We start from the raw sequence: 55,858 nt of genomic DNA, 5'->3' as shown, positions 1-55,858 counted from the left end.
GCATCGCGCCGGGTTCGACATGGACAATTGCGCTCATGACTTTGGGCGGCGGGGTGAAGGCGCTGCGATGGACTTTCATCGCCAGCTTCGCGTCACTGCGCCATTGTGCCAATACCGCCAACCGACCGTAGATCGAGCCGCCGGGCCGGGCGACAATCCGCTGGGCAACCTCCTGCTGAAACATCAGCGTGAGGCTGGTCCAGAGGGGTGGCCAACGTTCTCCGCCCAGCCAGCGGACGAACAGCGCTGTTCCGACATTGTAGGGCAGGTTGGAAAGCACGGCGAAGGGCTCGCCGCCCATCAGCTCGGCATGATCGAGCCTGAGCGCATCGCCTTCGATCACGCGTAGCTGTCCCGGAAACGCCTCGCCCAACTCGGCCAGAGCCGGGAGACAGCGCTTGTCCATCTCGATCGCGGTAACCCTCGCACCGCTGCGCAGCAGGGCGCGGGTCAGGCCTCCGGGTCCAGGGCCGACTTCGAGCACCTGCTTGCCTGAAAGATCGCCCGGAATGGCGGCGATCCGGTCCAGCAATTGTTCGTCGAACAGGAAGTTCTGGCCCAGCGCCTTGGACGCGCTGAGCCCGTGACGGGCAATCACTTCGCGTAAGGGGGGCAGATTAGCCATGGCTGGCACGCCGCGTCGCCATGTCGCCTGCCAGTTTCAGCGCGGCGATCATGGCACCGGGGTGAGCAAGCGACTTGCCCGCGATGTCGAAGGCCGTGCCGTGGTCGGGGCTGGTTCGCACGATGGGCAGGCCGAGCGTAACGTTCACACCCTCGTCGAAATCGAGAGCTTTCAGGGGTACCAGCGCCTGATCGTGGTACATCGCCAGTGCCACATCGTAAGTCTGGCGGGCACGCGGCGTGAAAAGGGCGTCTGCCGGATGCGGGCCGGTTATGCGCAGCCCCTCGGCGGATAGCGCCTCGATCGCCGGTTCGATAATGCGCGCTTCCTCGTCACCGAAACGCCCCCCTTCGCCTGCATGAGGATTCAATCCGCAGACGGCAAGACGCGGGGAGGTAATGCCCAAATCGCGTGCCAATGCCTGGGCCACGATGCGCGCCCGGTGCTCGATCAGGCTCTGCGTCAACCGCGTGGGCACGTCGGCAAGCGCGCAGTGGACGGTCAGCGGTACGGCGCGCAGGCTTGGTCCCGCGAGCATCATGACTGCATCCTCGCGCTCCAGCCCGCACACATCCGCAAGAAATTCGGTCTGGCCGGGATATTCGAAACCGACGCGGGCTAGCTGGGCCTTAGCTATCGGTGCAGTCACCACTGCCGAGGCTGTCCCCAGCAAAGCATGCCGGGTTGCCTCTGCGAGCGAATGCATCGCCAGCGCGGCGCCTTGATCGTCCGGATTGCCGGGTATCGCATCGCAATCTTCCTGCCCCAGGACCGGCAGGGCATTTTCGAAGACGCGTGCCGCTTGCGAGGGCGCCTCGATGCGTTGAATTTCGACAGCTAGACCGCGCGCCCCTGCCGCTTCGGCAAGAACGCCCGCTCCCCCCACCACGAAGAAGGGCGCAAGCGCCATGTCGTGGCGCCGCGCCCAGCTTTCGGCGATGATCTCAGGCCCGATCCCCGCCGGATCGCCAAGCGAGACGGCGAGGGCAGCCATGTCCTTCGTCAATTATACTCGATGTAAGCGTCGTTGCGCAGATCGCGGAGATACCGCTGAGCGCGCTTTTCGACACGCTCGTTCTCGAGCTGACCCATCAGCTGGTCGAAGTCCGGGCCTTCCGCGATCTGAGGGTCGTCGCGGCCACATAGCATCAGAACCCTCACGCCTTCTTCGAACGAACCGAAGGGCGGAGTGGACTGGCCGACCTGAAGCTGCAGGAGAATATTCTGCAATTGATCGGGCAGGGAACGCACGCGGATCTGATCGTTGGTGACCACGGTGGCACCCAATGCCGCGGCGGCATTTTCGGCATCGCCGCAGCCACGGATCGCCTGCACACCTTCGGTAAAGCGGGCAACTCGCTGCTGCGCGGTTGCCTCCGAAGTGCCGGGATCGAAAGTGATCTGGATCTGTTTCAGGCTGAGTACGGCATCGCGCGGATCTGCCATCAGCACCTGCCGCTTGTCGATCAGGTAGAGGATGGAAAAACCACCCGGAATACGGATCGGCCCGACGAGCTGGCCGGGGTTCATTTCGCGGGCGACGGCTTCCAGTTCCGCGTTCTTGAGCTGCGCGAGCTGGATCCAGCCCAGATCGCCACCGACCGCCGCGGTCGAGGCTTCGGAAAACTGGCGCGCATAGGCAACGAAGCTGCCGCCTTGGCGCAACTGTTCGACGATCTTGTTGGCGTTGGCCTCGACCGCTGCTTGCGTTTCCGGGGTGGCCGAGAGGTAAATTTCACCGAGCCGATATTCTTCGGTGCCGCGCGAAGCTTCGAGCCGTTCGATAAGCTCGTTCACCTCCTCGGCCGAGACGTTGATGAAGGGCGAGACGTTCCGGCGCAGAAGGTTGTTCCATGCCATTTCGCCTTTGATCTGGCGCTTCAGCGATTCGGGCGAGGAGCCGATCGAACGAAGATATTCGTCCATCGCCCGGGGGTTCTGTTCGAAGTTCTGCGCCGCGACGCGGTTGTACGTCTGGTCGACTTCAGCTTGGGGAAGCTCCATTTCCTGTGCTTCGGCAGCCTGGATCTGCAGGGTCTCGTCGATGAGATTGCGTAGCACCTGCATGCGGATACGGATCATTTCCTCATCGCTCACTGGGCGCTGGTTCGCCGCTAGAAGCAAGGCGACGCGGTGATTGACGTCGGTTTCCGTAATGACGAAACCGTTAACCAGTGCCGTTGCCACGCGGCGATTGGGGTCGGTCTCACCCAACATGCTGAGATCGCTTGGAAGGCCGAGTAAATCGCCCTGTGCCGTGGCCTGCTGGGCTTGACCGACAATGGGCGTAGCGGCGAGGCCAGCGGCTGCAGCGACGGAGAGCAGTCGGGAGAACATTTTTGCAGTCACGTGTCGAACCTGTTTTGCGGCATCGTCTCGATGCCCGATTATGCCGCCTGTCATGCAGCGGCGCGGCTTAACCAAAGCTGATAGTTGCGCGCCGGATAGCGTGTTTGGCGCAAGGTGCCAATAAGCGCGGGCTAGCGGAATCCCAGATTTCTCAAGCTGAAATAGAACTGGAAGGTATCCCCGCGCTGGGCATCGCCCGAGGTGATATAGTCACGGCGCCAGGTCGCGCCCAGCTCGAGGCAATCATCGCGATAGGCGACGCCCAGACGAGTACGGATGGGGTCGAACCCGTCCGAAGACAACATCGGGTCTTCTTCGCGGTCGGTCAGGTTGAACACTCCCGAGCCGAAAACCGACCAGTAATTGGCGAAAGCTATGCGCACGGCACCGCGCAATTCCTCGCGGTCCTGCAGATCCTCTACCTGCGTGATATTCCGGTTGAGCCGGACATAGCCAAGTTCGGCGTAGGTCTTGCTGGACCCGACCGCCGCGTCGATTTCGTTGCGGCGGATGGCCAGGCTGTCCTTGTCCAGTCTGAAGCGGTGGGTAAATTTGAGAAAGTCGCGATACCGGACTTCGGTACGGCCCACGAAATCGGAGAATTTTTCCGAAAGGCCGGTTCCGACGGGCAGGATGTCGCGATCGCTGTCGAGCCGGTAGGATTGCCCGACCGTTGTCTTGAGCTCCCAGTCGGGGATACGCAGCGACCAATCCAGGCCATAGGTAATCCGCGCCCCGTCTTCCACCCGATCGTAGCCGGGGAAGCGATTGAGCGCGAACAGGTTCGAATCTTCCAGGTCGATCGCGCGGGCATCCTCGTTTGGAATGGCGAGGTTCTTGATCGGCGGGGTGGCCACCAACTGGACGCGCGGCGTGAATACCTGCGTGCCGCCGAAAGCCTCTCCGACGAAGGGCCATTGCACATCGAGAGCACCCAGAGCGACGCCGCGATATTCCCAGCCCGGATTGCCACGATAGCTGGCTGTCGTGGTCAGAAAGTTCTCATCCGAATGGTAGACGTCGCCGCGCAGCATACCGGTCAGCGTAACCACCTGCCCCAGCCCGGTTATACGGCGCAAATCCCACTGCGCGCGGGCAAAAGCACGCTGAGTATCCTGCCCGATATCCCGAGAAATCGAGAGCGTATTGAGCTGAAGCTCGAGCTGCCCGCCGACTAGCGGAATGTCGGGCCGCCAGCGGGCGTCGAGCACGGGAAGGGCAATCGGCACTTCGCCCTGGGGTTGGTTGAGGCGCAGTGTCTGCGTCGCCCAGCCGGCAAGGGAGAAATAGGTGTTGCTGCCGATCCTTTCGAGCTCGAGCGTAGAGCGTAGCCGATCATCGCGGCTGATATCATAGCGGCGCAGGAACGTGCGGTCCGTCGTTCGGCGGATCGATCCGGTTAAGCTCCAGTCCGGGGAAAGCTGAAACTTGCCGTTGGCAAAGATGTAGCCGCGAAACTCTTCCTCGCTATTGGGCGCGCCCGTGAAGGTGGAAATGCGCTGCGAATGGGTGGCATAGCCGGTGATTTGATAGGCGCCCCTTTCCGTCAGATGCCGCCATTGCGCGGCGACCATCGGCGCGGCCTGGGTATAGACATGGGTGGTCAGTGTCAGGTCGCGATTATCCGCGAAGCGCAGGAAATAGCTGCCCGACACCTCCACCCCGTTGCTTTTGGAAAACCGCAGGTCGGGAACGAGTAGCCCCGACACGGCGCCGCCATCGGTCCGCACCGCCAGGCCGGGAAGGGGGAGGATTCGCGCGCCGAACAATTCCAGAAACGCGCCCGTAAACTTGATTCTCTGGCTTTGCGGATCGTAAACCACCCGTTCTGCCGTGATCCGCCAGCTCGGATCTTTCGGACAGCCTTGCGGCGTGACGACGGAACAGCCGCTATAGGCGGCTTCCTGCAAGGCTATCGTGCCGTCGCTCTCCCGCATACCTCGGATGGCCGCGAGGCGCCCGCCTTGCCGCAGGGCAAGCAGAAGGTTCTCCATCGCGCCGGCTTCGAACTCATCGGTCAGCTCTACGCGCTCGGAAAAGAGCTGGTTGCCGTTCTCGTCAACGAAGCGCACTCGGCCGGATGCCACGATCACGCCGGTTTGCTGGTTCCAGCTCACCGTATCGGCCCGCAGCGAACGATCGCCGCTGCGCAGGACCACATTGCCGCTGGCAGTCACATTGTCGCTGTCAGCACTGTATTCGAGGATATCCGCCTCGAAATCGATCTCGCGATTGCCATCTGCGTCGATCCCTTCCTCGCCGGTCGCAACGGGGGGCGGGTCGAGGTCGGCATTGGGATCGGGGACCGTTAGGAGATCGTCCACGTCGCCCTGGGGATCGAGGGCCGGTCGGTCGGGTTGTGGATCCCCCGGTTCACCTTGCGGATCGACCACCGTCCCGACGTCGTCAGCGGCGGACTGCGCGGCCAGTGGCGCAGCCAGGGCGAGAGCGACCCCGCTGGCGATCCAGGTCAGGGGCCTGACGGCCTCCCGGCTGGCTGGCAATGCTATCTCTGCAGGCGGGAGCATGGCTTGCCTATCGCACCGGCCACGCCTAATCGCAATCGCCATCCTCGATGGGCGGCCGTGGACCCCGCCGCCCCGACCAGATATTGTTTCCGGAGATTCCATGAAGATTCAGTTCAGCCAGTCCCGTCCGCAGGTTGCGCGCCTTGTTGCTCAAGTCACGGATAAGGGCAAGATCCCCGCCGGTCTCGATAGGGCGATGACCGAAGGCATGGAAGCCGCGCGCTTCAAAGGCAATGCCGGACAAATCTTCGACGGTTTCGTCGAGCGCGACGGGCAGGTTTTGCGTGTGGCCATCGCCGGAGCGGGCGACAAGAACGACGAAGCGCGCCTGGCCAACCTCGAAAAGGCCGGGGCCGCGCTCGCCGCCAAGTACCAGTCGAGCGGGAACGAGGAGCTTGTACTCGACCTGTCGGACAGCGGATTGTCGGGCGAGGAAGCGGCGTGCGTGCTGCTCGGTCTGCGTCTGCGCAACTGGCGCTATGACGTCTATCGTACGAAGATGAAGGACGATCAGAAAGTCACGCTGGCTTCGGTTCACGTTGTCGGCGCGCCCGAAGGTGCCGAAGCGGCGTGGGACGACATGGCCCATGTCGCGACGGGCGTGGAATTCACGCGCCAGCTCATTACGGAGCCCGCCAATATTCTCTATCCCGAAAGCTTCGTGGAACGCTGCCAGGATCGGTTCGAAGGGACCGGGGCCGAACTGATCGTGCTCGACGAAGCGGACATGGAAAAGCTGGGCATGGGATCGCTGCTCGGCGTGGGCCTTGGTTCGGAACGTGAATCGCGGATTCTGGCGATCCGCTGGAATGGCGGAAAGCCTGGCGATGCACCGACCGCGCTCGTCGGCAAGGGTGTCACTTTCGATACCGGCGGCATTTCGATCAAGCCCGGGCCGGGCATGGAAGATATGAAGTGGGACATGGGGGGCGCAGGCGCGGTCGCCGGGGCCATGCTGACACTGGTTTCGCGCAAAGCCCAGGCCAATGTCGTGGGCGTGATGGGGCTGGTCGAAAACATGCCCGATGGCAAGGCGCAGCGCCCGGGCGACGTGGTCACGTCGATGAGCGGTCAGACCATCGAGGTGCTCAATACCGATGCCGAAGGCCGTCTGGTGCTGGCCGACGCACTGCACTGGACGCAGAAAGAGTTCCAGCCCAAGCGCATCCTCGATTTTGCGACGCTCACGGGTGCGATGATCATTGCGCTCGGCAACGAGTTTGCGGGCGTGTTCTCGAACGATGACAAGCTGGCCAAGGATCTGCACGAGGCGGGCGAGGTCACCGGTGACCGCAACTGGCGGATGCCGATCGGGCCAGCCTACGACAAGCTCATCAACTCGCCCATCGCGGACATGAAGAACATTGGCGGCAAGGCGGCCGGATCGATCACGGCGGCACAATTCCTGCAGCGTTTCATCGAGAACGATACCCCTTGGGCGCATGTCGATGTGGCAGGCATGGTCTGGTCGGACAAGCCGGGCCGTACCTGGGGCAAGGGTGCGACAGGCTATGGCGTACGCCTCGTCGACCGCTTCGTTCGCGACACGCTGGAGGGCTGACGACGGACGGTGGTCAAGGGCACGGGCAAGATGCGCAGGAAGGGCGATCTGCCCTCGAAGGCCTGTCTTGCCTGCGGCCTCGAGTTCACCTGGCGCAAGAAATGGGAACGCGACTGGGACGAGGTGAAATACTGTTCCGAGCGGTGCCGGAGGAATAGGCCTTCCCCGATTGGCGGAGCGGTAGGATGAGCACGTGTCCCCAAGTAGCAAGGCGATAGGGCAGCCAGAATGACCACCCGCGTCGATTTCTACCAGCTCAGCCGCGATCCGGTCGATGTCACAGTCGCCAAGCTCGCGCGCAAAGTGTTGCAGGCGGGCGAGCGGCTGGTCGTGGTCAGCGCGGACGAAGCGCAGCGGGAGCACCTTTCCAAACGTCTTTGGGAGCAGGGCGGCGCGACTTTTCTTGCCAACGGCATGGCAGGCGGCCCGCACGATGCGCGCCAGCCGATCTTGCTCTCTGAAAGCTGCACCGCGCCCAACGATGCGCGTATGCTGCTAATTGCCGATGGCGTCTGGCGCGATGAGGCCCTCGGCTTCGAGCGAGTCCTTCTGTTGTTCGATGCGGCCCGACGCGATGCGGCTGCCGAGCTCTGGCGCCGCTTCGCGAAGGAGAACGCCATCGACAACCGCATCAACAAGCAGGATCAGAACGGCGCCTGGCGCGAAGGGGCCTGACGGAACCACTCCGCGTCTCGTGGGTCGATGGAACATGAAACGTTCTGTCCGCACCGCGCGCCTTGCCACCTATGCAATTGCGACCCTTTCGCTCGCCGGGTGCGGGACTGAGAACCGTGGTGGTGAAAACCCCACCGCTGCCGAGGAGGAGACTGCTGCGCGCGGTTCCTACGATATCGACGCCGCGACCGGGGAAACCCGCGCTCGCTACACCGACGATGACGGCACGACCACCACCATGCGTTCGGGCGAGAGCGTGCCGGTCGCGCTGCCCGCCGGCTTTGCGGTTTATCCTGGTGCGAGGATCGTCAACAACACCCGCGTCGAGCAGGCCGGCGGGCTGCTGGTTCTGCTCGACCTGGAAAGCGAAGCTCCACTCGAGGACATGGTCTCCTATTACCGCAAGCAGGCAGAAGCCGCAGGGGTAGACGTCGCCACCTCGATCCAGAGCGGCCCGATGACCATGATCGGGGGCGAGGCGGGCGATGGCACCAGCTTTTCCTTCACCGCGACCCGCGAAGGCGAGGTTACCACGGCGCAGCTTTCGATCGGTCGTGGTCTAGAATGATTCTTGCCCGCGCGCGCGCGCGGCGCTAGGGGCGCGCGCGAGAACCCTCTCCCCCGTACAGAACGCAAGGAATTCACCATGGCGGTTACCCGCACCTTTTCGATCATCAAGCCCGATGCCACCCGCCGTAACCTGACCGGTGCGGTTACCAAGATGCTCGAAGACGCCGGCCTGCGCGTTGTCGCGTCGAAGCGCATCCAGATGACCCGCGAACAGGCCGAAGGCTTCTACGCTGTCCACAAGGAACGCCCCTTCTTCGGTGAACTGGTCGATTTCATGATCTCCGGCCCGGTCGTGGTGCAGGTGCTCGAAGGCGAAGACGCCGTGAAGCGCAACCGTGACGTGATGGGCGCGACCAACCCGGCCGATGCCGATGAAGGCACCATCCGCAAGACCTATGCCGAATCGATCGAAGCGAACTCGGTCCACGGTTCGGACAGCGAGGAAAACGCCAAGATCGAGATCGACTTCTTCTTCAACGAAGACGAAATCGTCGGCTAGGCCAATCGCCGCCCGTCAAGGCGGGCTTCGCAATAAACCATATGCTGGGGGGACGATCTGGGTTAGGATCGTCCCCGCTGTGTTGAAGAGAATCGTCCCTGCCCTGCGCTGCAAGCACCGGCGAATTGCGACGACTCGTGCCTTTGTCGATGCGATGAATGCGCGCAACCATGCCGATGCGCTGCCCTTGATGGCGGACCACATGGCTTTCGTCGACATTAGCGGCACGAGGATAACGGGGCGAGACGAGATACTCGCTGTCGATGACGCGTTTCGCGATGCCAACAACAACGCTCAGGTGCGCATCCGGACAATCGATGCGCATGACGATGCGGTGCTGGTTCGCGGATATCTCGAAAGCGACATGGCCGAAGTCGCCGGGGACACCATGTGGCGGGTAGATTTCGATGGTCCTGTCATTTCCGCGATCACTGTCACACGGGCCGATAATGGAATGACGCTGCCGAAATTTGCCGCGATGATGCAGGCTTAGGCTTTCGCGCGGTTCTGGCTTAACCCAAACCGGGTAATATCGGTTCGGTGGCGATGATGATGGCCCGCCGCAGCGATATGCTGCTCGCGGACCATGGCGAGCAGCGCCTCGCGGGACAACTCGATCCCCCATTCCGCGTAGGTGCGGGCTATCTCGGCCTGCCAGTCATGGCCCAATGCATCGAAATCGACATGAACCACGCCATCCGTTTCCGGGGTGAGCTGGGCCTGGAGGCGTTCATCGCGCAACACCAGCTTGCGACGCCATTCCGTCCGGATCGCGGAAAGATCGGCGTGATCGCTTTGGAAGGCCATCTGGCTCGAAACGAGCGAGACCGAACTGTCGAGAACGTCTTCATGGTCGCGGTGCGTGACGACGAATCTCGCATTGGGAAATTGCGCTCTCAGGTTCGGCAGGTCTTCGGAAAATTGCGGGCATTTGAGGACGCGCGGTCGGTGCGCATTGCCCATTGTCGACGCATCGGTGCGAAGGATTCGCGAAAATTCGGCGTAGATGGGCCGGGCATCGCGCGCTTCGTTCCAAGCGGTGAAAGACGGGATCCGCCATTGCGTTTCGAATGTGGCGGGGGAGAGCGCGCCCGCAAGCCAGCCGATTTCCTCGTCTATTCGTGTCGCACCGAAGGGGTGAATGGTTTCGAGCCACGGATTGATGCGCCGCGCAAGGATCAGGGCGGCCCGTGCCTTGAGCGGGCGCAGGTCGGGTCTCGCGGGGACGGGATCGTGGCTGTTGCAAAAGCGTGTGCCCGCATGCCGTGGATCGGCGGCCAGAAGCCGATGCAGGCGGGTCGTGCCCGCGCGCATCTGACCGATCACGATGATCGGAGGGGTGATATCGGCGCGCGCGAGGCCGGGTTCGTCGCGCCATAACCGGCCCAGCGCATGTCGTTTGCGGATCGCCGAGGTCAATTGGCCGTAAGCCATGGTGTGACCCAGCGCGTTGAGCTGCGCCTCGTCGCGCAGGCTCGCACAAAGCCGATCAAGCCGTTCGCGGAAATCGTCCACCTCGGCGTCGCTTCTGATCGAACGCTCATCCTCGGTATCGAACCCCCGGCTGCCGACTTGCCATAGATAGTCGGGGTCCAGCGGCGGTTTTGGCGTGACGCCCTTGTCCCACAAGGCCTGTACGGCGCGATCTGCCCATTGGGCCGCTTTCGCGCGTGCCAGGGGATGAGGGCGGGGCGGGGCGGCCATGACCGTCTAGAACGTGTCCGCCGCGTCGAGCAGTTTGGTCACGCTTTTGGGTGCCATCAGGCGCCAGCTCCGTTCGAGCCATTCGGCCACATCGTCCCAATCGACATCGGGGCGGTTGAGGATCACGCCGATCCAGCCACTCGCTCCGTAATAGGCAGGCCGGTGATAGGTTTGCGGCTGGGTTTCGACGAGGTTTTCGAGTTCGTCCTGGCTCGAGCATTTCACCAGCAGACAGATATGCGGCGTACCGTGATGCCGGTCGGAGAAATAGGCGAAGAATTTGCCCGACTTCTCGGTTCCCACACGGAAACCCGGCGCGCCGTGGCTCTCCCGCTCATATGTCCGGGGCAGGGCGAGCGCGCATTCGCGCACGCGTTCCAGCAGGTATTCCGGGTCGTTCCCGCGCGAGACGTAGTCCGAGAGCACTCGGGAATATAGCTGATGTTCGGCCACCCGGACACGGTTGGCGAGCTTTTCTGCCGTGTCGTTCGGCCAGATCGCGACCTCGACTTGGCCCAATGCCTCGCCCGCATCGAGTTCCTCGGTGACCAGATGGACGGTTGCGCCTGCATGACTGTCGCCCGCCTGGATTGCGCGAGCGTGGGTGTCGAGCCCGGGATATTTGGGCAGGAGAGAGGGATGGATGTTGAGCATCTGTCCTTCCCAGCGCTTGACGAATTCCGGCGTTAGGATGCGCATGTAGCCGGCCAGCACGATATATTGGGCTTCGGCATCAAGCACGGCGCGCTCCATAGCCGCATCATGCTCCGCGCGGGCCATGCCCTTGTGCGAGAGGGAAAAGGTCGCGACACCCTCTGCCTCGGCCAGTGTCAGGGCTTCCGCTTCGGGGTCATTGGCGGCGACAAGCACGATTTTATAGGCGGAGCCGGGCAGGCGGCTGGCGTAGAGCAGGGCTGCCATGTTCGTTCCCTTGCCGGATACGAAGATGGCGACCTTGGCGTCATCGGGGCCTGGATCAGGCAATGTGGGTCGCCGTCCAGCCTTCGCGCGCAGCCCAGGTTCCGGCAGAACCGCGTACGGTGCAGCCCTTGTCCCCTTCGGCGATCCGGCCGATTGCCAGCACTGTCTCGCCTACCTCCTCAAGGCGGCTGCGCACGATTTCGGCATTCGCCGGATCGACGGCGAGCACCATGCCGACACCGCAATTGAACGTGCGCGCCATTTCACCCGGTTCGATATTTCCCTGGGCCTGCAAGAAGGCCATCAGACCGGGTTGCTCCCACCCGTCGGCATCGACTTCGGCATGCGCGCCTTCGGGCAGAACGCGCGGGATATTTTCGAGCAGACCGCCGCCCGTGATATGCGCCAGCGCGTCGATCAGCCCGTCGCGCACGACAGGCAGCAGGCTCTTCACGTAGATTCGGGTAGGCTCGATCAGCGCATCGATCAGCAGACGATCACGGTCGAACAGCGCTGGTCGGTCGAGTTTCCAGAACTTGTCCGCCGCCAGCTTGCGGACCAGCGAATAGCCGTTCGAATGGACCCCCGAACTGGCAAGGCCGAGGAGGATATGGCCCGGTGCGACACGCTCGCCGGTCAATTGCTCGCCGCGTTCGACCGCGCCGACGCAGAAGCCGGCGAGGTCGTAATCCCCTTCGGCGTACATACCGGGCATTTCCGCGGTCTCGCCGCCGATGAGCGCGCATCCGGCCTTGGTGCAGCCTTCGGCGATGCCCGCTATCACGCGCTCGGCAACGCCGTTTTCAAGCTTGCCGGTGGCAAAATAGTCGAGGAAGAACAGCGGCTCCGCACCCTGGACGATGAGATCGTTGACGCACATGGCGACGAGATCGATCCCGACAGTATCGTGTTTATCGCTGTCGATGGCGAGCTTGAGCTTGGTGCCCACACCATCATTGCCTGCGACCAGCAGCGGGTCCTTGTAGCCCGCGGCCTTGGGATCGAAAAAGCCCCCGAAACCGCCGATTTCGCCGTCAGCACCGGGGCGCATCGTCGCTTTCACCAGAGGGCCGATCGCCTTGACGAGCGCATTGCCCGCTTCGATCGAGACACCGGCCTGCTCATAGGTGTAGGATGGCGTATTGCTGCTCGGTTGGTCGCTCATCCTTTCCGCCTTACGCATTCGCGCTTGGATTTCCAGTTGCCTTTCGGCAAAAGGCGGCCTGTTTTCCCCATGAGCCATGCTATTTCCATCCATCCAGCCTTTCGCCGCCCCGCCGTTCTGGCGCTGATACTCGCCCTGCTCGCGATGCTGGGCGTGGCTGTCCTGGCCCAGGTCGGGGGAGAGCGCGGGATCGCGCCGGTTGCCTCCACCAGCGATATACAGGTTTCGGGCATAGAGGTGGACGTGCGCGCGGATAGCGGGAGCGAGGCGCGCGTGCAGGCATGGGAAGAGGCGCAGCGCAAAGCCTGGGAAAAACTGGATGGACCACAACTGAGCGATTCGCAGATAGAAGGTCTTGTTTCCGCCATCGTGATCGAGCGCGAACGGCTTGGGCCGAAGCGCTATATCGCCACGCTCGGGGTCGTGTTCGATCGCCAGCGCGCCTCGCGCTATCTCGGTTCGGAAGGCGAAGCCCGGCGGTCGGCCCCGATGCTGCTGCTTCCGGTCACGGTCTCGGCCGGCACCCAGATGGTCTATGAGCGGCGCAACCCCTGGCAGCGTGCCTGGGCCGAATATCAGGCCGGGCAAAGCCGGATCGATTACGTAAGGCCAACGGGGGCTGGGGGCGATTCGCTTCTTCTCACCTACGGCCAGACCGGGCGCCGCAGCCGGACCTGGTGGCGCAATGCGCTCGACCAGTTCGGTGCAGCGGATGTGCTCGTACCTATCGCCAATTTGCGCTACACTTATCCCGGCGGCCCGATCGAAGGGACGTTCACTGCGCGCTTCGGCCCCGACAACACATTTCTCGACGAATTCGACATGACAGCCAGGTCGCCTGCCGAACTGCCGGTCATGCTCGAACGTGCCGTCGTCCGGTTCGATCGCATTTTCGAACTTGCCCTCGCGGATGGCAAACTTCGACCCGACCCCACGCTCAATATCGGCACGCCCGAGCTCGACCCGGCGCTTCAGCGACTGCTCGAGCTGGGCCGCGCGCTGCGCGCGCAGGAACAGGCTGCCGCCGCCGCTTCGGAACCGACCGCCGAAAGCGGGGATGCCATCACTGCGGCGCCGGTCCGCACGCCGCCTCCCGAAGGTTCGGTCGCACTCTATACCGTCCAGGTCGCTACGCCCGACGCCGCTGCCTTCGATGGCGCGGTGAGCGCGGTGAGGGGGACGCCCGGAGTTCGCAGCACCGGCATCCGCAGCACGGCGATCGGCGGGACTTCGGTAATGACGGTGAGCTATTCGGGGTCAATCGGGCAATTGGCCGAAGCCCTGCGCGCGCGCGGTTTCACCGTGAATCAGGGCAGCAACGCGCTTGCCATCAGCCGCTGAGACGCGAGAGCGGTGGCCTCGCAAATCGCTCTCCCGCTGAGTCCCGCCGGTTTGGGGGAGCCCGCGAGTATAATCATCGGATCGAGCAACCGCGCGGTTGCCGAAGCGCTTGGCGCACCGGAGAACTGGCCGTTTCGTACCGCGATCCTCCATGGCCCTCCGCGATCGGGCAAATCGCTGTTCGCGCGCTGGTTCGCCGGACATCACCCCGACGCGGTGATCGATGGTGTTGCCACGTTCGACGAGACCGAGATCTTCCATCGCTGGAACCGCGCGCAGGAAAGCGGGCTTCCGCTGCTGCTGGTGGCAGGCGGGGAACGGTGGGACATTACGCTTCCCGATCTGCGCAGCCGGATGGGCGCTGCCTTGCAACTCCGGATCGGCCCACCCGATGACGCATTGGCTGCGGATCTGATGCTCTCCCATGCAGCCCAGCGCGGTCTCGCATTGGGCGAGGGCGCACCCGCCTATCTCGTCCCGCGGATGGAGCGCAGCTACGCCGCGATAGAGAAAATCGTCGCCGAAATCGACCGGCTCAGCCTTGAACGGCAGGTTCCGGCAACCCTATCTATCTGGCGGGACGCGCTGGAGGCGGTCCAGGGGCCGGATCAGGGCCGCTTGCTTTAATCGCCCCCAAATGGGAGAATAGCCTGATGTTCGAACGGCTTGTCGCCTATCTCGACAGCGTGAAGGCACGCGATCCGGCCCCTCGCAGCCGCTGGGAGGTGTTGACCTATCCCGGCGTGTGGGCGGTCTTCTATCATCGTATCGCGCATTGGCTGTTCGAGGCCGAACTGTTTTTTCTGGCGCGACTGGTCAATCACTGGAGCCGTTGGCTGACTGCGATCGACATTCATCCCGGCGCCAAGATCGGCAAGAATCTGTTTATCGATCACGGCTTCTCGGTCATCGGCGAAACCGCCGAAATCGGCGACAATGTGACCATCTACCAATGCGTAACGCTGGGCGGCACCAACCCGACGAACGGCAAGGGCGGCAAGCGCCATCCGACTATCTCGGACGAGGTCATCATCGGTTCGGGCGCACAGGTTATCGGGCCGATCACCATCGGCCGCCGCGCGCGCATCGGGGCCAATGCCGTCGTCACCGACGAAGTGCCCGAAGGGGCGACCATGATCGGCCTCAAGGCGCGCAGCACACTGGTTCCGGCGGAAGAGTGGGTGAAGGAGTTCATCCCCTACGGCACGCCTTGCGACGATCCGTGCGAGCCGAGCCGCGATTGTATCGAGAAGCTGGAGGGAGAGCTGAAATCGCTCCGCAGCGAAATCGAAGCATTGCGTGCCGAACGCGAACCGGCGCGGCGCAGCGGGACCGAGGATTGATGAGCTTCCTCGGCGAGACGGTCGTCGCATTCCCGGGTCGCAAACCCCAGCAGATCGGCTTCAGTCGCGACGAACTGACCCGTATTCTCGATCTCTACGGGCGCATGGTCGCTGCCGGTGAGTGGCGCGACTATGCGATGGATTTCACCCGGGATTTCGCCGTGTTCGCTGCTTTTCGGCGCGCCGCCGAACGTCCGCAGGCGCGGATCGAGAAACGCCCGGCCCTGCGCAACAAACAGGGTATGTGGACGCTGTTCGGCGAACATGGCCAGGTGCTCAAGCGCAGCCACGAACTGCCGGGCGTGATCGCGCCGGTCGAACGCCGCCTACTCAAGGCGATCGATCAATAGCTGCACGAAAAAAGGCCCGTGCCGCAGCACGAGCCCCTTTTGCGAAGCGTATCCGGCAGTTTAGCCGCGGGCGCTGCCCGGCCCGGTGCCGGTGACCTTCTGCATCGCGGTCAGGATTGCGCCCGACTGCTCGCTACCCGATTGCGGGGCCTTGAGGTTCGAGAATTCGCTGATCTTGTCCCAATTGGCGGCGAAACCTTCGACAGTGCGGTCTTCGTCCTTGAGCCAGACGGCGTCGTTCATGACGGTCCAGGCACTGTGGAAGCCGCCTGCGCCCGCGCCGACAATCGCGTTGGTCGGCGCGTCCTCGCTGACGAGGAAGAGCGCGGCCGGGACCACATTCACCGGATCGAACAGCTTGAAGGCTTCTTCGGGGAACAGGTCTTCGGTCATGCGCGTGCCGGCGACCGGCGAAATCGTGTTGACCTTGATATTGTACTTCGCGCCTTCGAGCTGGAGCGTCTTGGTGAGGCCCGCGAGGCCGAGCTTGGCGGCGCCGTAGTTCGCCTGACCGAAATTGCCGAACAGGCCGGTCGACGATGCGGTCATGAGGATGCGGCCATAGGCCTGCTCGCGCATGGTTTCCCAGGCGGCCTTGGCGACATTGGCCGAACCGTTGAGGTGCACGTCGACGACGAATTCGAAATCGTCCATCGTCATCTTGGCGAAGGTCTTGTCGCGCAGCACGCCGGCATTGTTGATGACGATGTGCACGCCGCCCCACTTCTGCTTGGCGTCGGCGACCATTTTTTCCATCTGCTCGAATTCGGTGACCGAGCCGCCATTCGACATGGCTTCGCCGCCAGCCTTCTCGATTTCCTCGACAACCTGCAGCGCCATGTCCGAATGGCCGGTGCCATCGCGCGCACCGCCGAGGTCGTTGACCACGACCTTCGCGCCGCGGCGCGCGAGTTCGAGCGCGTATTCGCGGCCCAGACCGCCGCCTGCGCCGGTGACGATAGCTACCTTGTCCTTGAAATCGATGCTCATGGGGCTGCTCCTGCTTTATCGTTTACGTAAAGGTCAATTGGCGCGTGAGGTGGCACGTTCCCTTCGCACTTGCAACACCGGGTATGGTGGGCCGCGATTCCGTAGCGGCGGGTTGCTTACCCCAAACGGGCAAGCGCTGGAATCAGCTCGGCGAGCGAATCGATCTCGGCATCCGCGCCCAGTTCCCCGCGCGGCTTGTCGCAATAGCCGTAGCGTGCGCCGACCACCGGTACATCGGCGGCGCGTGCCGCCCTGACGTCATAGGAGCTGTCGCCGACGAAGGCGAGGCTGCCACCGCCGCCGCGCCTGATCGCTTCGAAGACCGGGTCCGGCGCGGGTTTGGCGCGCCCCTTGCCCATCGTATCGCCGCCGATGATCGCGACGAAATGCTGCGCAAGGTCCAGCGTATCGAGGATCTGACGGGCGAAACTCTCGAACTTGTTGGTCACCACCGCCATGGCGATCTCGCGTTCGCCAAGCTCGGCCAGCACCTCGCGCGCATGCGGATAGGGCTGTGTGTGGACCGCGTTGTTTGCGGAGTAATAGGCGAGCATCTGCTTGTAGAGCTTGCGGAATTCGTCGTCCGGCAACCCGCCCTGCCGATCGACCGCCTGCTTGAGCATGATCTTGGCCCCGCCGCCGATCAAGTCGCTTGCATGGTCGGCGGGGACCGGGTCGAAACCGCCCAGTTCGAGCGCATGGTTGACGGCCGCACCGAGATCGCGATGCGTTTCGAGCAGGGTTCCGTCGAGGTCGAAGCCGATGATGGCGAATGGCAGGTCGGTCATTGGCGCAAGCGGTGAAGGATGGTCCTTCAAACTGCAAGCGATTGGTGGCAAGGCGCTTCGTCATGAACACGAACCGCGATTTCGCCGCCATCATCCTTGCCGCGGGCAAGGGCACTCGCATGAAAAGCGACCTGCACAAAGTGCTCCACCCCATTGCGGGGCATCCGATGCTGCTGCACCTGCTCGACAGTTTCGCCGAGCTCGATCTCAAGCGTACCGTGGTCGTGGTCGGCGACAAACGCGAACAGTTGGACGCGGCGCTGGCCGACCGGGGCGTGACAACCGCGCTTCAGGAACCGCAATTGGGCACGGCGCATGCGGCCCTGCAGGCACGCGCCGCGCTCGAAGGATTCTCCGGCCATATCCTGGTCTGCTTCGGCGATTGCCCGATGGTCCGCGCCGATACCGTGCGGCGGCTCATCGCGGCGCTCGACGAAGGGGCCAAGGTCGCGGTTCTCGGTTTCCGTCCCGCCGATCCACTCGCCTATGGCCGCATCATCGCAGATGCGGACGGCACAGTCGCCAAGATGGTCGAATACAAGGACGCGAATGACGAGGAACGCGCCTGCGACCTGTGCAATTCGGGCCTGATCGTGGCGCATTCGGACGACATGTGGCCGCTGCTCGACGCGGTCGACAACGACAACGCGCAGGGTGAATATTATCTGCCCGACGTTGCCACAGGGGCGATTGCGCGGGGCGACACGGTGAAGGTGATCGAGACCGACGCCGATGAGGTTGCGGGAATCAACTCGCGCGCCGAACTGGCAGCGGCCGAGGCGCAATGGCAGGCGCTCAAGCGCGAGGAAGCGATGGCTGGCGGCGCATCGCTCAAGGCGCCCGAGACCGTGTTTTTCAGCTGGGACACCGAACTGGGCCGCGATGTGACGGTCGAGCCCAACGTCGTCTTCGGTCCCGGTGTCAGCGTGGCCGATGGCGCGACCATTCGCGCGTTCAGCCATCTCGAAGGCGCCAGCGTGGGTGAAGGCTGCTCGGTCGGCCCCTACGCCCGCCTGCGGCCCGGCGCGGTGATGGGGAAAGACAGCAAGGTCGGCAATTTTGTCGAGATGAAAAAGGCCACGCTTGGGGAAGGTGCCAAGGCGAACCACCTGACCTATCTGGGCGATGCCGAGGTGGGGGCGGGCGCCAATATCGGCGCGGGTACGATCACCTGCAATTACGACGGCTATTTCAAATACAAGACCGTGATCGGCGAGCGTGCCTTCATCGGCTCGAACAGCGCGCTCATCGCCCCGGTGCGGATCGGGGCGGATGCGATCGTCGCCGCGGGCAGCGCGGTCAGCCGGGATGTCGGCGATGGCGACCTGCGCGTGGTGCGCGGCGATCAGGTGGTGAAGCCCGGCTGGGCCGACCGCTTCCACGACGCGATGAAAAAGAAGAAAGCGGCGGAGAGGAAAGGCTGAGCGAACCGGTAGATCCCGCCTGCTGGTTGTGCGAACGCCGGTTGGGTCGCAAGGTCCAGCATCATCACCCGGTGCCGAAGGCAAAGAAGGGGCGTGTGACGGTGCCGGTACATCCGATCTGCCACCGTGCGATCCACGCCAATTTCAGCAATGCCGAACTGGCGCGGATAGGCGAAGATCGAGGAGCGCTGCTCGCCCACCCATCGATTGCGAAATTCGTGCGATGGGTGGCCGACAAGCCGCCCGATTTCCATGCGCCGACCCGGGGGCCACGCTGAGTTCGATCGTCAGTCGAGGAACTGGCCACCCGCTTCACCAAGCGACGCCCAGCGAATGACCACTCCGTGTTCCTCGCCCCCGTAGCTGAGACGATACCCGCCGCCGCAGGGTATGCCGCGCGGGACCGTCAGCCGAAAGCCATCGCTCGAAACATCGACGATCGTGCAGGCGATGTCCTCTATACGCTCGCCTCGCAGAATGGCGGCCTCGCTAACGGCAATCCGGGGTTTATGGACTAGGCTGATCATTGTAGTTCGCATCTCCATGCGTGAAATCGTCGGATGCGACCCCTTCTCGCGCGGACATAGGCCGCGTCGATTGCCGAAGCGTTAAATTGGAACAGGCGGAGGGCGCCGGTCCGGCCCCCTCCGCGGCTCCTGTCAGTCCGCCAGCCGCTGGAGCAGATAGATCATCTGCAGTGCCTGGATTTTGGCGCGCTGTTCATTGTCGACGCCGCCCGAATGGCCACCGGTCATGTCCTCGAAGTAGAAATAGTCCTGCCCGAGTTCCTTTACGCGCGCCGCGCCCTTGCGGGCATGGGCGGGATGCGTCCGGTCGTCGGCGGTCGAGGCCCAGAAGAACGGGGCGGGATAATCCTTGCCTTCGAGCAGCTTCTGATAAGGTGAATAGGGCTCGATCCAGGCGCGCTGTTCGTCCACGCGGGGATCGCCATATTCGCCGGTCCACGAAGCGCCGCGTCCGATCAGGTGATAGCGCAGCATGTCGAAAAGCGGGATCTGCACGATCGCCGCATTGAACAGATCGGGCCGCTGGGTGAAGGCCGTGCCGACCAGCAGGCCGCCCTGGCTGCCGCCCTGAATGCCCAGATGCTCGGCCGAGGTGATGCCTCGTGCGATCGCGTCTTCCGCGATGGCAATGAAGTCGTCCCAGGTGCGCTGCTTGTTCTCGCGAATCGCGCTCTGGTGCCAGCCGGGGCCGAATTCACCACCGCCGCGCATATTGCCGAGGATGTAGGCCCCGCCGCGCTCGAGCCAGATCTTGCCGATCGAACCGAGATAGGAGGGCAGGCGCGGGACCTGGAAGCCGCCGTAGCCGGTCAGCAGCGTGGGATTGGTCCCGTCCATCACCATGCCCTTGGGCTTGACGAGGAAATAGGGGATTTTCGTCCCGTCGGCGCTGGTCGCCTCGAACTGTTCGACTTCCATGCCCTGCGCATCGAAATAGCTGGGCGAAGTCTTGATGATGTCGGGCGCGCCGCTGCCATCCGAATAGTACAGCGTCGAGGGTGTCAGGAAATCCGTGACCGAGTACATGATTTCGTCCGAGCCGTCGGACGCGGCAACCACGCCCACGGTCGAATTGTCGGGCAGGCCGATTTCACTCGATACCCACTCTCCGTCGACATGATCGAATTTGAGCACGCGCCCGCGGACATTGTCCAGCAGGCTGACGTAAAGGCTTTCGCTGGTGTTCGCCGCCCCTTGTTTGGTCTGCTTGTCCTCGGGCGCCCAGACCAGCGTCTTGGCCGCGCCGTTGGGATCCGCCTTGAATTCCTCCAGATCGACCGAGACGAGCGCGTCGGCGGGGAAGGTCTGCCCCTGCGTTTCCCAGTCCACATCAGTCGAGAACAAGAGCTGCCCATCGATCAGACCATAGGGAGAGGCCTTGAGCGGTATGTCCAGCCGCAGCCACTCCCCATCATGCTGCCAGTAATACTCGGTCTCGTGGAAACTGACCGCGCGGAAGGCATAGTAGCCATGGGCAGTGCCGGTATGGTCGCGCAGCAGCGTGGCGCCCGACCATACGTCGGTCTCCTCACCGCGCCAGATTTCCTGCGCCTCCTCGATCGATGTGCCGCGCTTCCAGACGCGGGTGGTGCGTGGATACTGGCTTTCGGTCAGGGTACCTTCGCCGAAATCGCGGCTGACGAGCAGCGTGTCCTTGTCCACCCACTGGATGCCGCCCTGGCTTTTCTCATCGAGCACGAAGCCATTCTCGACGAAGCTCCCGGTCGCCATGTCGAATTCGCGCAGCACAGTGGCATCCTCGCCTCCGTCGGACAGGGCGATCATGCACAGGCGTTCTTCGGGCGGCAGGCATTGATAGCCCTTATAAACCCACTCGCGCCCCTCGGCCTCCGCCAGGGCATCGACATCGAGCACGGTTTCCCATGCCGGATTGTCGCTGCGGTAGCTTTCCAGCGTGGTACGGCGCACCAGACCGCGCGGGTTCTCCTTGTCCTGCCAGAAATTATACAGGCCATCCGGGCGGATCGAGACATAGGGAATCCGATCCTCGCTATCGTAGATCTCCAGAGCTTCGGCCTTGACGGCTTCGAAGCGAGAGTCGCCCGCCAGCAATTCCATCGTCCGCTCGTTCTCTGTGCGGACCCAATCCAGCGCCCGATCGCTGCGGGCCTCCTCGAGCCAGATGTAGCTGTCTTCCTCGGGGCCGGGAATGCCATCCTGCGCGGTGGCGGGCGTGTCGGTTGCAAGCGTCATGACAGCCGCCATGGCCAGCGCGGATGCGAGTTTCAAGGTCGTGTCTCCCGATTTTTCGAGAGACTATGTGCCGTTTGTTCAAGTGGGCGGCAACCCCTTGTCGATCAACGGCTACTGTCCATCAGATCGCGTCGCAACCAGACCCTGAGGCCGCGATCATGGATACGCTGTTCGGCGATGACGACATAGCCGCGCGGCAGAGCGGTTTGGACATGGGCGAGAACCTGTTCGTTCTGGACCGTGAAGGGCCGGTCAGCCGTGACTATCACCGGCGGGCGTGTGCCGAGAATGCGACGGACCTCGTCGATCTGTAGCAGGCCGAGCGAACCACGTTCGAGCGCATTGTTGAGATGGTCTGGATAAATCAGCCTCGTCGGCAGGCAGCTCTCCGTGGTCGTGTAGAGCGCCGTGGGGCCATCGAAGACCCATAAACAGGCGCTGTTGCTGTCGACATGGGGGCTGATGGCCGCAACGAGTTTTTCCATCGCGGCGCGGTGGCTCTGCGAAGCCTCGAACCGTTGGGGAAGGTAAAGAAGGCCAGCGCTGGCGATCATCGCAGCGAGCAGCGGAGCCATCCCCAACGGGCCGCGCCCGTCGAGAAAGGGGAGCGCTACCAGCAACACCGCCGGGACCAATGCAGCGAAGTAATAAGCATAGACGGTCGATGGCAGGAAGACAGTTGCAAGCGCTGCCCCCAACATGCCCCAGAAGAAAGTGTAGGTGAGGCCATCCTCGGGCACCTTCATTCGGAAACGAGCGTAAAGGCCGGATATGGTCAAGACCATCAGCGGAAGCAGGAAGATTGCGTAATCGTCGGCGAAGCGTCCCATAGGAGCAGGCGCGCGCAAGAAGAAGCTGACGAAATTGGCGAACCAGAATTCTTCCCACCCACCGATGGCAAGGTAGAACAGGCCGACCCCTATCGTAGGAAGCAGGCCGAGCGCTGCGAAACCGGCGGCGATCTCTACTAGCTGAGATAGCGTGCGTCCCGCGCGATATTGGCCCCAAAGCGCCCACAGGCCGAAGAAAACGCATTGCGGGAAGACAGTGTATTTCACCTGCAGGGCCAGCCCGCCGATCAGCATTGCGAACCAGGCGCGCCTCAGCGCATTGGGATGCCGGATATCGCGCACCAGCAGCGCCATGGCGAGCATGGCAGGCACGTGGAACGCTTCTGTCTGGGCCGAGTGCGACCCGTAGATCGTCATCAGAACGATATAGAGAAGAGCCGCCACCGTCGCGGTGCCCCTATCGACAAGGAGCAGCGCCAGGCGGCGCAGCAGCAGGGCGCCGATCACGATCAAACCCGTCGCCATGAGCTGATAGGACCAGGGGGCGGGCAGACCGCTCGCATCGGCCAGTCCAAATAGCAGGAACAGGCCGAAGGGTTTGCGGTCCCACAGATCGACGAAAGGCAGTTGGCCTTGCAGCATCTGGCTGCCGATCAGCGCATATAGCTGTTCGTCGATATCGGCGTTGTGATCGCCCAGGAAGGGAAGGCGCACCACAAGCGCGCCCAAGGTCAACAGGGCGACGAGCCACAACGCGCCACGCGATGCTCCGGACTTGGGCGTGGAATCCGCCCTATCAAGGCTCATCGCCGTCATCTGTCCGACCGTACCCCCACCGTGATTGCGAGCAGTCCCTCGCATCTCGTGGTTAATTATCGGTTGCCGAGCGGATCAATAGCGCCAGCAAAACGACGAAGGGCGGCCCTGCGCAGGGCCGCCCTTCACTTGTCTGCTATGGCGGAGAAGCCTTAGCTCTCGACGTGTTCGGCAAGGACCGTCAGCCCCTTGTCGCCGACTTCGGCGAAGCCGCCGCGAACCTCGATGGTTTCCGGGGCGGCGCCGTCGGTCTTGTAGACCTGCACCGCACCGTCGCGGATCGTCGACATGAAGGGCGCATGGCCCTCGAGCACGCCGAATTCGCCTTCCGCGCCCGGAACGACCACCATGTGGACGTCTTCGGAGCGGACCAGCTTGGCCGGCGTGACGAGTTCGAAGTGGAGGGCCATGTCCTTACGAGTCCTCGGCCAGGCGCTTGGCCTTCTCGACCGCCTGGTCGATGCCGCCGACCATGTAGAAGGCAGCTTCCGGCAGGTGGTCGTATTCGCCTTCGACGACAGCCTTGAACGACTTGATCGTGTCTTCGAGCTGGACGAACACGCCCGGGATGTTGGTGAAGACCTCGGCAACGTGGAACGGCTGCGAGAGGAAGCGCTGGATCTTGCGGGCGCGGGCTACGGTCAGCTTATCTTCTTCCGACAGTTCGTCCATGCCGAGAATGGCGATGATGTCCTGCAGGCTCTTGTACTTCTGCAGCGTTTCCTGGACCTTACGAGCGGTCTCGTAGTGCTCTTGGCCGACGACGCGCGGCTCGAGAACGCGGCTGGTCGAATCGAGCGGGTCGACGGCCGGGTAGATGCCCAGCTCCGAAATTGCGCGGCTCAGCGTGGTCGTAGCGTCCAAGTGGGCGAACGAGGTTGCCGGGGCCGGGTCGGTAAGGTCGTCGGCGGGAACGTAGATGGCCTGGACCGAGGTGATCGAACCCTTGGTGGTCGAGGTAATGCGTTCCTGCAGATTGCCCATGTCGGTCGACAGCGTCGGCTGGTAGCCCACGGCCGAAGGAATACGGCCGAGCAGCGCCGACACTTCCGAACCGGCTTGCGTGAAGCGGAAGATGTTGTCGACGAAGAACAGAACGTCCTGGCCTTCCTGGTCGCGGAAGTATTCCGCCATGGTCAGGCCCGAGAGAGCAACGCGGGCACGCGCGCCCGGAGGCTCGTTCATCTGGCCGAAAACGAGAGCCACCTTCGAACCTTCGCTGGTGGCATTGCCGTCGGCGTCCTTGGCGATAACGCCGGCGTCGAGGAATTCGTGGTAGAGGTCGTTACCTTCACGGGTACGCTCGCCCACACCGGCGAAGACGGACACACCGCCGTGACCCTTCGCGATGTTGTTGATGAGTTCCTGGATGAGCACGGTCTTGCCCACGCCGGCGCCGCCGAACAGGCCGATCTTGCCGCCCTTTGCGTAAGGTGCGAGCAGGTCGATGACCTTGATGCCGGTGACCAGAATGGCCGCTTCGGTCGACTGGTCGACGAAGAGCGGGGCTTCGGCGTGGATCGGGCTGGTGCTTTCGGCACCGATCGGGCCGCGCTCGTCGATCGGTTCGCCGACGACGTTCATGATGCGGCCGAGCGTCTTCGGGCCGACGGGGACCGAGATCTGTGCGCCGGTGTTGACGACTTCCTGGCCGCGAACGAGGCCGTCGGTGCCGTCCATCGCGATGGTACGCACGGTGTTTTCACCGAGGTGCTGGGCGACTTCGAGAACCAGCGTATTATCGCCGTTCTTGGTTTCGAGAGCGGTCAGGATCGCCGGCAGTTCGCCGGGGAACTGGACGTCGACGACGGCGCCGATGACCTGGCTGATGGTGCCGTTGGGCGATTGGTTGAGTACGGGTGCGGTGGCCATGATATCTATCCTACTGGCTCAGGAGTCTGCGAGGGTGGCGCCGTGTTCGGCGCAGATGGCGGCGGCATCGGCGAGGTTCCAGCCGGTGCTGTCTTCATTGACTTCAAGCTGCGCCTTGTTGCGCATGTATTCATCGTCGCCCAAACCGAATTCGCAGCTCACGACATCGGATCCCATGGCACGCTTGCACATGGCGACGCTGACGGGTTCCGCGCCTTCGCAGGTTTCGGCGAAGACCGTTTTGAACAGGGCTTCGTCCGGTGCCGGCGGCGTATTGGCGGGTTCGGGCGAGACGACCTGTTCGGGAACAGGTTCGGCAGCGGGCTCTTCGCCGCAAGCGGCGAGCAGGGCAAGGGGGAGGATGAGGGTGAGATTTTTCACGTCGATAGTCCTTATAGCGCTTCGGCGCCGGCAATGATTTCGATCAGTTCGGTAGTGATCGCGGCCTGGCGGCTGCGGTTGTACTGGATCGTCAGCTTGTTGATGAGATCGCCCGCATTGCGCGTGGCATTGTCCATCGCGGTCATCGAGGCACCCTGTTCGGAGGCTTCGCGTTCCAGCAGGGCACCGAATAGCTGCGTCTTGACGTAGCGCGGAAGCAGCTCCTCGAGAATTTCCTCTTCGCCCGGCTCATATTCGACCACGGCATCGCCGCCGGTGCCTTCGTCTTCGGGCGAGGGGACGGGGATCAGTTGGTCGACGGTCGGGTCTTGCGCCAGCGCCGACTTGAAAATCGGGTAGACGAGGTGGGCGACGTCGAATTCCCCCTTTTCGAAACGTTCGATCAGATCGTCGGCAATGGCCTCGGCTTCCTCGAAACCCGGCTGACGCACGTTCGAGGTATCGAAGTGCTTTTCGATCCGCTCAGCGTAGTCGCGCTTGATCGGGGCGCGGCCCTTCTTACCCACGAGGTAGAAGGTGACGTCCTTGCCTTCGCCGATCAGCTTCGATGCCTTGGCCTTGGCGGCCTTGACGATATTGGCGTTGAGACCGCCGCACAGGCCCTTGTCGGTGTTGACCACGACCAGCAGGTGGCGCTTGTCCGAACCGGTGCCCTGAAGCAGCCTGGGTGCGCTGTCGCCGCTTACCTTGCCGGCGAGCGAGGCCATCACGCCCGCCAGCCGTTCGGCATAGGGACGCGCGGCTTCGGCAGCCGCCTGCGCACGGCGCAACTTGGCCGCCGCGACCATCTGCTTGGCCTTGGTGATCTTCTGGGTCGATTTGACCGAGTTGATCCGGCCCTTGAGTTCCTTGAGGCTAGCCATTTCGGCTCCCTATCTTCGTGTCTCGTGGGCTTAGGCGAACTGCTTGGCGAAGGTCTTGAGCGCGTCGACGACCTTGTTCTTGGTGTCGTCTTCGAACTTGCCGGTGGTGCGGATCTCTTCGAGCACATCGGCATGTTCGGCGCGCATGAAGCTCAGCATCTGGGCTTCGTAGTCCGTCACGCGGTCGACCGGAACATCGTCGATATAGCCATTGGTGCCGGCGAAGATCGACACGGTCTGCTCTTCGAACGGCATCGGCGAGAACTGCGGCTGCTTGAGCAGCTCGGTCAGGCGCGCACCGCGGTTGAGCAGCTTCTGCGTCGCGGCGTCGAGGTCCGAGCCGAACTGCGCGAAGGCAGCCATTTCGCGATACTGCGCGAGGTCGAGCTTCATCGAGCCCGAAACCTTCTTCATCGCCTTGGTCTGGGCGGCACCGCCCACACGGCTGACCGACAGGCCGACGTTGATGGCCGGACGGATGCCCTGGTAGAACAGGTCGGTTTCGAGGAAGATCTGGCCGTCGGTGATCGAGATTACGTTGGTCGGAATGTAAGCCGACACGTCGCCTGCCTGCGTTTCGATGATCGGCAGCGCGGTCAGCGAGCCGCCACCCTGCGACTTGTTCATCTTGGCCGCACGCTCGAGCAGGCGGCTGTGGAGGTAGAACACGTCGCCCGGATAGGCTTCGCGGCCCGGAGGACGACGCAGCAGCAGCGACATCTGGCGGTAGGCGACGGCCTGCTTCGAAAGGTCGTCGTACACGATCACCGCGTGCATGCCGTTGTCGCGGAAGAATTCGCCCATCGCGGCGCCGGTGTAGGGCGCGAGATACTGCAGCGGAGCGGGCTCCGAAGCGGTCGCGGCGACGACGATGGTGTATTCCATCGCGCCGTTTTCTTCGAGCTGCTTGACGATCTGCGCGACCGTCGAGCGCTTCTGGCCGACGGCGACGTAGATACAGTAGAGTTTCTTGCCTTCATCGTCCGAAGCGTTGACTTCCTTCTGGTTGATGAAGGTGTCGATCGCGACGGCGGACTTGCCGGTCTGGCGGTCGCCGATGATCAGTTCGCGCTGGCCGCGGCCAACAGGAACGAGGGCGTCGATGGCCTTGAGGCCCGACTGCACCGGTTCGCTGACCGATTCACGCGGGATGATGCCGGGAGCCTTCTGCTCGACCAGGCGCCGTTCGGTGGTTTCGATCGGGCCTTTGCCATCGATCGGATTACCGAGAGCGTCGACCACGCGGCCGAGCAGTCCTTTGCCGACGGGGACGTCCACGATGGTGTTGGTGCGCTTTACGCTGTCGCCTTCGCCGATTTCCTGGTCGGAACCGAAAATAACGGCACCGACATTGTCGGCTTCGAGGTTCAGCGCCATGCCCTGAACGCCGTTGGCGAATTCGATCATCTCGCCGGCCTGGACGTTGTCGAGGCCGTGGATGCGGGCAATACCGTCACCCACCGACAGCACGGTACCGACTTCGCTGACTTCGGCTTGGGTACCGAAATTGGCGATCTGGTCCTTGATGACCTTGGAGATTTCTGCGGCGCGGATATCCATGAGTTTTGTCCTTTAAGCCTTCATGGCCTGGGAAAGCGAATTGAGACGGGTGCGGATCGAGCCGTCGATGCGCTTCGATCCGATGGTGACGACGAGGCCGCCGAGGAGCTCGGGATCGACCTTGGTAGAAAGTTTGACCGTGCGGCCTTCGCGGGCCGTCAGCTTGGTCTTGAGCGCATCGAGCTGCGCATCGGTCAGCGCGTGGGCGCTGGTGACTGCGGCAGTCACTTCGCCGCGCTGGGCGGCGGCGATCGCGCGGAAAGCGCGGATTACCTGCGGCAGCTGCGACAGGCGGCGGTTCTGTGCCAGCACGCCGAGGAAGTTCTGCGTCAGCTCGGACACGCCGAGAATGGCGGAGACGCCCCACAGTGCCTTCTGCGCGGCATCGCGCGAAACCTTGGGGTTGGTGGTGACGGCGGCGAGCTCGGCCGATTCGGCGAGCGCGGCCTCGACCTTGTCGAGGTCCGATTCGACTGCGGTCACGGTTCCGTTTTCGCTAGCGAGATCGAACAGGGCCGAAGCGTAACGCCCTGCCAGGCTAGCCTGAATACCGGCGGAAATATCCACGCGCTTGAGGTCCTCTCGGGTCCGGAAGAAAAGTCTGTGCGATCCTTGCCGAGTTGGGCAGACAGGAGTCGCCCGGCAAGGTCGGCGCGCGCCTAGCAAAGCCCCCCGTCAATGGCAAGCCGAGTCCGGCTAGGGAATCTGGACTCCGCCTGTAAGGGGCGTAGATTGCGTGGCACAAAGCAACCATTCGCATGGGAGAGAGGCAATGGAGATGGTGGCACTGGCCCCGAAATGCGGGGTCGAGATTACAGGGGTGAGTTTGGCCGAGGCGGGCGGGGCAACGCTCGATGCGATCAGGCATGCGATCTACACTCACGGAATTGCGCTGTTTCGCGGGCAGGAGGATTTCACTCCGCAAGCGCATATTGCCTTCGCCAGGCGTTGGGGCGGGATCGACATCAACAATTACTTTCCGTTGACCGACGAACATCCGGAAATCGCCGTGGTCAGGAAGCGCGCCGATCAGGTCACCAATATCGGCGGCGGATGGCACACCGATCATTCCTACGATCAAGTGCCGGCCATGGGCTCGATCCTGGTCGCGCGGACTCTTCCACCGAGCGGAGGCGACACATTATGGGCGCATATGGGCGAAGCCTATGACGCGCTGCCCGACGATCTCAAGACCGAGATCGAAGGGCTCGAGGCCTATCACACCGCCGACCATATATATGACGAGGGCGGGCTTTATGCGAAGACCGACATGGGCGGCGATTTGCGTGGCCAGGCGCTCAAGACCGGCGCGAGGCACCCGATCGTGATCCGTCACCCGCAGACCGGCCGCAAGCTGCTCTACGTCAACAGTGCCTTTACGGTGAACATCGTCGGCCGGAGCCGCGAAGAGAGCTTGCCGCTGCTACAGAAACTCTATGCGGCCGCCACTGCGGCGGACAATACCTGCCGCGTGGCGTGGGAACCGGGTTCGGTCGCGATCTGGGACAATCGCACGACCTGGCATCTGGCGATGAACGATTATCAGGGCCACGCCCGCGAGATGCACCGTATCACGCTGACCGGCGAACCGCTGGCTGCGTGAGGCTGCGCGGATTGGCGGCTAGGGCCGCCGTGCGCCGCATTCATAGACCAGCCGTTCATTGGCTTGCCGGGGCAGCTTGCCGAGGACTTCCGTTTGCATCTCGCCGAGTTGCGCGGAGGCTTCCTCGACCCCGCATTGGGGGGCCTCGTACTTGCCGCGCGCCTCGCGGGCCTCGTTCATGGCCTTGCGCGACAGAAGATAGCGTTCGGTGCGGAAGATGCGTCGGTCGGGGTCGAAGCTGTTGACCGACACCGCGTCTTCGGAATTGGGTACGAAAACGCGGCTCCAGGTGCCCCCCGAATACCCATATTGCGTTCGGCTGTTGACACAGCCGTCTGCGGTCCAGTCGAATTCTATGTCTTCGACCTGGGCACTGGTGACCCGGCTGCGTTCGGGCACGAGAGTGCATGTCAGCGCGAGATCGCCCGATGCAGACATCCCCGCCTCTTCCGGATCATCCTCCCCGGCCTGCATGGCGGCGGCGACACGGCGGTCGATTTCGTCGAGGCCGGGGCGGGTGAGATAGGCGGCAAGCGCGGCGAGCACGATTGCGGCGGCTGCCCCTCCGACCATTCTCAGGCGGGTTTCGTCGCGCTCTTCTTCGTCTTTCCGCCACAAGGCCATGGCCCATTGCCCCAAGCCGAAGGCGATCAGCAGCAGGACGATGGAGAGAAACAGACGATCTTCGCGTTCGGTCATGACCCCCTGTTCGGCTTCGAGGAGGGCGCGTTCGCGCTTTTCGCGCTGCGCTTCGAAACGCTGCGCGAGATCGGCGCGCGCGGTCATCTGTTCGCGCTGCAACCGCTCGCGCTCGGCCGCGTCGAGATCGGCCATGGAACGGCAGGCGGAGCTGTTGACGCGCGGCTCGACGTCGTTGGCGCGCAGGAAAGGCACCATTTCGCGGTTCGATACCGCGAAGAAAAACTCCGCATCGCCGCCATCGCTGTCCGCGCCAAAGCTGTTCACCCCCACCACGCGGCCGCAGGGATCGAGCAGCGGACCGCCCGAACTGCCGCGTGCGATGGGTGCCGTGTGGAGGATGGTGTCGAACTGGCGGCTAGGCCGCGCGCCCGAAATGAAGCCGCGGCTTTTCACCGGCGGCTGGCTGCGAAAGATGTCGTTGAAATCCAGCCCCTGCGCCCGGTCGACATTCATCGGATAGCCCACGCTGGTGACTTCGCCGCTGTCGGGCGGTGCGCCGCCGGCCAGGGCAAGCGGGGGCAGGCGCAAATCGCCGGTGATGCGGATCAGCGCCAGATCGTTGCGCGCGCTCACCGCCAGCGCCTGGCCATAGACGGCTTCGCCGCCGCCGCTCGGAATAATGCCGATTCTAAGCTCGCCATCGCGCAGCGCATCGCGCACCACATGGGCATTGGTGACGACCCGGTCGGCGGCAACGGCAAAACCGGTCCCGTGGCTGATCGGAAGCAGTTCGCCATTGTCTTCGCCGATAATGACCACGCGCACCACGCCGCGCGCGGCAGCGTCGATGTCGGCCGGTTCGGCCAGCGCGAGCGCGGGAGCGATTAGTGCGAGAAGCGCGGCGAGAAGTGCAGGGAGGCGTCTCATTTGCGCGCCTTGTGACGATCATTGGCTTTGATCGCAAGCTGCGGGATGCGAGGCAGTCGATCGGCGCGCAAAAGGATTGCATTTACGCTATGGAGAATATCGTGACGATCACCGACGATATAGCCTGGGCAGCCGTCTTGCGCCGCGATCGCGCCTTCGACGGGCGCTTCGTGACCGGCGTGTTGACAACCGGCATCTATTGCCGCCCCTCCTGTGCGGCGCGGCATCCATCGCGCGGGAACGTGCGGTTCTTCGCCGATGGCGCGGCGGCGCGTGCGGCGGGGCTACGCGCCTGCAAGCGCTGCCTGCCGGACGATGTCGGACGCGACGAGGCGGCGGTGCTGGCGGCGATCGACGAAATTCGCGGCGCCGAGGACGCGCCTTCGCTGGCGGCGCTGGCCCAGCTCACCGGCTATTCGCCGACTCATTTCCAGCGCGTGTTCAAGCGCGCGATCGGGCTGTCGCCTGCCGCCTATGCCCGCGCGCTGCGTGAAGAGCGCGCGCGCGATGCGCTGGCCGCGGCCGATAGCGTGACCGGCGCGATTTACGAAGCAGGCTATGGCTCCGCCTCGCGCTTCTATGACGATACGAAAGGACGATTGGGCATGATGCCGAGCGACTGGCGCGATGGGGGCAGGGGCCGCATCATCCACTGGACCCTCGTCGATACAACGCTCGGCAGCATGCTTGTCGCCGCGACCGAAAAGGGCGTGTGCTGCCTCTCTTTCGACGAGGGCGAGGAGGAACTGCGCGCGCGTTTCCCCAATGCCGCGCTGGTCGAAGCGGGCGATGAGTTCCGCAGGCTGTTCGAACAGGTCACCGCCGCGGTCGAGCAGCCCGTCAATGCCACCACCGCAGAGATCCCGCTCGACGTGAAGGGCACCGCTTTCCAGCAACGCGTGTGGCAGGCGCTGCGCGAAATCCCGGCGGGTGAGACGCGTAGCTATGGCGAACTCGCCGCCGCACTCGGCAATCCCAAGGCGAGCCGCGCGGTCGGCGGCGCGAATGGGGCGAACAACATCGCCGTGCTGATCCCCTGCCACCGCGTGATCGCTGCCGATGGCGGGCTGGGCGGCTATGCCTATGGCACAGAAATCAAAGCCGAGCTGCTGAGAAGGGAAACGAAATGACGAGCAAGATCGAGCAATTCCGGGCGCTGCATGCGCCAGGCAAACCGCTGGTGCTGTACAATATCTGGGATGCGGGCAGCGCGCGGGCCGTCGCCGAAGCGGGGGCCAGTGCGATCGCAACGGGCAGCTACGGCGTGGCCGAAGCCAATGGCCTCAAGGATGGCGAGACACTTCCGCTCGATATCGTGCTGGAGAATTTGCGCCGCATTCTCACGGTTACCGACCTGCCGGTCACGATCGACATGGAAGCAGGCTATGGCGATACGCCCGCCGAGGTGGGCCGATCTGTCGGCAAGGCATTCGATCTTGGTGCCGCGGGCATCAACATCGAGGACCGGATGCCGGGCGAAACCGAACTGCTATCCGTAGACGTGGCGGCCGAGCGTGTCGCTGCAGCCGCAGCAACCGGCATTCATGTCAATGCCCGTACCGACGTTTATCGCGGCGTCGACCCGGCGGACTATTCGCCCGAGATGATCGAGGCCGTGCTGACCCGCGCGAGGGCCTATGCCGAAGCCGGAGCGGGAAGCCTGTTCGTCCCCTTCCTCGGCGACCATCCGACCATTCGCGCGATCTGCCAAGGGGCGTCCCTGCCGGTCAACGTCTTGTGGGCGCCGGGCCGCGGGACGACCGCCGAGCTTGCCGATTTGGGGGTCGCGCGGATCAGCTACGGGCACCAGCCCTGGGGCTGGGCCATGGAGAAGCTGGCCGAGGATGCCAGGGCGATCTACACCTGATAGCCTTGGCGTGCGCCGACAGCCAGGCGTCACTCCGCGCCGACGAAGATCGCCTTGGCATTGGCGAATTCCTTGATGCCGAAGCCGCCGTGTTCGCGCCCGTAGCCGGAATTCTTCACCCCGCCGAACGGCATTGAGGGATCGGCCACGCCATAGGTGTTGATGAACACCATTCCGGTGTCGAAATGCGTCTTGGCGAGTTCGATCGCGCGGTCGGTATCGCCGCATAATATTCCGCCGCCGAGACCGTAGCGGCTGTCATTGGCGAGCCGCATCGCGTCTTCATCGTTCTTGGCGCGGATGACGCTGGCGACGGGGCCGAAAATCTCGTCGTCATAGGCAGGCTGTCCGGGGGCGACATCGATCAGCACGGTGGCGGGGTAAAAGGCGCCGGGGCCGTCCGGGATTTCGCCGCCGCAGGCGATTCGGGCACCCTTCTCGACCGACTGGTCGACCTGTTTCTGCACGTCCTCGCGCAGGTCCCTGCGCGCCATCGGCCCCATATCGCTGTCTTCGGCCAGCGGGTCGCCGATCCTGGTCGCCTCGAACTTTGCGACGAATTTCTCGAGGAAGGCGTCATAGACCTTGTCGGTCACGATGAACCGCTTGCCGTTGATGCAGGTCTGGCCGTTATTGTAGAGCCGCGCCCGCGCGCAGACCTCCGCCGCCTTGTCGATATCGGCATCTTCCAGCACGAGATAGGCATCGTTCGAACCGAGTTCGAGCACCAGCGGCTTGAGCACCTTGCCCGCCGCTTCCGCAATATGTTTGCCCGCGCCATCTGAGCCGGTCAGCGTCACGCCGCGAACCTTGTCGTGTTCGACGATCGCATCCGAGGTATCGTGATCGATGACGAGCACGGTGAAGAGGTTTTCGGGCAGGCCGCCTTCGGCGAAGATCTCGGCGATCTTGAGCCCGCTGCCGGTGCAGTTCGATGCGTGTTTCAGCACTACCCCATTTCCGGTCATGAGATTGGCAATGGCATAGCGGATCACCTGATAGGCGGGGAAATTCCACGGCTGGACGCCATAGATCACACCGATCGGCGAATAGGTGACGATACCGCGCCCCGCATTGTTCGGATCGCGCTGCTCGTCGGCCAGTTCCCTGGGGCCGTTGGCGGCAGTATAGTCGCAGATCGCGGCGCACAGTTCGACCTCGTCGCGGCTGTCGCCGATCAGCTTGCCGACCTCTTCGGTCATCAGCCGGGCGAGCTCTTCCTTGTGGTCGCGCAGCGCCTTGCCGAGATTCTTGATCACCTGTGCGCGATCGTCGAGGCTGCGCAGGCGCCACTGCTCGAAGGCGGCGTGGCATTTGTCGACCGCAGCGCAGGCTTCTTCGCGCGAAAGCCTGCTGTAAGTTGCGATTTCTTCGCCGGTGGCGGGATTGACGGTGGTTATATCGGACATGAGGCCCTTTCCTATCTGCCTTGCAATGGAAAGGGTCGAGACGCCTCGACGTTCCGGCGACACCCCCTATGACGACGCGCGCAAAAAAGGGACGGGCGATAGGCTCGCCCGTCCCACAAACTGCAACCACCCGGTCCGGTCAGAGCCCGGCCTGCATCCCGTCGACGCTCTTGCTGACGAGGATGTTCACCGCCACGCGGCGGTTCTGCGCCTTGCCGGCTTCGGTCGTGTTATCGGCTGCCGGGTCGGCCTCGGCCATGCCGGTGGGAACCATCATGCGATAGGGCTTCCAGCCGCATTCCTGCTGGAGGAAGTTCACGACGCGCGTGGCACGCTTTTCGCTCAGTTCCTGATTGTATTCATAGTCGCCGACCGAATCGGTGTAGCCGACCACGAGCAGCAGCGCATTGTCGGTCGATTGCGCTTGCTGGGCGGTCTGGCACAGCTCGTAACGCGCTTCTTGCGACAGGTTGTACTTGGCCGTGTCGAAATAGACGTTGGTCGTGCCCTTGATGTTGTATTCGTCGATATTGGCGACGCGGCCGCGCAATGCCTCGGTTGCCGCTTCATTGGCGGTAAAGCGCTGGTCGGTTCCGGTGTGGATCATTTGCGCGGTTTTGAGATCACGCGATTTGACCGCCACCTTGGTGGCAATCAGACCGCGATCGGCCCACTCGACCGTCTCGACATCCACCGGCAAGCCGTTGAGCAGGTCGGCCTCGGTCAGCGCGTCTTTGTCGAGACCGAGGAACCCGCCGCTGCTGCGGATTTCCGTCGCCGGGCTTATTGCCACCACGGTGCGCGTACCATCGATGCCGGTGATCTGAATTTTGTTGTCCTTGCGGGCCGAGATCACGCCTTCGAACTCCGGCCCTTCGGGCATGTCCGAAAGATCGCTGGGCGTATGGCCGGTGACGGTCGTCAGAACTTCGCCCTGCCGGTCGTCATAGCTCGCTTGCGCTTCAAGCTCCTGCGCCATTGCCGGGGCGGCTAGCAGACCGATTGCGGCAAACGTAGCTGTGCCGGTGGAAAATGCGTTCATCTGTATACTCCTCATTCGTGATCCCGCCACGCGACCGGTACGGCTGAAAGGAAAAGGCGCCGGGAGCCTTGCGCGAGCGGAATGGTGAACCGTCTCCGGTCCCCGTGATGTGAACGAGCGGCTCTGGGGCCGCAGCTGCGCGCCGGTTGTCCACCTCAACCTGTCGGTCGGATGAACAATTACGGCGAAATAGTGACGAAGGCGGATGGCGCGAGGGAGCGCTGCGACGAGCCGTTTTCCGGACCGTCAGTCCTTTCGCGCCCATCCGGACCGGGCCGGTTCGAGCGAGTCAAGGAACACGTCGGCGCTGCGGAGATAGTCCTGCTGGCGTTCATCGCCCATGCGATCCCAGGTGGCGTAAATCCGGCCGATGCGGTGGTTCTTCTCTAGGCGATCGCGGTGACGGTGCATGAAATGCCAATAGAGCGGGTTGAACGGGCAGGCGCCTTCGCCGGTCTTCTTGGCTGGCGAGTATATGCAGCCCGAGCAGTAGTTACTCATCTTGTTGATGTAATTGCCACTGGCTGCATAAGGCTTGGAGGCGAGCTTGCCGCCATCGGCATAGAGGATCATCGCGGCGACATTGGGCAGTTCGACCCATTCATAGGCATCGGCATAGACGACCAGATACCAGTCCTGCACCTCGCGCGGACTGATGCCTGCCAGAAGCGCGAAATTGCCGAGCACCATCAGCCGCTGGATATGATGCCCATGGGCATTGTCGCGCGTGGTTCGGATGCAATCGGCAAGGCAGGCCATGTCGGTTTCGCCGGTCCAGTAGAACTCGGGCAGACCGCGCTGGGCATTCAGGGCGTTGGCCTTTTGCAGTTGCGGCATCTGGTGCCAGTAGAAGCCGCGCACATATTCACGCCAGCCGATGATCTGGCGAATGAAACCCTCGACCGAATTGAGCGGGGCCTTGCCGTCTTGATACGCCTTCTCCGCGCGCCGACACAGCTCCAGCGGATCGAGCAGGCCGAGATTGATGCTGGTCGATAGCATGGAGTGGAACAGGTCGTCCTCGCCCGCGACCATCGCGTCCTGATAGGGGCCGAAACACTCGATCCGCTCGGCGAAGAAGGCATCGGCGGCTTCCTCGGCTTCCTCGCGGGTGACGGGCCACTGGAAAGTGTCGAGGCTGCCGAAGTGGTCGCCGAAGCGCTCTTCCACGAGTTCGATGCATTCCTGCGTGATGGTATCGGGCTCGAACTTGGGCCGTTCGGGAGCCGACAAGCCTTCCTTGGGCGGCTTGCGGTTCTCGCTGTCGTAATTCCACTCGCCGCCTTCGGGCTTGTCGCCATCCATCAATAGGCCGGTCTTGCGGCGCATTTTGCGGTAGAAGAACTCCATGCGGAGTTCCTTCCTATCTTCCGCCCATTCGTCGAACTCGGCCTGCGAGCAGACGAAGCGATCATCCCGCAGGATGTCGACCTCGCAGTCGAATTTGTCGGCCCACTGGTCCATGTCCTCGCGAACCCGCCATTCGCCCGCCTCGACCACGCTCACGAGGCGCGGAGAGTGCTTCTCGATAGCGCGGGCGACCTCGCCCGTGAAGCTGCCGGCGTTGTCAGTATCGTCGAGCTTGACGTAATCCACGGTCCACCCCGCTTCGCGCAATTCTTCGGCGAAGTGGCGCATGGCGGAAAAGATCAGGACGATCTTCTGCTTGTGGTGCTTGACGTAGGTCGCCTCGTCCCAGACCTCCATCATCAGGATGACGGTGTCGTCCTTGGTCCGCCCGCGAAGCGAGGCGAGGGTGCGGGTCAGTTGGTCGCCGAGGATGGGAACGAGGACGGGGCGGGACATGGTTTTTCCAATGCCCGGCCCGTCCATTCGTGCCTTACAGCGCGGCGATTTCCTGCTTCGCCGCTTCCATGCCTGCCGCGATGGCATCGGGGCCGTAGCCCGCTTTCTCGACACGGACGAAGTGGAGGTCGTCCACGCCGATGAAGCCGAAGAACGTCGACAGCAGGCTTTCCTGGTTCTCGGCCATCTGGTCGTTCGAATATTCGCCGCCGCGTGCCGAGGCGACCACGACCTTGCGACCGCCGGCGAGGCCTTCGGGTCCGTTTTCGCCATACTGGAAGGTCACGCGCGGCACGCCCAGCCGGTCGAGCCAGGCCTTGAGCTGGCTCGGGATCGAGAAATTGTACATCGGCGCGCCGACGATCACGACGTCGCTGGCGAGGAATTGGTCGAGCACCGCCTTCTGTTCCGGATAGGCGGCCTCGACCGCCTCCTCGTGCGTCTCGGGCGGAGTGCGGATCGCGCTGGTTGTGATCGGGTCGATATGCGGCAGGGGCTCGGCCACAAGGTCGCGGGTGACGACCTTGGCGTCGGGATGCTTTGCAGTGAAATGTGCCAGCAGCTCACCGGTAAGCTTGCGGCTGATGGACTGATCGCCCGTGGTCGAACTGTCGATGCGAAGGATTTGCATTCAAGTATCTCCGTAGTTACTCTTGATAACCTGGAGGCCATATGGAAACTGCAACCCGTCCCGCGCAAGAAGGCACTTTGCCGTCAGATAGGAACACCGGTGTAACCCTCGAAGTCCACGACGCGCCGCAATGTTCCGCGGTCAACGATATCCTCGCGCGCGTGGGAGACAAGTGGTCGGTGCGCGTGGTGATGGCACTGGAAGGCGGATCGCGCCGCTTCAATCAGTTGAGGCGCGACATTCCAGCCATCTCGCAGCGCATGCTGACCCGCACGCTGCGCCTGCTGGAACGCGACGGCCTCGTCAGCCGCACGGTCACGCCGAGCGTCCCGCCGCGGGTGGACTACGCACTGACACCGCTCGGCGAATCACTATGCGATCCCGTCGCACGGCTCGGCAATTGGGCGATCGCCAACATCGGCAGGGTCGAAGCCGCCCGTGCGGTGTTCGATGGCGAGCAGGACTAGACGAAACTGTAGGGATCGATGTCCACCGCCACGCGCACGCCGGGCGGATGGTCGACCTGCCGCAGCCAGTGGCGGATGACGTCCTGCAAGTGCACGCTGCGCCGCGCGTTGATGAGGAAACGATAGCGGTAGCGGCCGCGCAGCAGCGCCATCGGGGCTGGCGCAGGGCCGAGGATCACGCATTCGGCGACACTGGGACGAAAAGCGCCGATGCGGTTTGCTGCCTCGCGCGCTTCGGCATCGTCCTCGCTCGAAATGATAATCGCTGCCCAACGCCCGAAGGGCGGGGCGCCAGCCTCGCGCCGCATCTCGGTTTCGGCGGAATAGAAGGCGTCGCGGTCTCCGGCGGCGAGCGCGGCGATCACCGGCGCTTCGGGATGGCGTGTCTGGATCAGCACCTCGCCCGGTTTCGATCCGCGCCCCGCGCGCCCCGCGACCTGTGCCACCTGCTGGTAGGTTCGCTCGCCCGCGCGCAGATCGCCGCCTTCCAGGCCCAGATCGGCATCGACCACCCCGACCAGCGTCAGCTCCGGAAAGTGGAATCCCTTGGTGACCAGTTGTGTGCCCACGATCACATCGATCTCGCGCGCCTCGACCGCAGCGATGAATTCCGCCGCACGTCCGGGCGAATTGAGCGTGTCCGACGTCGCGACGAAGACGCGCGCCTCGGGCAGGCGCTCGGCAACCTCGTCGGCAATGCGCTCGACGCCGGGGCCGCAGGCGACGAGGCAATCGGGCTCGCCGCATTCGGTGCAGGCCTGCGGTGCGGGGGCCTCGTGCCCGCAATGGTGGCAGGCGAGGCGGCGGGTGAAGCGGTGTTCGACCAGCCAGGCGCTGCAATTGGGGCATTGATAGCGAAAGCCGCAATTGCGGCACAGTGTCAGCGGCGCATAGCCGCGGCGGTTCAGGAACAGCAGCGATTGTTCGCCGCGCGCGAGCCGTTCCTCGATCCCGTCGACCAGGCGTTGGGCAAGCCACATGCCCTGCGGGGGCTTCTCCTCGGTCAGGTCGATCGTGTCGATGCTGGGTAATTGTGCCCCGCCGAACCGGCTGGGCAGGTCGATTTTGGTATAGACCCCGCTCTCGGCCATCTGCAGGCTTTCGAGCGCTGGCGTTGCGCTGGCAAGGACCACCGGCACCTTCTCGAAATGCCCCCGCATCACCGCGACGTCGCGGGCATTGTAGCGCACGCCGTCTTCCTGCTTGAAGCTGGTCTCATGCGCCTCGTCGACGACGATCAGGCCGAGCTGCGCGAAGGGGAGGAACAGCGCCGAACGCGCGCCGACGACGACCTGCGCCGAACCGTTGGAGACCGCGCGATAGGCGCGGCGGCGCTCGGTTGATTTAAGCGAGGAATGCCACAGCACGGGCGATGCGCCGAAGCGCTCTTCGAAGCGGTGGAGGAAATTCTCCGTCAAGGCGATTTCGGGCAGCAGCACGAGTACTTGCCGTCCCATATCGAGTGCCTCGGCGACGGGCTCGAAATAGGTCTCGGTCTTGCCCGATCCGGTCACTCCGTCGAGAAGGAAGGGGGCGAACTCCGCCTTGCGAACGGCCTCGGCGAGAATGTCCGAGGCCGCGCGCTGCTCTGCACTGAGTTCCACATGGGCGAAATCGGGGCGGGCCGCGTCATAGGGGCGGTCGCAATCGACCTCGACCGGCTCGAGCACACCCTGATTGACGAGGCCCCGCAGGACGGCTTCGGATACCCCGGCGATACCCGCCAGTTCGCGGATGTTGGCCTGCTCTCCCTCGAGCGCTTCCATTGCCCTTTCCCGCTGCGGGGTCATGCGTTCGGGCATGCCGCCGGTCAGGCGATATTCGGTCATGGTGGCCGGACCCTTGAGAGCACCGCCCGACGACAGCGCCATGCGCGCCACGCTGGCCAGCGAGGCGACATAGTAATCGGCTGTCCATTCGATCAGGCGGCGCAGCGGCGCGGAGAGCGGGGGGATCGGGAGCAATCCCCTCAAGTTCCGCAGCTTCTCTGCCGGAACCTCGGCGCCGGGCAGCCGTTCAGCTTCCCAGACGATCCCGATCACAGTGCGCGGCCCGAGCGGGCATTCGACCACCGATCCGGGCTCGACATACAGACCCTCGGGCACCTTGTAATCCAAGGGGCCGAGAGCGGCATTGAGGACGAGGCAGCGCACGCGGTTCATGGCCGAGCCATATGGGCGGCGGCAGGCGTGCGAAACAAGGGTGGGATACAGTGAGGAGCAACGATATGACCGATATTCTCGTGAAACCCACCCACCGGCGCGCTGTCCTTGGCGGTCTGGCCGCAGGCGGCGGGTTGCTGGCCTTGCCCGGCTGCGCAAGCCTGCCCGGCTTCGGCATGGTCGATGCAGTTCAGCGCATCCTCTTCCTGTCGAGCGAGCGCGCCTTCGGCCGCATGCTGCAGGGCGACGGCTTCTGGGACCAGCAGGTCGCGCAGCTTGGGCTGGGCAATCTGCTCGGCACGCGCGGCGATGTGATGACCCGCATCCTCACTTCGGCGCTGTTCAAGAGCCGGCTGGAAGATGCCTTCGCCGATATTGCCTATGAAGGTGCCGAGCGCGCGGCCCCGCTGGTGACCGATGCGGTGCGCACCATCGGCGTCCAGAACGCCATCGATCTCGTGCGCGGCGGGCCGACAGCGGCAACCAGTTTTCTGCGCGGATCGATGGGCACCACGCTGGTCGAGGCGATGGTGCCCGAACTCGGCACCGCGATGCGCGTGGCTGGCGATCCACTGGTTGGCGAGCTGCTGCGGGGCCTCACCGGAGTCGATCTCGCCGGTGCGACGAATCGCTTTGCAACCAATATCGACGACACCATCTGGCGCGAGATCGGCGTAGAGGAAGCTGCCATCCGCCGCGATCCGCAGGCCACGCGCGATCCGCTGATCATCGGTGTGTTCGGCACCGGTGCGGGGTACTAGCCGCACCGCGACAGCATCGCTAAGGCTTGCCGGGAATCGCATTTTCCTTCCGGAGCCGCACGCACATGAAATTCTTCGTCGACACCGCCGACATCGCCGACATCAGGGAGCTGGCCGATACCGGCCTGCTCGACGGCGTTACCACGAATCCCTCGCTGATTGCCAAATCGGGGCGGGACTTCATGGAAGTGACCAAGGAAATCTGCGAAATCGTCGATGGTCCGGTCAGCGCCGAGGTGGTCGCGCTCGATCATGAAACGATGATGAAAGAGGCCGAAACGCTGCGCAGGACCGCGGACAATGTCTGCATCAAGGTGCCGCTGACGATCGACGGGCTGAAGACCTGCAAGAAGCTGACCAGCGACGGCACGATGGTCAACGTCACGCTGTGCTTTTCCGCCAACCAGGCGTTGCTCGCGGCCAAGGCGGGGGCGACCTTCGTTTCGCCCTTTGTCGGCCGTCACGACGACAATGGCTTCGACGGCATGGCGCTGATCCGCGACATCCGCCTGATCTACGACAACTATCCCGGCTTCACGACCGAGATCCTCGTCGCCAGCATCCGCAATCCCGTTCACGTGCTCGAAAGCGCGCGGATCGGCGCCGATGTCGCGACCATGCCGCCCGCAGTCATCAAGGGGCTGTTCAAGCATGTCCTGACCGACAAGGGGATCGAGGGTTTCCTCAAGGATTGGGAAAAGACCGGCCAGTCGATTCCTACCGCCTAAGTGACCGAACAGACTCCCCTCGATCGCTTCAAGCAGGCGCTGACCGGTGCTGCCCGTGCACTTGCGCACGAACCCGAAGTCGAAGTCGCCTGGAGTGCTGACGCCCCGGCACAGAGCGGCAAGAATTTCCGCGTGCCGCTGCCGGGCCGCAATCTGCCGCGCGATCAGGCGATCGAGGCGCGCGGTTTCGCCGACAGTTTCTCGCTCCGCCTGCGCCACCATAACGAGGCGCTGCACACCAAGGGCGCGCCGCCCGAACCGATCGCGCGCGCCTGCTACGACGCGATCGAGCAGGTCCGCTACGAGGCGATCGGATCGAACCGCTATGCGGGGATTCGCGATAACCTCAATTCGGCGGTCGAGTTGCGGACCGCCGCCGATGCCATCGTGCGGGCGGAGGAGGCGAGCGAGGTGCCGCTGCCGACCGCGCTTTCGCTGATGCTGCGCGAGGCGCTGACCGGCGAGGACGTGCCCGAGCGCGCCCGCGCGGGCGTCGATCTGGTGCGCGAGGATATCCTCGCGAAGATCGGCACCGATATGGAAGGGCTGGCGGAGGCGCTCGACGACCAGCGCGCGTTTCAGAACCTGACGCTCGACATGCTCCGCCATCTCGATCTCACGCTGCCCGACAGCCCCGATCCGACCGACGCCGAGGACGGCGACGAGGAGGAGGGCGAAAACCCCGAGGATCAGGAATCGGACGATGAGGACGAGGGCGGCGCCGAGCCCGAGGCCGCCGATGCACACAGCGAGCTCAGCGACGGCGAGGCCGAGGGCGATGCCGATCAGGAGGTCGAGGGCGAACAGGAAATGTCCGATGGCGATCCGTCGGACGATGGCGAGGAGGGCATGCAGCCCGTCCGCCCGAACCGCCCGTGGACGGACTTCCCCGAAACCTTCGAATACAAGGCCTACACGGACAAGTTCGACGAGGAGATCGAGGCGGCCGAGCTGTGCGATTTCGAGGAACTCGAACGGCTGCGTACCTATCTAGACAGCCAGCTTGCGGGCCTCCAGGGCGTTGTCACCCGGCTCGCCAACCGGCTGCAGCGCCGCCTGATGGCGCAGCAGAACCGGAGCTGGGATTTCGACCAGGAAGAGGGGCTTCTGGATGCCGCGCGGCTCACCCGCGTGGTCGTCAGTCCGGGCCATGCGCTCTCCTACAAGATCGAGCGCGACACCGAGTTCAAGGACACGGTTGTCACGCTGCTGATCGACAATTCGGGTTCGATGCGCGGGCGGCCGATCAGCATCGCCGCGATCAGCGCCGATATCCTTGCGCGCACGCTGGAACGCTGCGGGGTGAAGACCGAAATCCTCGGCTTCACCACCCGCGCCTGGAAGGGCGGGCAGAGCCGCGAGGCCTGGCTTGCCGATGGCCGCCCCGCCAATCCGGGGCGGCTCAACGATTTGCGCCACATCCTCTACAAGAAGGCCGACGAACCCTGGCGCCGCGCGCGCCGCAATCTCGGCCTGATGATGCGCGAGGGGCTGCTCAAGGAAAATATCGACGGCGAGGCGCTGCTCTGGGCGCATGACCGCCTGCTCCGCCGCCCCGAGGATCGCCGCATCCTGATGGTCATCAGCGATGGCGCACCGGTCGACGACAGCACGCTGAGCGTCAACCAGGCGGGCTTCCTCGAAAGCCATCTGCGCAAGGTGATCGACTGGATCGAGAAGCAGTCGCCGGTCCAGCTCGCCGCGATCGGGATCGGGCATGACGTGACCCGCTATTACAAGCGTTCGGTGACGATCATGGACGTGGAGCAACTTGGCGGCACGATTATCGAGCAGTTGGCCGATCTGTTCGAGATTGAGGGGTGATGAGGCATCGCAGCGAGACACCGCTTGCATGGTTTTCGCTGTTCGCGACGTCGGTCCATTTCGTGCTCGAAACCTGTTATCATCTGGTATGGGGCCAGCCGCTCCAGGCCCTGATCGTCGATTACATCGGCAATGCCTTGATGTTCGGCGGAGCCATCGCCTCGCTCCGCGTGCGCCCTCGCAGCGCTGCCGGTCTGCTGGCGGGCGCGTGGTGCTTCTACCTCGGCTTCGGCTGGCGCAGTGTTTTCGGGCGTATCGAATTGCTGCAGCAGGGCAAGGCCGCGACCAACGGCGAGGCCAGCTTCGTCCTGCCTCTGATCGCCTTCGGCCTGGTGGTCGTGGCGATTTGCATGGTCTGGGCGCTGTGGCTGGCATGGCGACTGACGACCGAGAGTAGCGGTGCGGAATGAGACCGGAGGTGGCAATCCGTTTGCTGGGGCCGGGCGACGAAACGCTTGTCGAGGCCGCTGCGGAATTGTTCGACCATGAGCCGCTTCCCGAGCAGACACGCGCTTTCCTTGCCAGCGGACGCGAGTTCCTGTGGCTTGCCATCGTGAAAGGGCAACCGGTCGGCTTTGTCAGCGCGACCAGCATTCTCCATCCCGACAAGCGACTCCACCTGTTCGTCAACGAGCTTGCAACGCATGAAGACCATCGACGGCGGGGCATCGCGACGCGTCTGATGCGCACGGTAGAGCAATACGGCCGTGAGCACGGCCTGTGGCCGATCTGGCTTGCTGCCGAAGGGGATGACGAACAGGCGATCGCCTTCTACCGGTCGCTTTCAGATATGGAGGAGCGCGGCGCGGTCGTGTTCGAATGGGAGTGACAATGAACGTATCCGACGCTGTAGTCAGCCGCCGTTCCGTCCGCGCCTTTACCGATCAGCCGGTCGAGCGCGAGGTGCTCGTCCGCATCCTCGAAAAGGCGCAACGCAGCCCTTCCGGCGGCAACACGCAGCCCTGGCACGGGATCGTCCTCACCGGCGAACCGATGCGGAAGCTGTTCGCGCGTGTCGCGCAGGATCTGCCCAAGGGGCGCGAGGCCTTTGCGCCCGAGTACCACGTCTATCCGCCCGAACTCGACGGGGCCTATGAACAGCGCCGCCGCGGGGTGGGCGAGGACATGTATGGCGCGCTCCAAATCTCGCGTGAGGAAAAGGGCAAGCGGCTGATGTGGTTCGCCAACAATTTCCGCGCCTTCGGGGCGCCGGTGCTGATGCTGGTCCACACGCCCAAATATATGGGGCCGCCGCAGTGGAGCGATATCGGCATGTGGCTGCAGACCATCGGCCTGCTGTGCCGCGAGGAAGGGCTCGACACCTGCTTTCAGGAGGCCTGGGCGGTCTATTCCCCGCAAATCCGCGAGGTGGTCGACATCCCCGAGGACCACACTTTTTTCTGCGGAGTGGCGATCGGTTACCGCGACCCGGATGCGGCTGTGAACAATTTCGACGTCAAACGCGCCCCGCTGGACGAGAGCGTGCGGTGGGAAGGGTGGTGACCACCCAACCCGCAGTCATTGCGAAGAGCCGAAGGCGACGCGGCAATCCATTGTCCAGCCTCGCTTCCCGCAGAACAGTTCGGTGATGGATTGCACCCGATCCCGTCTTGCGCTGCGATGACGTGACTGTATCAGGCCCCGCATGACCGACACGCCGCTGAAGCTGTTCAACTCGCTGACTCGCGCAATCGAAGTCTTCGAGCCCGTCCACCCGGGCGAGGCGCGCGTCTATTCCTGCGGGCCGACGGTCTATAATTACCAGCACATCGGCAATATGCGCGCCTATGTCTTCGCCGACACGCTGGGGCGCGTGTTGCAGTGGAAGGGCTATAAGCTCACCCACGTCATCAACATCACCGATGTCGGGCACCTCACCTCGGATGCGGATGAGGGCGAGGACAAGATGGAGCGCATGGCGGCGAAGGAGGGCAAGTCCGCCTGGGACATCGCAAAGTTCTATCAGGAGGATTTCGAACGCGACCTTGCGCGGTTGAACGTCCAGTCCAAACAGCATCCGCGCGCGACCGAATATGTCGAGGCGATGATCGCCTGGGGCGAGAAGATCGCAGACAAGCACTGCTACGAACTCGATAGCGGGCTCTATTTCGATGTCTCGACTGTTGCGGATTACGGTCGTCTTGCCCGCGCCGTCACGGATGAAGGCGAGGGGCGCATCGACACGGTCGAGGGCAAGCGCAACGCCGCCGATTTCGCCATCTGGCGCAAGACCCCGGCGGGCGAAACGCGGCAGATGGAATGGGACAGCCCCTGGGGCAAGGGCGCGCCCGGCTGGCATCTTGAATGCTCGGTCATGGGCGAGAAGCTGCTCGGCTTCCCCTTCGACATCCACACGGGCGGGATCGACCACCGCGAAATCCACCATCCCAACGAAATCGCGCAGAACCAGGCCTATTGCTGCACTGGCGGGCTGGACGATGCGAGCCATTCGGGCGCGAAGATCTGGATGCACAACAACTTCCTCGTCGAACGCTCGGGGAAGATGTCGAAATCGTCGGGCGAGTTTCTGCGGCTGCAACTGCTGGTCAACAAGGGCTATCACCCGCTCGCCTACCGCATGATGTGCCTGCAGGCGCATTACCGCAGCGAGCTGGAGTTCTCGTGGGAGGGGCTGGGCGCCGCGCTCACGCGGCTCAAGCGCATCGTGATGGCGGTAGAGCGGTTGAAGGACGCACCCGCTGGCGATCCCTCGCACCAGAAATTCGCCCCCATGCGCGCGAAATTCGCCGAGGCCGTTTCGGATGATCTCAACACGGCTGTCGCGTTGGTCGCTCTCGAAGAGGCGCTTGCGGTCAAGAAGGTCGATGCGGGCATCAAGCGCGCGGTAATCGAAGATATGGACGCTGTCCTCGGCCTCGGCCTGTTCGGTCTGACGCGCACCGATCTGCGCATCCGCCCGAAAGGCGCGCAGATCACCGCGGCCGAAATCGAGGCCGAGCTGATTCGTCGCAAGGAGGCGCGCATGGCCAAAGATTTCGCCACTTCGGACGCGATTCGCGAAAGCCTTGGGGAAAAAGGCGTGGAGGTGATGGACGGCGACCCGCTTGGTTGGGAATGGAAGCTCTGACCATGGCCGATCCGCAGACTCTCCTCTGGCAGCATCTCAAGGATATGCCACAGGGCCTGCAATTCGTCCGTGATCACGAGGCGGAGGGGTTCGTACTCCCGCTCTATTGTGCCGAGGCGCATCTCGCGATCGAAGTCGACGACGATCCGTTCAAGCCGAAGAACGACAGCGAGCGCGAACGCTGGCAGGAAAAGCACCGCGTCGACATCATGCAGGTCCCGCCCAGCCATGTGCGGCGCAATGCCAGCGAGGTTGCCGCAGCGATCGTCGACATTGCGACAAGACGCAAGGCGCGTTTCGCCAACGGGCTTTGATGAGACTCTGGCGCCTCACCCGGGCGCCATTCGTCGCGCTTGACGGCTCTGGCCCGGAACGTCATGGCGCACGCTATTCTCCACCAGGTGTTCCTGTGGTCAATTTTGCTTCCGAAGCCGGTCTCGCGGTATTGGTGGCGCTGCGCTACCTTCCCGAGCATCGTGGCGAGCGCTCGAACGATTTCGTGCTTGGTTGGACTGAGGTCGATGCTGAGCCTGAACGCGGGCCGGAAACCGGCACGGCCGAGACCGCCGTGCGCGCCTGGGTCGCCGACTGGTTGGCCAACCGTCGCTCGCTGCTCGCCGCAATTGCATCGCGCGTGCTTCCCGAAGGCGATATCGTGATGATGAACCCGCTCCATCCCGATGCGAGAACGGTTACTCCCTTGGTCACTCGACCTTTCGACTTCGATGCCTGTCTCCATCGCCCTCCCATGCTTGACACCTACCGGAGCAATCCATGACCAAAGCCGTCCTGTCCGCCCTGATCCGCCCGCTGGTCGAACCGCGTCTGCCTGACTGGGTCGAGCCGCTGTGGTTCGCGAGCAAGGAGCAGGCGCTCGAATATGTGCCGGAGGCGGAGATCGGCTGGTTCGACCTGAACGAGAAAGAACCGATGGCGGAGATCGCGCGCGCCGCCACCGGTCTCAAATGGATGAATTCGATCTATGCCGGGCTCGATTTCATGCCGCTCGACCTGTTGAAGGAACGCGGTGTCACGGTAACCAACGGCGTCGGCATCAACGCCATCACCATCGCCGAATATGTCGTCATGCTGATGCTCGCCCATGCCAAGGGCTACCGCGAGGTCGTGCGCGCGCAGGATCGGCACGAATGGTTGCTCGACAGCCCGGGCAAGCGCGAGCTCTCGGGCGAGCGCGTGCTGCTGCTGGGCCTCGGCGCGATCGGTCAATTGGTGAAGGCCCGGCTCGAGGCGTTCGACATGAAGGTTGTGCCCGTGCGCCGCTCGGGTGCGGAAGGGGCGCTCAAGCCGGGCGAATGGCGCGAGAAGCTGGGCGAATTCGACTGGGTCGTGCTCGCGGTTCCATCCACGCCCGAGACTCGGCACATGATCGGGGCGATGGAACTTGCCGCGATGCGGCCCAACGGCGTGCTGGTGAACATCGCGCGCGGAGACGTGGTCGATCAGGAGGCGCTGGTCGCGGCGCTCCAGCAACAGAAGATCGAGGCCGCGTTGCTCGACGTCACCGATCCAGAACCGCTGCCCGAAGATCATCCGCTGTGGGATCTCGACAATGCGCAGGTCACCATGCACCTGTCGGGCCGCGCCCAGACCAAGATGTTCCAGCGCAGTGCGGATCGCTTCATCGAGAACCTCGAACGCTGGCACCGGGGCGAGCCGGTTCAGCCGCAACTGGACCTCGACCTCGGATACTGACGGAACGTCCGCTGGCCTGCCTCCGTTCTGGTGGTGAACAGGAGACGCCATGCCCACGCTCAAGGATACCTACCCGCTCTACCTCAACAACACAGCCGAGCAGCCCAACACCGATCTGGAAGTAACCGACAAGTTCACCGGCGAGGTCGCCTTTCGCACCGCGCTGGCCAGCCCCGAGGTGATCGACGCGGCGATTGCGGGGGCGGTCAGGGCCACGGAGCCCATGGCGCGGCTGGCGAGTTACGAGCGCAAGGCCGTGCTCGATCACTGCGTCACGCGCTTTCGCGAACGGTTCGATGAGCTGGCCTACGCCCTGTGCGTCGAGGCGGGCAAGCCGATCAACGATTCCGAAGGCGAGGTCACCCGGCTGATCGACACCTTCCAGATCGCCGCCGAGGAATCGACCCGCCTGTATGGCGAGGTCATGCCGCTCGATATCTCGCAGCGCGCGAAGGGCTATCAGTCGATCTGGAAGCGCTATCCGATCGGGCCGTGCAGCTTCATCTCGCCGTTCAACTTCCCGCTCAATCTCGCCGCGCACAAGATCGCGCCCGCGATCGCGGTCGGCTGCCCCTTCGTTATGAAGCCCGCGAGCAAGACGCCATTGGGCGCGCTGATCATCGGCGAGATCTTGGCAGAGACCGACCTTCCCGAAGGCGCTTTCTCGATCCTGCCCGCCAGCCGCGACGGAGCCGACCTGTTCACGGTGGACGAGCGCTTGAAACTGCTGAGCTTCACTGGCTCGCCCGCAGTCGGCTGGGATTTGAAAGCGCGCTGCGGCAAGAAAAAGGTCGTGCTCGAACTCGGCGGCAATGCCGCGGTGATCGTCGACCACGATGCCGATCTGGGCGATGCACTCGAACGGATTATCTTCGGCGCCTTCTATCAAAGCGGGCAGAGCTGCATCGGCGTGCAGCGCATCCTGATTCACGAGGATGTCTATGATCGGTTCAAGGACATGCTGGTCGAGAAGACCAAGTCGCTGATCGCAGGCGATCCCAAGGACCGCGATACCTTCATCGGCCCGATGATCTCCGAGGGCGAGGCGCGCCGCCTCAAGGGCTGGATCGACGAGGCGGTCGAGGGCGGGGCGAGCCTGCTCACCGGCGGCGGGCGAGAGGGCAACATGCTCGAGGCGACCTTGCTCGAAGGCGTGAACAAGGATGCCAAGGCACTGAACGAGGAAGCCTTCGGCCCGCTCGCGATCCTGCAGAAATTCTCCGACTTCGACGAGGCGCTCGCCGAAGTGAACCGTTCCACTTTCGGCTTGCAGGCGGGCATTTTCACGCGTGACCTGTTCAAGATGTTCGACGCCTGGGACCGGCTCCAGGTCGGCGGCGTGGTGATCAACGACGTCCCCAGCTACCGAGTCGACAACATGCCCTATGGCGGGGTGAAGGATTCCGGGCTCGGCCGAGAGGGCATCCGCTTCGCGATGGAGGACATGACCGAAATCCGGAACCTGGTGATCCGGCGGGGGTGATTAGGGATGGGGGAGGGCAATTTTCTGCACTAGGTGCGCAAGAGCGGTGGCCCGCTATCGACCCCCAAATGGGACAGTTGTGCAGCCGACCGATCGACAAAAGCGGTGGTTCACAAGCGCTGGGTGCCATGAAGTCATGCACCGGTCCCGGTCATCCGAAGTGGCGAGGCCGAATACTGACTTTCATCAGGTCCCCTGTTGGCGATCGCCGCTGCAGGCGCTTTTACAGAACGCCAAATCCCTAACTGCCAACACGCCGCAATTCAATACGCTATTGCAAATCATTCTCATTGACGATTGATCATCACCCCCTCTAATTCTCCTGCGAACGATTCGCAGGAAGAAAATCATGAGGACCTATCTCTTGCTCGGTGCCGCGAGCACCGCCCTGACGCTTGCGCCGGCTCATGCACAGGACATCGCGCCGCCCGCCGACGCCTCCAAAACGACGGAGCAGAGCGGCGAGGTCGATCCCGAGAATACGATCATTGTCAGCGGCCGCGCTCAAAAGCTCTACCGCGTGGAGGAAACCAGTTCAGGCAAACTGGAGACACCCCCGCTCGAATCGAGCTTGGTAATCACCACCATCACCGAACAGCTGATCGAGGACCAAGGCGCGCGCGATGCGCAGGATCTCTATCGCAATATCTCGGGCGTGAGCTTCTTCAGCTATGCAGGCGTGACGGCGCGCGGGTTCCGGCAGGAGGAGATTTTCTACGACGGGCTCCGCGGCGATCCCTATGCTGGATTTTCCGTGCCACAGCTGTTCAACGTCCAGCGAGTCGAGTTTCTAAAGGGTCCTAGCGGCATGCTCTACGGCCCCGGCGCGCCCGGTGGGTTGTTCAACTATGTCACCAAGAAAGCCCAGGACGATGAATTTGACGGTACGGTCAAGGTGATCGCCGGGACCGAGGACCGTTTCGGCGGGTCGGCTGAGGTCAATATGCCGCTGGGCAATGGTTTCGCGGCGCGCGGCGGGTTCTTCTACGAAGATCGTGGCACCTTCCGCTTCAATGCCGCTTCGCGCACCATGATTGCCGATACGGGCGTGTCCTTTGATCCGGGCCCGGTGCGAGTGGACATACAAGCGACGCGTTATGATCAAGAGCTCGACGCCAACCGGCTGCGTGGCGTCCCGGTCGGCGACGATGGTGAGTTTCTGACCAGCCGACGCTGGAACCACAACGAGCCAACGGATTTCCTCAACCTCGAATCCGACGTTCTCCAAATGCGTCTGGAGGCGGAGCCCTTCGATGGACTAACCGTAGACGCCACGGCGCGCTATAACAGCGCGACCGAAGTGCAAAACTATCACGAGCCACGCGGGCTGTTCGATTCGGACGGCGATGGCACGATCGACGCCACGATCCGCGAGTTCCGCGACCAACGGCGCGAACAGGAGACTTGGTCATTCGGCGCGAACGCGATTTGGGCAACCGATCTGAGCGACACCGTCCGCAACCGCATGCTGTTAGGGGCCGACCACTACATCGCCGAGACCTATTTTCAGGGCCGCTCGCTGCGCGGCGGGACCACCGACATTCCGGGTCTGCCCAACCCGCTGAGCCTGTTCGATCCGCAATATGGCCAATCCGACCGCGCGACCTACAATCAAGGCGCTTTCCGGATCAGCCGCGGCGACAGTAGTCAGACCGGCTTCTACCTCCTCAACGAACTGACCGTCGGCCGGCTGATCCTGACCGGAGGCATTCGCTACGATGAGGCTGATGCCGACGGGCTGGTCGAAGACGAGACCACCTATCGCGCCGGCGCCGTCTATCGCGTGACCGACGAGATCTCGGTTTTCGGCCAATATGCAACGAGCTTCGAGCCGCAGAGCGCAAGCGCGCAAAATCCGCTCGCCGGCGGCCCGTTCGATCCCACACGCGGTGATATCGTGGAGGGCGGCATAAAGACCGCGCTGATGGACGGGCGCATCCAGTCGACACTGTCCGCCTACCGCATCCGGCGTACCAATATCCTCCAGGCCGACCCGCGCGGCGATGTGGGCAATGACGGGGTAGACGATCTGCTGGCGGCTGGCGAGATCACCAGCAAGGGGATCGAGTTCGATCTGGCGGCCGACATCACGCCCGACTGGGTGCTGACGCTCGCTTACAGCTACAATGATACGCGCATCACGCAAGACAACGGTGGGGGCGGCTTCCCGCTAAATGTTGGCGACCGCTTTCCCAATGCGCCCGAACATCAACTGGGGTTCTGGACACGCTATCAGTTTCCCGGTCTCGGCCTCGCCGCGGCTCTGGGTGGCGACTACGTTTCCGAACGGGTGAGCATCAGTGGCCAGCCGGTCAATCCCTATATGGTGTTCGACGCTTCGCTGATTTACGAAACCGGACCGTATCGCGCACTCATCCGTGTCGATAATTTGTTCGACAAGACTTATGCTGCTTCGGGCTTCATCGAGCGGACGGGACATTTCCCCGGCGCGCCGCGATCGGCCTTCCTCGAGATCGGATATGCCTTCTGATGGAGATGGCGCGGGGCATCGAGAGCGGAACGTCGGTCCGCGCGAAACCCGCGCCCAAAGCCGCGCGGACCTGGTGGAAAGTGCATCAATGGGTCGGGTTGAAGCTCAGCCTGTTCATGACCTTCATCTTGTTCACAGGGACTCTGGCGGTGCTGAGCGCCGAGATCGACTGGTTGGTCCAGCCGAGCCTGCGCGTTGCTCCGTCGACTGTCGAAGGCCCGATCGCCTGGGCCGAGATAGCCGAGAATGCACGAGGTTATCCCGGCGTGGCGAAGGTGAATTATATCGGCGCGCCGACCGCATCGGCCTTCGCTTCCAAGGTGACGGTCGAGGACGAGGTGGGCGACCTGTTCTTTCTTCACGCCCATCCCACCACGGGCAAGATTCAGGGAACCGGGCCATGGGTGGGCGCTCAGCGCGTACTGCGCAACATGCACCGGCATTTGAACCTGCCGGTCAAATACGGCGTTCCGATCGTCTCCTCGCTCGCGTTTTTGCTGCTGGTGACGCTGGTCACGTCCTTCGTGGTCTACAAGAAGTGGTGGCGGGGTTTCACTAAGCCGCTACGCAACCGCGATGCGCGCACCTGGTGGGGCGATTTCCATCGCTTGGCAGGCGTCTGGTCACTGTGGTTCGTAGCGCTGATCACGCTGACGAGCATCTGGTATTTCGTCGAGAGCCTAGGCGGTAATGCGCCGCCGCATCCGCGCGTGGAGCGCGAGGCGCCGGTCGAAACGGGACGGAGCGAGGAGGGGAGTCTCGCGGCGGCGATCGATGCGGCGCTGGCTGCCTATCCGGGCCTGCAGGCGGAAAACGTCCAACTGCCGGGCGAAGAGGGTGTGCTGCAGATGAATGGCGAATTCGAGGCGGTGCTGGTCCGTCCGCGCTCGAACGCGGTTTATGTCGACGCCCGCACCGCTGAGGTGCTGCTTACGACAGACGGGCGCGAGTTGAATCTCCACCAGCGGATCGGCGAGATGGCCGACCCGCTCCATTTCGGCTATTTCGGCGGTTACTGGACCAAGCTACCCTGGTTCCTTTTCGGTCTGGCCATGACGGGGCTCTCTCTGTCGGGAGCGGCAATCTATTCACTGCGCATAGCGCGCGAGCGCGGCGATCAGGTGCGATTGGGACGAAGTTTTTCCGGCATGTGGCAGGGAATGGGGCGCTGGCGCTGGTTGTCAAACTCCCTGATCGCCATCGCATTTGTGTTTCTCGCCTTTCTTATCCTCGGCATTCAGTAGCTTTGTCGCCTTATCAGCGGTTTGTACCACGCCGACAATCAATAGCTGCCATGTTAGGGCTAGGCCCCGTCTCGCCATCGGCCGAATGACCACTCCATTCGGTCGAAAAGCCGAAAGCGCGTCTTCGCAAAACCACTTTGTAGCCGACATTCTTGCGCGGAGCTGCGAGGGGGCAAGAGCGGGCGTCTAGATCGATCGTTTCACCCCTCCTCCAGCAGGAGCAGTTCGCACTGGAGCAGCAGCCGCGGTTCGGGTGTCAGGCGATGTTCGACTTCGACCACGCCCGCATCGGCCACGAGCTGGCCGGGGATAGCGAATTCGTGATCCGGCAGCACGGCGACGAATTGCTCTCCTGCCTCCACCGCCTCGTCGCCCGCGAACAGGATTGCGAGGCTATGGCGCGTGCCGGCAAAGGTGATGCTCGCCCACGCCTTCTCGGTATGCGTGAGGACCTGTCCACGATGCTGGTGCAGGTCGGCCAGCGCGGCGCGCAGGCGATCGGCGGCAGTGCGGCGTGTGCGCGGCGGCTGGGGCGGGGCTGCTTCATCCGACATGGGCGGTCTCCTGTTCGCGAACGACCTCGCGCGCAGCAGCGTATCCAGCCATGAACCCCTGGATACGCTGCTCGGTCCGGTCGCGCGGTTCACGGCCCATGCGCAGGTCGAGCACGAAGCGCGGATCGTGCGCGGCAAGGCGGCCGAACTTCGTTGCCGCCATCTCGTGCTGGCGGAGAAATTTCTCGATGGAACGGATCAGCATGTCGGGCTCCCCTAATGATGGCCGAAAGTGGCGATTCGCCGTATTTGTTCCGTTTATGTTCCAATCGAAATCCTACTTGTCTAGGAAAAATCCTATGCTATAGGAATTTTCTCGCATGCTGGGCTTCAGCGTCCTTTCGGCAGTGTGCGGATGGAGTGGCAGGAGGTGTCGATATGGGTGACGTCATGACCCCCGAACGCGCTCGGCTGGTCGAACTGGCCGAGGCCGGGCGTACGAGCCTTGCTTCGTTATCCGCCATGCTGGGCCGCAATCCCAGCTACTTGCAGCAATTCGTTCGCAAGGGCAGCCCTCGCAAACTGGAGGAGGCCGACCGTCGTCGCCTGGCCGAATTCTTCGGCGTGAGCGAAGTCGAGCTGGGGGCCGACCCGCAACACCTGCGCCCCCACGATGCGGATGATTTCATTGCCGTACCGCGCTTGCCGCTCGACGCTTCGGCCGGGCCGGGAGCCTTCTCGGCAGAGGAAATTTCTTTCGACAGCTACCGCTTCAGCCGCCGCTGGCTGCGCGAAATGGGGCTGGAGGGGGCCGATCTCACCGCGATCCGGGTGGAGGGCGACAGCATGGAGCCGATCCTGCGCAGCGGCGACGAGATTTTCGTCGATCGCAACAAGCGTTCGGGCGAGGGCATCCATGTGGTCCGCATCGGGGATGCACTGCACGTCAAGCAGGTCCAGGCCAGCGCCCCGGGCCGCATCACCCTCATCAGCGCCAATGAAAGCTACGCCCCGATCGAGCTAGACCGCGACGAGGTAGAGGTGATCGGGCGCGTGGTGTGGAAGGGGGGGCGAGTATGATGAAGCTGATCGGGAAAGTGGTCGGGTGGTTTCGGTGAAGCGTCGTGGGGGAGACCGATAATGACGTGACTCCGGCATATCCACCGGCTCTCGATGCGGCCAAGGTCGGTTCCTATCCCGCCTTGACGAAGTCGGGCGGCGGTTACGTTTGGGACGAAGTGCCGGACTATAGGGTGTGGTCGCACCCTGAACGCGGTGCGCCCGATGAGTGCGATGGCAGCGACTACTATTACGCATTCGATAGCTATCCGGACGCGCTGGCCTTTTCGGAGTCTCGGGAAGGCACCGAGAGGCCGCTAGCTCTGGTGCTCCAGCGCGAGCACATCAACGAACCCCGGCCGGGTGTTTTCGAGCACGTGACGCAAGAGCGTATCACCGAGTGGAAAGTCGAGTGGCTTAGCCGCTCGCGCAGGACCGCAAACACCATCACCGACTTCCTCAGCGCAGACGCGTCGCCCAACAGGCTGGAAATCCTACGCGGTGAGGTTGACTGAAACCTTACCCCGGCCGTCTTACAT

General features: G+C 63.5%; 58 protein-coding genes (2 of these 58 cut by a window edge). 31 read left to right on the top strand and 27 right to left on the bottom strand.

All coding sequences use genetic code 11. From position 1 onward, the window contains the following. From rsmA to L5849_RS04155, 4 genes are all read right to left on the bottom strand, one after another. A protein-coding gene (rsmA, locus tag L5849_RS04170; protein ID WP_236924533.1) for a 16S rRNA (adenine(1518)-N(6)/adenine(1519)-N(6))-dimethyltransferase RsmA crosses the window boundary here: on the bottom strand, positions 1–625 show its 5' portion. It extends 200 nt beyond the left edge of the window; the window shows 625 of its 825 coding nt (coding positions 1–625); it begins with the start codon at positions 623–625; its stop codon lies beyond the left edge, outside the window. After that, the gene (gene pdxA / locus L5849_RS04165) at positions 618–1,619 is read right to left on the bottom strand and encodes a 4-hydroxythreonine-4-phosphate dehydrogenase PdxA (RefSeq protein WP_236924532.1); all 1,002 of its coding nucleotides are present in this window, start codon (positions 1,617–1,619) and stop codon (positions 618–620) included. Before pdxA ends, rsmA begins: the two co-directional genes overlap by 8 nt. Before the next feature lie 8 nt (positions 1,620–1,627). Beyond that, positions 1,628–2,962, bottom strand: coding sequence for a peptidylprolyl isomerase (locus L5849_RS04160; RefSeq protein WP_236924531.1), 1,335 nt, complete (start codon positions 2,960–2,962; stop codon positions 1,628–1,630). A gap of 143 nt (positions 2,963–3,105) precedes the next feature. Continuing rightward, positions 3,106–5,502, bottom strand: a complete 2,397-nt coding sequence (locus L5849_RS04155) for an LPS-assembly protein LptD (RefSeq protein ID WP_236924530.1) — start codon at positions 5,500–5,502, stop codon at positions 3,106–3,108. A gap of 100 nt (positions 5,503–5,602) precedes the next feature. On the opposite strand from L5849_RS04155, the gene L5849_RS04150 reads away from it, so the two are divergent. From L5849_RS04150 to L5849_RS04125, 6 genes are all read left to right on the top strand, one after another. Next, positions 5,603–7,063 carry a leucyl aminopeptidase gene (locus tag L5849_RS04150; RefSeq protein ID WP_236924529.1) on the top strand — a complete coding sequence of 487 codons (1,461 nt, stop codon included), beginning with the start codon at positions 5,603–5,605 and terminating at the stop codon, positions 7,061–7,063. Positions 7,064–7,093: 30 nt separating this feature from the next. Next, positions 7,094–7,252, top strand: coding sequence for a DUF2256 domain-containing protein (locus L5849_RS04145; protein ID WP_236924621.1), 159 nt, complete (start codon positions 7,094–7,096; stop codon positions 7,250–7,252). A 39-nt stretch (positions 7,253–7,291) separates the two neighbouring features. Beyond that, complete coding sequence (locus L5849_RS04140) at positions 7,292–7,738, top strand: DNA polymerase III subunit chi (protein ID WP_236924528.1); 447 nt, start codon at positions 7,292–7,294, stop codon at positions 7,736–7,738. Between the two features lie 34 nt (positions 7,739–7,772). Further along, the gene (locus tag L5849_RS04135) at positions 7,773–8,306 is read left to right on the top strand and encodes a hypothetical protein (RefSeq protein ID WP_115417233.1); all 534 of its coding nucleotides are present in this window, start codon (positions 7,773–7,775) and stop codon (positions 8,304–8,306) included. A gap of 78 nt (positions 8,307–8,384) precedes the next feature. Continuing rightward, the gene (gene ndk / locus L5849_RS04130) at positions 8,385–8,807 is read left to right on the top strand and encodes a nucleoside-diphosphate kinase (RefSeq protein WP_115417232.1); all 423 of its coding nucleotides are present in this window, start codon (positions 8,385–8,387) and stop codon (positions 8,805–8,807) included. Positions 8,808–8,889: 82 nt separating this feature from the next. After that, on the top strand, positions 8,890–9,300 hold the full coding sequence (locus L5849_RS04125) for a nuclear transport factor 2 family protein (protein ID WP_236924527.1): 411 nt from the start codon (positions 8,890–8,892) through the stop codon (positions 9,298–9,300). Here the strand turns inward: L5849_RS04125 and L5849_RS04120 are convergent. Genes L5849_RS04120 through purM form a run of 3 tightly spaced genes read right to left on the bottom strand, consistent with a single transcriptional unit; the run spans position 9,297 to position 12,597 of the window. Continuing rightward, entirely contained in the window at positions 9,297–10,511 is a 1,215-nt protein-coding gene (locus L5849_RS04120) for a sulfotransferase (RefSeq protein ID WP_236924526.1), read from the bottom strand. The two genes, L5849_RS04125 and L5849_RS04120, sit on opposite strands and share 4 nt — an antisense overlap. A gap of 6 nt (positions 10,512–10,517) precedes the next feature. After that, positions 10,518–11,495: a phosphoribosylglycinamide formyltransferase gene (gene purN / locus L5849_RS04115; protein WP_255703815.1), complete on the bottom strand. Its 978-nt coding sequence runs from the start codon at positions 11,493–11,495 to the stop codon at positions 10,518–10,520. Then, positions 11,488–12,597: a phosphoribosylformylglycinamidine cyclo-ligase gene (gene purM, locus L5849_RS04110; RefSeq protein WP_236924525.1), complete on the bottom strand. Its 1,110-nt coding sequence runs from the start codon at positions 12,595–12,597 to the stop codon at positions 11,488–11,490. Before purM ends, purN begins: the two co-directional genes overlap by 8 nt. Positions 12,598–12,666: 69 nt before the next feature. Here purM and L5849_RS04105 point away from each other — a divergent pair, with 69 nt between their 5' ends. From L5849_RS04105 to L5849_RS04090, 4 genes are read left to right on the top strand one after another with little or no spacing between them, the layout of a single operon-like run. Continuing rightward, positions 12,667–13,938 carry a heavy-metal-associated domain-containing protein gene (locus L5849_RS04105; RefSeq protein ID WP_236924524.1) on the top strand — a complete coding sequence of 424 codons (1,272 nt, stop codon included), beginning with the start codon at positions 12,667–12,669 and terminating at the stop codon, positions 13,936–13,938. A 12-nt stretch (positions 13,939–13,950) separates the two neighbouring features. Next, complete coding sequence (locus L5849_RS04100) at positions 13,951–14,565, top strand: ATPase (RefSeq protein ID WP_236924523.1); 615 nt, start codon at positions 13,951–13,953, stop codon at positions 14,563–14,565. A gap of 26 nt (positions 14,566–14,591) precedes the next feature. Beyond that, positions 14,592–15,281: a serine O-acetyltransferase EpsC gene (gene epsC, locus L5849_RS04095; protein ID WP_115417225.1), complete on the top strand. Its 690-nt coding sequence runs from the start codon at positions 14,592–14,594 to the stop codon at positions 15,279–15,281. Further along, complete coding sequence (locus L5849_RS04090; protein WP_236924522.1) at positions 15,281–15,631, top strand: DUF2794 domain-containing protein; 351 nt, start codon at positions 15,281–15,283, stop codon at positions 15,629–15,631. The genes epsC and L5849_RS04090 overlap by 1 nt, the downstream gene beginning before the upstream one ends. Before the next feature lie 60 nt (positions 15,632–15,691). Here L5849_RS04090 and L5849_RS04085 read toward each other — a convergent pair whose 3' ends face one another. Together L5849_RS04085 and L5849_RS04080 are read right to left on the bottom strand one after the other, a co-directional pair. Beyond that, positions 15,692–16,621 carry an SDR family NAD(P)-dependent oxidoreductase gene (locus L5849_RS04085; protein ID WP_115417223.1) on the bottom strand — a complete coding sequence of 310 codons (930 nt, stop codon included), beginning with the start codon at positions 16,619–16,621 and terminating at the stop codon, positions 15,692–15,694. Positions 16,622–16,737: 116 nt separating this feature from the next. Continuing rightward, the gene (locus L5849_RS04080; protein WP_236924521.1) at positions 16,738–17,409 is read right to left on the bottom strand and encodes an HAD hydrolase-like protein; all 672 of its coding nucleotides are present in this window, start codon (positions 17,407–17,409) and stop codon (positions 16,738–16,740) included. Positions 17,410–17,471: 62 nt separating this feature from the next. On the opposite strand from L5849_RS04080, the gene glmU reads away from it, so the two are divergent. Together glmU and L5849_RS04070 are read left to right on the top strand one after the other, a co-directional pair. After that, a complete protein-coding gene (glmU, locus tag L5849_RS04075; protein ID WP_236924520.1) occupies positions 17,472–18,833 on the top strand; it encodes a bifunctional UDP-N-acetylglucosamine diphosphorylase/glucosamine-1-phosphate N-acetyltransferase GlmU in 1,362 nt (453 codons plus the stop codon). After that, a complete protein-coding gene (locus L5849_RS04070) occupies positions 18,830–19,111 on the top strand; it encodes an HNH endonuclease (protein ID WP_115417220.1) in 282 nt (93 codons plus the stop codon). The genes glmU and L5849_RS04070 overlap by 4 nt, the downstream gene beginning before the upstream one ends. A 9-nt stretch (positions 19,112–19,120) precedes the next feature. Here L5849_RS04070 and L5849_RS04065 read toward each other — a convergent pair whose 3' ends face one another. The 9 genes from L5849_RS04065 to L5849_RS04025 form a co-directional block, all read right to left on the bottom strand. Next, the gene (locus L5849_RS04065; protein ID WP_236924519.1) at positions 19,121–19,360 is read right to left on the bottom strand and encodes a hypothetical protein; all 240 of its coding nucleotides are present in this window, start codon (positions 19,358–19,360) and stop codon (positions 19,121–19,123) included. A 132-nt stretch (positions 19,361–19,492) separates the two neighbouring features. Beyond that, a complete protein-coding gene (locus L5849_RS04060) occupies positions 19,493–21,610 on the bottom strand; it encodes a prolyl oligopeptidase family protein (protein ID WP_306664117.1) in 2,118 nt (705 codons plus the stop codon). A gap of 68 nt (positions 21,611–21,678) precedes the next feature. Continuing rightward, positions 21,679–23,172 carry a glycosyltransferase family 39 protein gene (locus tag L5849_RS04055; RefSeq protein ID WP_236924518.1) on the bottom strand — a complete coding sequence of 498 codons (1,494 nt, stop codon included), beginning with the start codon at positions 23,170–23,172 and terminating at the stop codon, positions 21,679–21,681. A gap of 161 nt (positions 23,173–23,333) precedes the next feature. Then, positions 23,334–23,591 carry an ATP synthase F1 subunit epsilon gene (locus L5849_RS04050; protein WP_115417217.1) on the bottom strand — a complete coding sequence of 86 codons (258 nt, stop codon included), beginning with the start codon at positions 23,589–23,591 and terminating at the stop codon, positions 23,334–23,336. A 4-nt stretch (positions 23,592–23,595) separates the two neighbouring features. Further along, entirely contained in the window at positions 23,596–25,053 is a 1,458-nt protein-coding gene (gene atpD, locus L5849_RS04045) for a F0F1 ATP synthase subunit beta (RefSeq protein WP_236924517.1), read from the bottom strand. 18 nt (positions 25,054–25,071) lie between these two features. After that, the gene (locus L5849_RS04040) at positions 25,072–25,434 is read right to left on the bottom strand and encodes a hypothetical protein (RefSeq protein ID WP_236924516.1); all 363 of its coding nucleotides are present in this window, start codon (positions 25,432–25,434) and stop codon (positions 25,072–25,074) included. An 11-nt stretch (positions 25,435–25,445) separates the two neighbouring features. After that, entirely contained in the window at positions 25,446–26,318 is an 873-nt protein-coding gene (locus L5849_RS04035) for a F0F1 ATP synthase subunit gamma (RefSeq protein WP_236924515.1), read from the bottom strand. A gap of 30 nt (positions 26,319–26,348) precedes the next feature. Further along, the gene (gene atpA, locus L5849_RS04030) at positions 26,349–27,878 is read right to left on the bottom strand and encodes a F0F1 ATP synthase subunit alpha (protein WP_236924514.1); all 1,530 of its coding nucleotides are present in this window, start codon (positions 27,876–27,878) and stop codon (positions 26,349–26,351) included. A 12-nt stretch (positions 27,879–27,890) separates the two neighbouring features. After that, on the bottom strand, positions 27,891–28,445 hold the full coding sequence (locus L5849_RS04025; RefSeq protein WP_115417212.1) for a F0F1 ATP synthase subunit delta: 555 nt from the start codon (positions 28,443–28,445) through the stop codon (positions 27,891–27,893). Positions 28,446–28,614: 169 nt separating this feature from the next. Between L5849_RS04025 and L5849_RS04020 the strand changes: the two genes are divergently transcribed. Next, a complete protein-coding gene (locus L5849_RS04020; RefSeq protein WP_236924513.1) occupies positions 28,615–29,481 on the top strand; it encodes a TauD/TfdA family dioxygenase in 867 nt (288 codons plus the stop codon). An 18-nt stretch (positions 29,482–29,499) separates the two neighbouring features. On the opposite strand, the gene L5849_RS04015 is transcribed toward L5849_RS04020, so the two are convergent. After that, positions 29,500–31,050, bottom strand: a complete 1,551-nt coding sequence (locus L5849_RS04015) for a serine protease (protein ID WP_236924512.1) — start codon at positions 31,048–31,050, stop codon at positions 29,500–29,502. An 89-nt stretch (positions 31,051–31,139) separates the two neighbouring features. Between L5849_RS04015 and ada the strand changes: the two genes are divergently transcribed. Further along, on the top strand, positions 31,140–32,180 hold the full coding sequence (ada, locus tag L5849_RS04010) for a bifunctional DNA-binding transcriptional regulator/O6-methylguanine-DNA methyltransferase Ada (RefSeq protein WP_236924511.1): 1,041 nt from the start codon (positions 31,140–31,142) through the stop codon (positions 32,178–32,180). Beyond that, positions 32,177–32,917 (top strand): isocitrate lyase/phosphoenolpyruvate mutase family protein, encoded by a 741-nt coding sequence (locus L5849_RS04005; RefSeq protein WP_236924510.1) that lies wholly within the window; start codon positions 32,177–32,179, stop codon positions 32,915–32,917. Before ada ends, L5849_RS04005 begins: the two co-directional genes overlap by 4 nt. Before the next feature lie 29 nt (positions 32,918–32,946). Here the strand turns inward: L5849_RS04005 and L5849_RS04000 are convergent, their stop codons facing one another. The 4 genes from L5849_RS04000 to L5849_RS03985 all read right to left on the bottom strand — a co-directional run bounded on the left by L5849_RS04000 (position 32,947) and on the right by L5849_RS03985 (position 37,805). Continuing rightward, on the bottom strand, positions 32,947–34,326 hold the full coding sequence (locus L5849_RS04000) for an NAD-dependent succinate-semialdehyde dehydrogenase (RefSeq protein WP_236924509.1): 1,380 nt from the start codon (positions 34,324–34,326) through the stop codon (positions 32,947–32,949). A 139-nt stretch (positions 34,327–34,465) separates the two neighbouring features. Next, positions 34,466–35,368, bottom strand: coding sequence for an OmpA family protein (locus tag L5849_RS03995; protein ID WP_174223749.1), 903 nt, complete (start codon positions 35,366–35,368; stop codon positions 34,466–34,468). A 246-nt stretch (positions 35,369–35,614) separates the two neighbouring features. Continuing rightward, on the bottom strand, positions 35,615–37,174 hold the full coding sequence (locus tag L5849_RS03990; protein WP_236924508.1) for a cryptochrome/photolyase family protein: 1,560 nt from the start codon (positions 37,172–37,174) through the stop codon (positions 35,615–35,617). Positions 37,175–37,208: 34 nt separating this feature from the next. Continuing rightward, on the bottom strand, positions 37,209–37,805 hold the full coding sequence (locus L5849_RS03985; protein WP_115417207.1) for an FMN-dependent NADH-azoreductase: 597 nt from the start codon (positions 37,803–37,805) through the stop codon (positions 37,209–37,211). A gap of 41 nt (positions 37,806–37,846) precedes the next feature. Between L5849_RS03985 and L5849_RS03980 the strand changes: the two genes are divergently transcribed. Then, complete coding sequence (locus L5849_RS03980; RefSeq protein WP_236924507.1) at positions 37,847–38,272, top strand: helix-turn-helix domain-containing protein; 426 nt, start codon at positions 37,847–37,849, stop codon at positions 38,270–38,272. Here the strand turns inward: L5849_RS03980 and L5849_RS03975 are convergent. Beyond that, on the bottom strand, positions 38,269–40,434 hold the full coding sequence (locus tag L5849_RS03975; protein ID WP_236924506.1) for a primosomal protein N': 2,166 nt from the start codon (positions 40,432–40,434) through the stop codon (positions 38,269–38,271). The genes L5849_RS03980 and L5849_RS03975 overlap by 4 nt on opposite strands. 65 nt (positions 40,435–40,499) lie before the next feature. On the opposite strand from L5849_RS03975, the gene L5849_RS03970 reads away from it, so the two are divergent. The 13 genes from L5849_RS03970 to L5849_RS03910 all read left to right on the top strand — a co-directional run bounded on the left by L5849_RS03970 (position 40,500) and on the right by L5849_RS03910 (position 53,766). Further along, the gene (locus tag L5849_RS03970; RefSeq protein WP_236924505.1) at positions 40,500–41,195 is read left to right on the top strand and encodes a DUF4197 domain-containing protein; all 696 of its coding nucleotides are present in this window, start codon (positions 40,500–40,502) and stop codon (positions 41,193–41,195) included. Positions 41,196–41,260: 65 nt separating this feature from the next. Then, positions 41,261–41,923: a fructose-6-phosphate aldolase gene (gene fsa, locus L5849_RS03965; protein WP_236924504.1), complete on the top strand. Its 663-nt coding sequence runs from the start codon at positions 41,261–41,263 to the stop codon at positions 41,921–41,923. Beyond that, positions 41,924–43,747 carry a cobaltochelatase subunit CobT gene (gene cobT / locus L5849_RS03960; RefSeq protein ID WP_236924503.1) on the top strand — a complete coding sequence of 608 codons (1,824 nt, stop codon included), beginning with the start codon at positions 41,924–41,926 and terminating at the stop codon, positions 43,745–43,747. Then, on the top strand, positions 43,747–44,157 hold the full coding sequence (locus L5849_RS03955) for a hypothetical protein (protein ID WP_236924502.1): 411 nt from the start codon (positions 43,747–43,749) through the stop codon (positions 44,155–44,157). The genes cobT and L5849_RS03955 overlap by 1 nt, the downstream gene beginning before the upstream one ends. Positions 44,158–44,165: 8 nt before the next feature. After that, a complete protein-coding gene (locus tag L5849_RS03950) occupies positions 44,166–44,576 on the top strand; it encodes a GNAT family N-acetyltransferase (RefSeq protein WP_236924501.1) in 411 nt (136 codons plus the stop codon). A 2-nt stretch (positions 44,577–44,578) separates the two neighbouring features. Next, positions 44,579–45,250, top strand: coding sequence for a nitroreductase (locus L5849_RS03945; RefSeq protein ID WP_236924500.1), 672 nt, complete (start codon positions 44,579–44,581; stop codon positions 45,248–45,250). A gap of 142 nt (positions 45,251–45,392) precedes the next feature. Then, positions 45,393–46,835 carry a cysteine--tRNA ligase gene (cysS, locus tag L5849_RS03940; protein ID WP_236924499.1) on the top strand — a complete coding sequence of 481 codons (1,443 nt, stop codon included), beginning with the start codon at positions 45,393–45,395 and terminating at the stop codon, positions 46,833–46,835. 2 nt (positions 46,836–46,837) lie between these two features. Then, positions 46,838–47,149 (top strand): DUF559 domain-containing protein, encoded by a 312-nt coding sequence (locus L5849_RS03935; protein ID WP_236924498.1) that lies wholly within the window; start codon positions 46,838–46,840, stop codon positions 47,147–47,149. Continuing rightward, a complete protein-coding gene (locus tag L5849_RS03930; RefSeq protein ID WP_236924497.1) occupies positions 47,149–47,613 on the top strand; it encodes an RES family NAD+ phosphorylase in 465 nt (154 codons plus the stop codon). The genes L5849_RS03935 and L5849_RS03930 overlap by 1 nt, the downstream gene beginning before the upstream one ends. Next, positions 47,610–48,548 (top strand): D-2-hydroxyacid dehydrogenase, encoded by a 939-nt coding sequence (locus tag L5849_RS03925; RefSeq protein ID WP_236924496.1) that lies wholly within the window; start codon positions 47,610–47,612, stop codon positions 48,546–48,548. The genes L5849_RS03930 and L5849_RS03925 overlap by 4 nt, the downstream gene beginning before the upstream one ends. A gap of 49 nt (positions 48,549–48,597) precedes the next feature. After that, complete coding sequence (locus L5849_RS03920) at positions 48,598–50,031, top strand: aldehyde dehydrogenase family protein (protein ID WP_236924495.1); 1,434 nt, start codon at positions 48,598–48,600, stop codon at positions 50,029–50,031. A 349-nt stretch (positions 50,032–50,380) separates the two neighbouring features. Beyond that, on the top strand, positions 50,381–52,522 hold the full coding sequence (locus L5849_RS03915; protein WP_236924494.1) for a TonB-dependent siderophore receptor: 2,142 nt from the start codon (positions 50,381–50,383) through the stop codon (positions 52,520–52,522). Further along, a complete protein-coding gene (locus L5849_RS03910; RefSeq protein WP_236924493.1) occupies positions 52,522–53,766 on the top strand; it encodes a PepSY domain-containing protein in 1,245 nt (414 codons plus the stop codon). The genes L5849_RS03915 and L5849_RS03910 overlap by 1 nt, the downstream gene beginning before the upstream one ends. Positions 53,767–53,966: 200 nt before the next feature. Here L5849_RS03910 and L5849_RS03905 read toward each other — a convergent pair whose 3' ends face one another. Then, the gene (locus tag L5849_RS03905; protein ID WP_236924492.1) at positions 53,967–54,320 is read right to left on the bottom strand and encodes a hypothetical protein; all 354 of its coding nucleotides are present in this window, start codon (positions 54,318–54,320) and stop codon (positions 53,967–53,969) included. Continuing rightward, positions 54,310–54,525, bottom strand: a complete 216-nt coding sequence (locus L5849_RS03900; RefSeq protein ID WP_115417192.1) for a hypothetical protein — start codon at positions 54,523–54,525, stop codon at positions 54,310–54,312. Before L5849_RS03900 ends, L5849_RS03905 begins: the two co-directional genes overlap by 11 nt. A 173-nt stretch (positions 54,526–54,698) precedes the next feature. On the opposite strand from L5849_RS03900, the gene L5849_RS03895 reads away from it, so the two are divergent. Both L5849_RS03895 and L5849_RS03890 read left to right on the top strand, forming a co-directional pair. Further along, positions 54,699–55,340, top strand: a complete 642-nt coding sequence (locus L5849_RS03895) for a LexA family transcriptional regulator (RefSeq protein ID WP_236924491.1) — start codon at positions 54,699–54,701, stop codon at positions 55,338–55,340. A gap of 65 nt (positions 55,341–55,405) precedes the next feature. After that, positions 55,406–55,834 (top strand): hypothetical protein, encoded by a 429-nt coding sequence (locus L5849_RS03890; RefSeq protein ID WP_236924490.1) that lies wholly within the window; start codon positions 55,406–55,408, stop codon positions 55,832–55,834. 4 nt (positions 55,835–55,838) lie between these two features. On the opposite strand, the gene L5849_RS03885 is transcribed toward L5849_RS03890, so the two are convergent. Further along, positions 55,839–55,858, bottom strand: the final stretch of a protein-coding gene (locus tag L5849_RS03885) for a hypothetical protein (RefSeq protein ID WP_236924489.1). 358 nt of this gene lie beyond the right edge of the window; the window shows 20 of its 378 coding nt (coding positions 359–378); the start codon falls outside the window, past its right edge; it ends in the stop codon at positions 55,839–55,841.

It is taken from the genome of Erythrobacter sp. SN021, assembly GCF_021864455.1.
This window is presented reverse-complemented; position numbering and strand designations above follow the sequence as displayed.

Excerpts from the sequence above, each read along its gene's own strand:
- L5849_RS04000 (WP_236924509.1), bottom strand. The coding sequence starts at position 34,326 with ATGTCCGATATAACCACCGTCAATCCCGCCACCGGCGAAGAAATCGCA.
- L5849_RS03970 (WP_236924505.1), top strand. The coding sequence starts at position 40,500 with ATGACCGATATTCTCGTGAAACCCACCCACCGGCGCGCTGTCCTTGGC.
- L5849_RS03905 (WP_236924492.1), bottom strand. The coding sequence starts at position 54,320 with ATGTCGGATGAAGCAGCCCCGCCCCAGCCGCCGCGCACACGCCGCACT.
- L5849_RS04140 (WP_236924528.1), top strand. The coding sequence starts at position 7,292 with ATGACCACCCGCGTCGATTTCTACCAGCTCAGCCGCGATCCGGTCGAT.
- atpD (WP_236924517.1), bottom strand. The coding sequence starts at position 25,053 with ATGGCCACCGCACCCGTACTCAACCAATCGCCCAACGGCACCATCAGC.
- ada (WP_236924511.1), top strand. The coding sequence starts at position 31,140 with ATGGAGAATATCGTGACGATCACCGACGATATAGCCTGGGCAGCCGTC.
- L5849_RS03925 (WP_236924496.1), top strand. The coding sequence starts at position 47,610 with ATGACCAAAGCCGTCCTGTCCGCCCTGATCCGCCCGCTGGTCGAACCG.
- L5849_RS04105 (WP_236924524.1), top strand. The coding sequence starts at position 12,667 with ATGAGCCATGCTATTTCCATCCATCCAGCCTTTCGCCGCCCCGCCGTT.
- L5849_RS04050 (WP_115417217.1), bottom strand. The coding sequence starts at position 23,591 with ATGGCCCTCCACTTCGAACTCGTCACGCCGGCCAAGCTGGTCCGCTCC.
- L5849_RS03915 (WP_236924494.1), top strand. The coding sequence starts at position 50,381 with ATGAGGACCTATCTCTTGCTCGGTGCCGCGAGCACCGCCCTGACGCTT.
- L5849_RS04150 (WP_236924529.1), top strand. The coding sequence starts at position 5,603 with ATGAAGATTCAGTTCAGCCAGTCCCGTCCGCAGGTTGCGCGCCTTGTT.
- L5849_RS03955 (WP_236924502.1), top strand. The coding sequence starts at position 43,747 with ATGAGGCATCGCAGCGAGACACCGCTTGCATGGTTTTCGCTGTTCGCG.
- L5849_RS04035 (WP_236924515.1), bottom strand. The coding sequence starts at position 26,318 with ATGGCTAGCCTCAAGGAACTCAAGGGCCGGATCAACTCGGTCAAATCG.
- L5849_RS04065 (WP_236924519.1), bottom strand. The coding sequence starts at position 19,360 with ATGATCAGCCTAGTCCATAAACCCCGGATTGCCGTTAGCGAGGCCGCC.
- L5849_RS03920 (WP_236924495.1), top strand. The coding sequence starts at position 48,598 with ATGCCCACGCTCAAGGATACCTACCCGCTCTACCTCAACAACACAGCC.
- L5849_RS04015 (WP_236924512.1), bottom strand. The coding sequence starts at position 31,050 with ATGAGACGCCTCCCTGCACTTCTCGCCGCGCTTCTCGCACTAATCGCT.
- L5849_RS04090 (WP_236924522.1), top strand. The coding sequence starts at position 15,281 with ATGAGCTTCCTCGGCGAGACGGTCGTCGCATTCCCGGGTCGCAAACCC.
- L5849_RS04085 (WP_115417223.1), bottom strand. The coding sequence starts at position 16,621 with ATGAGCATCGATTTCAAGGACAAGGTAGCTATCGTCACCGGCGCAGGC.
- epsC (WP_115417225.1), top strand. The coding sequence starts at position 14,592 with ATGTTCGAACGGCTTGTCGCCTATCTCGACAGCGTGAAGGCACGCGAT.
- purM (WP_236924525.1), bottom strand. The coding sequence starts at position 12,597 with ATGAGCGACCAACCGAGCAGCAATACGCCATCCTACACCTATGAGCAG.
- L5849_RS04155 (WP_236924530.1), bottom strand. The coding sequence starts at position 5,502 with ATGCTCCCGCCTGCAGAGATAGCATTGCCAGCCAGCCGGGAGGCCGTC.
- L5849_RS03985 (WP_115417207.1), bottom strand. The coding sequence starts at position 37,805 with ATGCAAATCCTTCGCATCGACAGTTCGACCACGGGCGATCAGTCCATC.
- L5849_RS04160 (WP_236924531.1), bottom strand. The coding sequence starts at position 2,962 with ATGTTCTCCCGACTGCTCTCCGTCGCTGCAGCCGCTGGCCTCGCCGCT.
- L5849_RS04080 (WP_236924521.1), bottom strand. The coding sequence starts at position 17,409 with ATGACCGACCTGCCATTCGCCATCATCGGCTTCGACCTCGACGGAACC.
- fsa (WP_236924504.1), top strand. The coding sequence starts at position 41,261 with ATGAAATTCTTCGTCGACACCGCCGACATCGCCGACATCAGGGAGCTG.
- L5849_RS04145 (WP_236924621.1), top strand. The coding sequence starts at position 7,094 with ATGCGCAGGAAGGGCGATCTGCCCTCGAAGGCCTGTCTTGCCTGCGGC.
- pdxA (WP_236924532.1), bottom strand. The coding sequence starts at position 1,619 with ATGGCTGCCCTCGCCGTCTCGCTTGGCGATCCGGCGGGGATCGGGCCT.
- L5849_RS03910 (WP_236924493.1), top strand. The coding sequence starts at position 52,522 with ATGGAGATGGCGCGGGGCATCGAGAGCGGAACGTCGGTCCGCGCGAAA.
- L5849_RS04120 (WP_236924526.1), bottom strand. The coding sequence starts at position 10,511 with ATGGCCGCCCCGCCCCGCCCTCATCCCCTGGCACGCGCGAAAGCGGCC.
- L5849_RS03930 (WP_236924497.1), top strand. The coding sequence starts at position 47,149 with ATGAGACTCTGGCGCCTCACCCGGGCGCCATTCGTCGCGCTTGACGGC.
- L5849_RS03900 (WP_115417192.1), bottom strand. The coding sequence starts at position 54,525 with ATGCTGATCCGTTCCATCGAGAAATTTCTCCGCCAGCACGAGATGGCG.
- L5849_RS03975 (WP_236924506.1), bottom strand. The coding sequence starts at position 40,434 with ATGAACCGCGTGCGCTGCCTCGTCCTCAATGCCGCTCTCGGCCCCTTG.
- cysS (WP_236924499.1), top strand. The coding sequence starts at position 45,393 with ATGACCGACACGCCGCTGAAGCTGTTCAACTCGCTGACTCGCGCAATC.
- atpA (WP_236924514.1), bottom strand. The coding sequence starts at position 27,878 with ATGGATATCCGCGCCGCAGAAATCTCCAAGGTCATCAAGGACCAGATC.
- ndk (WP_115417232.1), top strand. The coding sequence starts at position 8,385 with ATGGCGGTTACCCGCACCTTTTCGATCATCAAGCCCGATGCCACCCGC.
- L5849_RS03945 (WP_236924500.1), top strand. The coding sequence starts at position 44,579 with ATGAACGTATCCGACGCTGTAGTCAGCCGCCGTTCCGTCCGCGCCTTT.
- L5849_RS04135 (WP_115417233.1), top strand. The coding sequence starts at position 7,773 with ATGAAACGTTCTGTCCGCACCGCGCGCCTTGCCACCTATGCAATTGCG.
- L5849_RS03895 (WP_236924491.1), top strand. The coding sequence starts at position 54,699 with ATGGGTGACGTCATGACCCCCGAACGCGCTCGGCTGGTCGAACTGGCC.
- L5849_RS03935 (WP_236924498.1), top strand. The coding sequence starts at position 46,838 with ATGGCCGATCCGCAGACTCTCCTCTGGCAGCATCTCAAGGATATGCCA.
- L5849_RS03980 (WP_236924507.1), top strand. The coding sequence starts at position 37,847 with ATGGAAACTGCAACCCGTCCCGCGCAAGAAGGCACTTTGCCGTCAGAT.
- L5849_RS04055 (WP_236924518.1), bottom strand. The coding sequence starts at position 23,172 with ATGAGCCTTGATAGGGCGGATTCCACGCCCAAGTCCGGAGCATCGCGT.
- glmU (WP_236924520.1), top strand. The coding sequence starts at position 17,472 with ATGAACACGAACCGCGATTTCGCCGCCATCATCCTTGCCGCGGGCAAG.
- L5849_RS04005 (WP_236924510.1), top strand. The coding sequence starts at position 32,177 with ATGACGAGCAAGATCGAGCAATTCCGGGCGCTGCATGCGCCAGGCAAA.
- L5849_RS03990 (WP_236924508.1), bottom strand. The coding sequence starts at position 37,174 with ATGTCCCGCCCCGTCCTCGTTCCCATCCTCGGCGACCAACTGACCCGC.
- L5849_RS03995 (WP_174223749.1), bottom strand. The coding sequence starts at position 35,368 with ATGAACGCATTTTCCACCGGCACAGCTACGTTTGCCGCAATCGGTCTG.